The organism is Mesorhizobium sp. WSM4848 (assembly GCF_055811375.1).
The window spans coordinates 57,672-114,455 of record NZ_JBVVPX010000014.1 but is presented as its reverse complement, the minus strand read 5'-3'; the positions used below and the strand labels follow the sequence as shown (position 1 = coordinate 114,455).

At 61.1% G+C, this 56,784-nt stretch carries 55 protein-coding genes and 2 pseudogenes (2 of these 57 running past the window's edge); 24 read left to right on the top strand and 33 right to left on the bottom strand.

The features are described 5' to 3' along the window. The 3 genes and pseudogenes from AC0L16_RS15495 to AC0L16_RS15485 all read left to right on the top strand — a co-directional run. Window positions 1-15: the end of an ABC transporter gene (locus AC0L16_RS15495; protein WP_077380058.1), read on the top strand. Its footprint begins 132 nt before the window's first position; only the last 15 of its 147 coding nucleotides appear in the window; the start codon falls outside the window, past its left edge; it ends in the stop codon at window positions 13-15. Between the two features lie 150 nt (window positions 16-165). Continuing rightward, window positions 166-837, top strand: a complete 672-nt coding sequence (locus AC0L16_RS15490; RefSeq protein WP_473621732.1) for a hypothetical protein — start codon at window positions 166-168, stop codon at window positions 835-837. A 79-nt stretch (window positions 838-916) separates the two neighbouring features. Continuing rightward, window positions 917-1,054: pseudogene (locus AC0L16_RS15485) on the top strand (protein-S-isoprenylcysteine O-methyltransferase); the annotation flags it as partial. 55 nt (window positions 1,055-1,109) lie between these two features. On the opposite strand, the gene AC0L16_RS15480 reads toward AC0L16_RS15485, so the two are convergent. Further along, on the bottom strand, window positions 1,110-3,242 hold the full coding sequence (locus AC0L16_RS15480; protein ID WP_473621730.1) for an adenylate/guanylate cyclase domain-containing protein: 2,133 nt from the start codon (window positions 3,240-3,242) through the stop codon (window positions 1,110-1,112). Between the two features lie 185 nt (window positions 3,243-3,427). On the opposite strand from AC0L16_RS15480, the gene AC0L16_RS15475 reads away from it, so the two are divergent. After that, the gene (locus AC0L16_RS15475) at window positions 3,428-3,595 is read left to right on the top strand and encodes a LuxR C-terminal-related transcriptional regulator (protein ID WP_473621729.1); all 168 of its coding nucleotides are present in this window, start codon (window positions 3,428-3,430) and stop codon (window positions 3,593-3,595) included. 372 nt (window positions 3,596-3,967) lie between these two features. Here AC0L16_RS15475 and AC0L16_RS15470 read toward each other — a convergent pair whose 3' ends face one another. The 8 genes from AC0L16_RS15470 to AC0L16_RS15435 all read right to left on the bottom strand — a co-directional run bounded on the left by AC0L16_RS15470 (window position 3,968) and on the right by AC0L16_RS15435 (window position 11,350). Further along, window positions 3,968-4,432, bottom strand: coding sequence for a hypothetical protein (locus AC0L16_RS15470; protein WP_473621728.1), 465 nt, complete (start codon window positions 4,430-4,432; stop codon window positions 3,968-3,970). A gap of 10 nt (window positions 4,433-4,442) precedes the next feature. Next, on the bottom strand, window positions 4,443-4,598 hold the full coding sequence (locus AC0L16_RS15465; protein ID WP_473621726.1) for a hypothetical protein: 156 nt from the start codon (window positions 4,596-4,598) through the stop codon (window positions 4,443-4,445). Beyond that, window positions 4,582-5,283: a bile acid:sodium symporter family protein gene (locus tag AC0L16_RS15460; RefSeq protein ID WP_473621725.1), complete on the bottom strand. Its 702-nt coding sequence runs from the start codon at window positions 5,281-5,283 to the stop codon at window positions 4,582-4,584. The genes AC0L16_RS15465 and AC0L16_RS15460 overlap by 17 nt, the downstream gene beginning before the upstream one ends. A gap of 61 nt (window positions 5,284-5,344) precedes the next feature. Next, entirely contained in the window at window positions 5,345-5,650 is a 306-nt protein-coding gene (locus AC0L16_RS15455) for a hypothetical protein (RefSeq protein WP_473621723.1), read from the bottom strand. Between the two features lie 359 nt (window positions 5,651-6,009). Then, a complete protein-coding gene (gene fabI, locus AC0L16_RS15450; protein ID WP_077380044.1) occupies window positions 6,010-6,792 on the bottom strand; it encodes an enoyl-ACP reductase FabI in 783 nt (260 codons plus the stop codon). A 67-nt stretch (window positions 6,793-6,859) separates the two neighbouring features. Next, window positions 6,860-8,092 (bottom strand): acetate/propionate family kinase, encoded by a 1,233-nt coding sequence (locus AC0L16_RS15445; protein WP_473621722.1) that lies wholly within the window; start codon window positions 8,090-8,092, stop codon window positions 6,860-6,862. A 2-nt stretch (window positions 8,093-8,094) separates the two neighbouring features. Further along, window positions 8,095-9,051 carry a phosphate acetyltransferase gene (locus AC0L16_RS15440; protein WP_473621767.1) on the bottom strand — a complete coding sequence of 319 codons (957 nt, stop codon included), beginning with the start codon at window positions 9,049-9,051 and terminating at the stop codon, window positions 8,095-8,097. A 52-nt stretch (window positions 9,052-9,103) separates the two neighbouring features. Further along, window positions 9,104-11,350, bottom strand: coding sequence for a DUF3141 domain-containing protein (locus AC0L16_RS15435; RefSeq protein WP_473621720.1), 2,247 nt, complete (start codon window positions 11,348-11,350; stop codon window positions 9,104-9,106). A gap of 339 nt (window positions 11,351-11,689) precedes the next feature. Between AC0L16_RS15435 and AC0L16_RS15430 the strand changes: the two genes are divergently transcribed. The 5 genes from AC0L16_RS15430 (at window position 11,690) to AC0L16_RS15410 (ending at window position 21,724) form a co-directional block, all read left to right on the top strand. After that, window positions 11,690-14,131, top strand: coding sequence for a phosphoketolase family protein (locus tag AC0L16_RS15430; protein ID WP_473621765.1), 2,442 nt, complete (start codon window positions 11,690-11,692; stop codon window positions 14,129-14,131). An 83-nt stretch (window positions 14,132-14,214) separates the two neighbouring features. Continuing rightward, complete coding sequence (locus AC0L16_RS15425; RefSeq protein ID WP_287246362.1) at window positions 14,215-15,534, top strand: glucoamylase family protein; 1,320 nt, start codon at window positions 14,215-14,217, stop codon at window positions 15,532-15,534. 244 nt (window positions 15,535-15,778) lie between these two features. Continuing rightward, window positions 15,779-16,795 carry a class I fructose-bisphosphate aldolase gene (locus tag AC0L16_RS15420; protein WP_473621718.1) on the top strand — a complete coding sequence of 339 codons (1,017 nt, stop codon included), beginning with the start codon at window positions 15,779-15,781 and terminating at the stop codon, window positions 16,793-16,795. A gap of 361 nt (window positions 16,796-17,156) precedes the next feature. Beyond that, window positions 17,157-17,726, top strand: a complete 570-nt coding sequence (locus tag AC0L16_RS15415) for a histidine phosphatase family protein (RefSeq protein ID WP_473621717.1) — start codon at window positions 17,157-17,159, stop codon at window positions 17,724-17,726. Between the two features lie 80 nt (window positions 17,727-17,806). Then, window positions 17,807-21,724, top strand: a complete 3,918-nt coding sequence (locus tag AC0L16_RS15410) for a GH36-type glycosyl hydrolase domain-containing protein (protein WP_473621716.1) — start codon at window positions 17,807-17,809, stop codon at window positions 21,722-21,724. A 217-nt stretch (window positions 21,725-21,941) separates the two neighbouring features. Here the strand turns inward: AC0L16_RS15410 and AC0L16_RS15405 are convergent, their stop codons facing one another. Both AC0L16_RS15405 and AC0L16_RS15400 read right to left on the bottom strand, forming a co-directional pair. Then, a complete protein-coding gene (locus AC0L16_RS15405) occupies window positions 21,942-22,958 on the bottom strand; it encodes an L-lactate dehydrogenase (RefSeq protein ID WP_473621715.1) in 1,017 nt (338 codons plus the stop codon). 369 nt (window positions 22,959-23,327) lie between these two features. Further along, window positions 23,328-24,578 (bottom strand): annotated as a pseudogene (locus AC0L16_RS15400) (IS5 family transposase); the annotation flags it as partial. 426 nt (window positions 24,579-25,004) lie between these two features. On the opposite strand from AC0L16_RS15400, the gene AC0L16_RS15395 reads away from it, so the two are divergent. Then, window positions 25,005-25,658, top strand: coding sequence for a VIT1/CCC1 transporter family protein (locus AC0L16_RS15395; protein WP_473621714.1), 654 nt, complete (start codon window positions 25,005-25,007; stop codon window positions 25,656-25,658). A 90-nt stretch (window positions 25,659-25,748) separates the two neighbouring features. Here the strand turns inward: AC0L16_RS15395 and ydiK are convergent, their stop codons facing one another. From ydiK to AC0L16_RS15375, 4 genes are all read right to left on the bottom strand, one after another. Beyond that, on the bottom strand, window positions 25,749-26,849 hold the full coding sequence (ydiK, locus tag AC0L16_RS15390) for an AI-2E family transporter YdiK (protein ID WP_473621712.1): 1,101 nt from the start codon (window positions 26,847-26,849) through the stop codon (window positions 25,749-25,751). Window positions 26,850-26,993: 144 nt separating this feature from the next. Beyond that, entirely contained in the window at window positions 26,994-28,082 is a 1,089-nt protein-coding gene (gene cax / locus AC0L16_RS15385) for a calcium/proton exchanger (RefSeq protein WP_077380026.1), read from the bottom strand. Beyond that, complete coding sequence (locus AC0L16_RS15380; protein ID WP_473621711.1) at window positions 28,054-28,359, bottom strand: potassium channel family protein; 306 nt, start codon at window positions 28,357-28,359, stop codon at window positions 28,054-28,056. The genes cax and AC0L16_RS15380 overlap by 29 nt, the downstream gene beginning before the upstream one ends. A 106-nt stretch (window positions 28,360-28,465) precedes the next feature. After that, window positions 28,466-28,687, bottom strand: a complete 222-nt coding sequence (locus AC0L16_RS15375) for an aspartate-alanine antiporter-like transporter (protein ID WP_287064241.1) — start codon at window positions 28,685-28,687, stop codon at window positions 28,466-28,468. A gap of 767 nt (window positions 28,688-29,454) precedes the next feature. Here AC0L16_RS15375 and AC0L16_RS15370 point away from each other — a divergent pair. From AC0L16_RS15370 to AC0L16_RS15350, 5 genes are all read left to right on the top strand, one after another. Next, window positions 29,455-29,610 (top strand): hypothetical protein, encoded by a 156-nt coding sequence (locus AC0L16_RS15370; RefSeq protein ID WP_419694443.1) that lies wholly within the window; start codon window positions 29,455-29,457, stop codon window positions 29,608-29,610. Window positions 29,611-29,713: 103 nt separating this feature from the next. Further along, window positions 29,714-31,111, top strand: coding sequence for a DUF3300 domain-containing protein (locus tag AC0L16_RS15365; protein WP_473621709.1), 1,398 nt, complete (start codon window positions 29,714-29,716; stop codon window positions 31,109-31,111). A gap of 48 nt (window positions 31,112-31,159) precedes the next feature. After that, a complete protein-coding gene (locus tag AC0L16_RS15360; protein WP_473621708.1) occupies window positions 31,160-32,110 on the top strand; it encodes a DUF2950 domain-containing protein in 951 nt (316 codons plus the stop codon). Window positions 32,111-32,189: 79 nt separating this feature from the next. After that, the gene (locus AC0L16_RS15355; protein ID WP_473621707.1) at window positions 32,190-33,026 is read left to right on the top strand and encodes a universal stress protein; all 837 of its coding nucleotides are present in this window, start codon (window positions 32,190-32,192) and stop codon (window positions 33,024-33,026) included. Window positions 33,027-33,129: 103 nt separating this feature from the next. Continuing rightward, window positions 33,130-33,468, top strand: coding sequence for a hypothetical protein (locus AC0L16_RS15350; protein ID WP_473621704.1), 339 nt, complete (start codon window positions 33,130-33,132; stop codon window positions 33,466-33,468). A gap of 147 nt (window positions 33,469-33,615) precedes the next feature. Here the strand turns inward: AC0L16_RS15350 and AC0L16_RS15345 are convergent, their stop codons facing one another. The 3 genes from AC0L16_RS15345 to AC0L16_RS15335 form a co-directional block, all read right to left on the bottom strand. Then, window positions 33,616-34,851: an HlyD family secretion protein gene (locus AC0L16_RS15345; protein WP_473621703.1), complete on the bottom strand. Its 1,236-nt coding sequence runs from the start codon at window positions 34,849-34,851 to the stop codon at window positions 33,616-33,618. Further along, entirely contained in the window at window positions 34,848-35,402 is a 555-nt protein-coding gene (locus AC0L16_RS15340) for a hypothetical protein (RefSeq protein ID WP_473621702.1), read from the bottom strand. The genes AC0L16_RS15345 and AC0L16_RS15340 overlap by 4 nt, the downstream gene beginning before the upstream one ends. Window positions 35,403-35,561: 159 nt before the next feature. After that, complete coding sequence (locus AC0L16_RS15335; protein ID WP_473621701.1) at window positions 35,562-35,747, bottom strand: hypothetical protein; 186 nt, start codon at window positions 35,745-35,747, stop codon at window positions 35,562-35,564. Between the two features lie 239 nt (window positions 35,748-35,986). Here AC0L16_RS15335 and petA point away from each other — a divergent pair, with 239 nt between their 5' ends. From petA to AC0L16_RS15315, 4 genes are all read left to right on the top strand, one after another. Further along, on the top strand, window positions 35,987-36,547 hold the full coding sequence (gene petA, locus AC0L16_RS15330; protein ID WP_455837937.1) for a ubiquinol-cytochrome c reductase iron-sulfur subunit: 561 nt from the start codon (window positions 35,987-35,989) through the stop codon (window positions 36,545-36,547). A 17-nt stretch (window positions 36,548-36,564) separates the two neighbouring features. Next, window positions 36,565-37,869, top strand: a complete 1,305-nt coding sequence (locus AC0L16_RS15325) for a cytochrome b (protein WP_473621700.1) — start codon at window positions 36,565-36,567, stop codon at window positions 37,867-37,869. Window positions 37,870-37,958: 89 nt separating this feature from the next. After that, on the top strand, window positions 37,959-38,831 hold the full coding sequence (locus tag AC0L16_RS15320; protein WP_473621699.1) for a cytochrome c1: 873 nt from the start codon (window positions 37,959-37,961) through the stop codon (window positions 38,829-38,831). A 213-nt stretch (window positions 38,832-39,044) separates the two neighbouring features. Next, entirely contained in the window at window positions 39,045-39,590 is a 546-nt protein-coding gene (locus AC0L16_RS15315) for an adenine phosphoribosyltransferase (RefSeq protein ID WP_473621697.1), read from the top strand. A gap of 42 nt (window positions 39,591-39,632) precedes the next feature. Here AC0L16_RS15315 and AC0L16_RS15310 read toward each other — a convergent pair whose 3' ends face one another. The 7 genes from AC0L16_RS15310 to AC0L16_RS15280 form a co-directional block, all read right to left on the bottom strand. Next, window positions 39,633-40,103 carry a MaoC family dehydratase gene (locus AC0L16_RS15310; protein ID WP_473621696.1) on the bottom strand — a complete coding sequence of 157 codons (471 nt, stop codon included), beginning with the start codon at window positions 40,101-40,103 and terminating at the stop codon, window positions 39,633-39,635. Then, window positions 40,100-40,570, bottom strand: a complete 471-nt coding sequence (locus AC0L16_RS15305; RefSeq protein ID WP_473621695.1) for a MaoC family dehydratase — start codon at window positions 40,568-40,570, stop codon at window positions 40,100-40,102. The genes AC0L16_RS15310 and AC0L16_RS15305 overlap by 4 nt, the downstream gene beginning before the upstream one ends. 166 nt (window positions 40,571-40,736) lie before the next feature. Then, on the bottom strand, window positions 40,737-41,711 hold the full coding sequence (gene corA, locus AC0L16_RS15300; protein ID WP_473621693.1) for a magnesium/cobalt transporter CorA: 975 nt from the start codon (window positions 41,709-41,711) through the stop codon (window positions 40,737-40,739). Between the two features lie 170 nt (window positions 41,712-41,881). Continuing rightward, a complete protein-coding gene (gene ychF, locus AC0L16_RS15295) occupies window positions 41,882-42,985 on the bottom strand; it encodes a redox-regulated ATPase YchF (protein WP_473621692.1) in 1,104 nt (367 codons plus the stop codon). A gap of 97 nt (window positions 42,986-43,082) precedes the next feature. Further along, on the bottom strand, window positions 43,083-43,808 hold the full coding sequence (pth, locus tag AC0L16_RS15290; RefSeq protein WP_473621691.1) for an aminoacyl-tRNA hydrolase: 726 nt from the start codon (window positions 43,806-43,808) through the stop codon (window positions 43,083-43,085). Between the two features lie 23 nt (window positions 43,809-43,831). Then, the gene (locus tag AC0L16_RS15285; protein WP_023799895.1) at window positions 43,832-44,473 is read right to left on the bottom strand and encodes a 50S ribosomal protein L25/general stress protein Ctc; all 642 of its coding nucleotides are present in this window, start codon (window positions 44,471-44,473) and stop codon (window positions 43,832-43,834) included. Window positions 44,474-44,750: 277 nt separating this feature from the next. Further along, on the bottom strand, window positions 44,751-46,013 hold the full coding sequence (locus AC0L16_RS15280; protein ID WP_473621689.1) for an MFS transporter: 1,263 nt from the start codon (window positions 46,011-46,013) through the stop codon (window positions 44,751-44,753). Window positions 46,014-46,143: 130 nt separating this feature from the next. On the opposite strand from AC0L16_RS15280, the gene AC0L16_RS15275 reads away from it, so the two are divergent. After that, window positions 46,144-47,028: an AraC family transcriptional regulator gene (locus tag AC0L16_RS15275; RefSeq protein ID WP_473621688.1), complete on the top strand. Its 885-nt coding sequence runs from the start codon at window positions 46,144-46,146 to the stop codon at window positions 47,026-47,028. A gap of 57 nt (window positions 47,029-47,085) precedes the next feature. On the opposite strand, the gene AC0L16_RS15270 is transcribed toward AC0L16_RS15275, so the two are convergent. The 6 genes from AC0L16_RS15270 to lgt form a co-directional block, all read right to left on the bottom strand. Then, a complete protein-coding gene (locus AC0L16_RS15270) occupies window positions 47,086-48,021 on the bottom strand; it encodes a ribose-phosphate pyrophosphokinase (protein ID WP_473621687.1) in 936 nt (311 codons plus the stop codon). Between the two features lie 166 nt (window positions 48,022-48,187). Beyond that, entirely contained in the window at window positions 48,188-48,811 is a 624-nt protein-coding gene (locus AC0L16_RS15265) for a hypothetical protein (protein WP_473621686.1), read from the bottom strand. Between the two features lie 54 nt (window positions 48,812-48,865). Further along, window positions 48,866-50,017, bottom strand: coding sequence for a M24 family metallopeptidase (locus tag AC0L16_RS15260; RefSeq protein WP_473621685.1), 1,152 nt, complete (start codon window positions 50,015-50,017; stop codon window positions 48,866-48,868). Continuing rightward, on the bottom strand, window positions 50,017-50,811 hold the full coding sequence (pgeF, locus tag AC0L16_RS15255; RefSeq protein ID WP_473621683.1) for a peptidoglycan editing factor PgeF: 795 nt from the start codon (window positions 50,809-50,811) through the stop codon (window positions 50,017-50,019). Before pgeF ends, AC0L16_RS15260 begins: the two co-directional genes overlap by 1 nt. 119 nt (window positions 50,812-50,930) lie before the next feature. Further along, window positions 50,931-52,019, bottom strand: coding sequence for a class I SAM-dependent methyltransferase (locus tag AC0L16_RS15250; RefSeq protein ID WP_473621681.1), 1,089 nt, complete (start codon window positions 52,017-52,019; stop codon window positions 50,931-50,933). A 72-nt stretch (window positions 52,020-52,091) separates the two neighbouring features. After that, on the bottom strand, window positions 52,092-52,967 hold the full coding sequence (gene lgt / locus AC0L16_RS15245) for a prolipoprotein diacylglyceryl transferase (protein ID WP_473621680.1): 876 nt from the start codon (window positions 52,965-52,967) through the stop codon (window positions 52,092-52,094). Window positions 52,968-53,098: 131 nt separating this feature from the next. Between lgt and AC0L16_RS15240 the strand changes: the two genes are divergently transcribed. The 4 genes from AC0L16_RS15240 (at window position 53,099) to AC0L16_RS15225 (ending at window position 55,266) form a co-directional block, all read left to right on the top strand. Continuing rightward, window positions 53,099-53,401, top strand: a complete 303-nt coding sequence (locus AC0L16_RS15240; RefSeq protein ID WP_473621764.1) for an accessory factor UbiK family protein — start codon at window positions 53,099-53,101, stop codon at window positions 53,399-53,401. Between the two features lie 327 nt (window positions 53,402-53,728). Continuing rightward, window positions 53,729-54,229 (top strand): type III secretion system chaperone family protein, encoded by a 501-nt coding sequence (locus AC0L16_RS15235; RefSeq protein WP_095491597.1) that lies wholly within the window; start codon window positions 53,729-53,731, stop codon window positions 54,227-54,229. An 18-nt stretch (window positions 54,230-54,247) separates the two neighbouring features. Continuing rightward, window positions 54,248-54,607, top strand: a complete 360-nt coding sequence (locus tag AC0L16_RS15230) for a tRNA-binding protein (protein ID WP_473621679.1) — start codon at window positions 54,248-54,250, stop codon at window positions 54,605-54,607. Between the two features lie 215 nt (window positions 54,608-54,822). Further along, window positions 54,823-55,266 carry a YybH family protein gene (locus tag AC0L16_RS15225; RefSeq protein WP_473621677.1) on the top strand — a complete coding sequence of 148 codons (444 nt, stop codon included), beginning with the start codon at window positions 54,823-54,825 and terminating at the stop codon, window positions 55,264-55,266. A gap of 189 nt (window positions 55,267-55,455) precedes the next feature. Here AC0L16_RS15225 and AC0L16_RS15220 read toward each other — a convergent pair whose 3' ends face one another. Together AC0L16_RS15220 and AC0L16_RS15215 are read right to left on the bottom strand one after the other, a co-directional pair. Further along, window positions 55,456-55,857, bottom strand: coding sequence for a hypothetical protein (locus AC0L16_RS15220; protein ID WP_473621676.1), 402 nt, complete (start codon window positions 55,855-55,857; stop codon window positions 55,456-55,458). A gap of 221 nt (window positions 55,858-56,078) precedes the next feature. Beyond that, a protein-coding gene (locus AC0L16_RS15215) for a glycosyltransferase family 4 protein (RefSeq protein ID WP_473621675.1) crosses the window boundary here: on the bottom strand, window positions 56,079-56,784 show its 3' portion. The gene runs 380 nt beyond the window's last position; 706 of the gene's 1,086 nt are visible here — the last part of the coding sequence; its start codon lies beyond the right edge, outside the window; its stop codon occupies window positions 56,079-56,081.

The following is a 56,784-nucleotide window of genomic DNA, read 5'->3' as shown; positions in this document are numbered from 1 at the left end:
CCCGTGTACAAGTAAACCGGCCTAGGTCGGGACGGGGAAAGGGCCGCTGGCCTTTCCCCGTCAGCCAGCAATCCGGATCGGGCGACTCTTCGGCTCGGTCGTGAGGTCAGCAGTGGTGGGCAGGACCCGCTTTTTGATCTGCGCTCCTCGGAGTTCGGGAATGAAATGACGCTTGTAAGTGGCCGTTCACTGTCCGTGGCCTTGCTCGCGCTCGCGGCGGCATCATGCCAATCGCAATCGCAGGATAAACCTCAACTGAATTTCACGTCCGATGAACGGACCCTAGCGGCTGCCGGGGCGCCGACGAGCACAGTGAATTCAGCAGAAGGCCGGTACTTCATCGAGTTCCGCTCCCGCTACGCCTATACATACGGGCACTCCTTCGTGATTTTCGGGCGCATGGACAAATCGGGAAAGATGATCAATGCCGAAGTCGCCGGGCTCGCGCCGAAATCCAACGATCCCAATATCTATATGCTCGGCCATCTCGCGCCGGTGCCGGCCTCGACCGGATGGACCGACGGCGATCTGGAAATCGCCTACCGGTCGGCGAGCTGGACAGTTCCGCTTACCGAACCTGAATACACGAGGGTCGTGGCATATATACGCAAGCTGCAGGCCAAGTCGCCGCTCTGGCACGCGTCGCTCTACAATTGCAACGCCTTCGTGGCCGACATCGCAAGCTTCATGGGCTACAAGACGCCAGGTATCTGGCTTATGCCGCGTGATTTCATCACAAAGCTTCGACAGATGAATGGCGGGCCGAATGCGATCGGCTATACCGGCCCGCCGGGGGTTGAATCCGGAAATGCCCCCGCCGCAACGGCCCTCCGTTAGCAGATCGAGAATGTCGAGGCGGCCGCGCCTCCTCAAGACGTCCATACCGCCGAAAGGACGCCGGTGAGCTAGATTGAGCATGGAAGCGAGTTCAGTCGGCGAGATCATATGGGTGCTCGGGATCGTCGGCTGGTATGTGATTCGATATCCTTTCGAGCACCGGGCCAAGCGCGTGCGAGTCGTAACCAATCGCCGCTCGCCTTCCGAAATCGTCGGATCCAGGTAGGTCGCTACTTATACTTGGTTGGATGCTAGACTAGGCATGCCCTGCCCTATAATCTCAAGAGCCACGCCTCTACCTTCCCTTTGCCCCTGACTTCGATAGCGCCGCGCGGCTCGAAGACGAACTCATCCTTGAGCTGCTCGTAGACCGCACGCGTCACCTGAACAGAGTCGGGGATTCCTCCCGATTCCATCCGGCTCGCAAGGTTCACAGTGTCGCCCCATAAGTCGTAAATGTACTTGCTCTTCCCAATGACGCCGGCGACGACGGGACCGCTGTTGACGCCGACCCTGATCTTCATTGGGATATTGTGCTCCATGGCATGCTCGCGTGTGATGTGGACCATGCGTATAGCCATGCGCACCATGCGTTGGGCGTGGTTGGCCACCGGCACCGGTAGGCCGCATACTGCCATATAGGCGTCGCCCACGGTCTTGATCTTCTCAATACCGAGATCCTGGGCGGCGGCGTCGAAGCGCGTGAACAGCCCATTGAGAAACGTCACGACCTCGTGCGGCGGCATCTCCGATGTCAATGCGGTGAAGCCGACTATGTCAGCGAAGGCAACGGTGACCTCCGCGAAGCCGTCGGCGATCCCCTCCTCGCCACCGCGCAGCCGGTTGGCGATCGGCGCCGGCAGGACGTTCAGAAGCAGCGCCTCGTTCTCGCGATTCTTGTTTTCGATTGCGACATTCTTCTGGTGCAGCTCCTCGACCATGCTGTTGAAGGCCGAGCAGAGCTGACCAATCTCGTCGCGCGTGCGGACAGGCACGCTGGTCCCATAGTCGCCGGCAGCGAAGCGCATCACCCCGGCAGTGAGCTCGCGCAGCGGTCCGAGCATCGCGCGCGAAAGCCACGCTGCGGTCGCGACCACCACCAGCAGCGCAAGTCCCCCAACGACCAGCAGATTTTGGCGGAGCTGGGCGATCGGCGCGAATGCTTCAGCGCTGTCGATCTTGGCAACGAGGGCCCACGTGACGCCGGGAATCGCGAGCGGACCCCATGAAGCTAGCGTCGGAACGCCGCGGTAGCCGATGATCTCGCCTGTACCCTCGACACCGGCCAGCGCAGCCCGGGTGGCGTGGGTGTCGATGCGCTGATGCAGCACCGGCGTTCCGTAACGCTGAATGGTGGCGATCTCCTCGTCCGAGGTGCCGACGGACTTGAGTTCGGCGAAGTATTTTTCCCGATCCTCGTAGAACGTTCGTGGACCGGAGCGCACCAGATAATCAGGGCCTACCAGATAGGTCTCGCCCGTGTTCCCGAAGCCTTCCTGCCGCCAGCGGCGGCCGCCCGTGACGACGTTGTCGATCTCCTCGTTTGACAGTTGCGCGATCAGCACGCCGATGACGACGCCTTGGTCAACCACCGGTGCTCCCATGAAGGCGATCGGTGCGCCGTTCGATGGCGCGTATGGGGCGAAATCCTCCAGACAGATGGCCGACCTGTCGGGGCTTAGGGCGCAGCGGGCGACCACCTCGGCGACGCTTGAGCTGCGGTAGGGTCCGACTTGAAGAGAGGTCGTGAAATCCACCGCCTTCTCGACCGTGTAGATCAGGCGGCCTGATTTGACGTCGGCCACCATTAAATCGAAGAAGCCGACCGTTGCGGCCGCGGCCCGGATCACGGGATGATACACCGCGTGCAGCCTGCTGTAGTCGCTGCCGTCACCAGCGTCGTCGAGAAGCTTGCGCCGCTCCTTCGGATGCGGATTGGCAACGATATAATGGTACTGCAGGTAGTAAGGAGCGGCGCCGACCGGCATATAGTCGGCCACAGCCGGCTCCCTGCCGAATACCCTTGTTATCCGAGGGAGAAAGTTGTCAGCGTACCAGTCGCTGACCTTCTGGCGCAATTCAGGTGACGCGCCTGACCGGTCGAGCTGGTCGACTGCGATACGGAACTCACGCGTTGCATCGACCACCATCTTGGAGGTGGAAAGGAGGCGCAGCTCGGCCTGGATTGTGCGAAAGTAGGTTTCGACCTGGCGCGACTTGGTCTGCCGGGCGGCCGTGAGCTGATCGAAGACTGCCTTTTCGAGGGCGTCGCGGGCGCTGAAATAACCGAGCACGCCGGTCACCAGGACCGCGATCGCGCCAAGCAGCGCGAGAATCGTAAACAGCTTTGCGGCCAAGCCCCAGCGCGCTGGGCGGGGTGAGCCGGTCACGTCGGTCGAAGACATGATCTAGTTCTAACAGATAACACGAAAGCCGGGCGAATTTCACGAATGATGTTAATTCGACGTCGACACAGTTCCCTGCTCGTTGCAGGCGTCGCCAAATGCATCGGAGCGCGCAGGTTCGGCGACGAGCCGACTTGGTGGCAAGGAATGCTCGGCGTCGAAATGCGTCCGAGGACAAGCGGGACATGCTGCGGCCCTACGGCGTGCTGCTCGCCGACCAGGGCCGGTCGACCGGCCAGATTGCCAGCGCACTCTTCATTTCGCCCAAGACGGTCGACCACCACTTGTCGCGCTCCTGGACAAGCTCGGCGCCAAGTCCCGCGGTGAGGCGGCCGCCCTTGCCCTTAACTTAGGTCTCATTCCCAAATGACCGAATTGCCACGGTGGCAGGTCAACGACGCGTCGCAGCAGTTTTCAGACATATGCAGCGTAGTCACAGTAGTCCGCTTTGGGTCGATGCTTTGGAAAAGCTCGATTGCGATGCCGCTTGCCCTTCTCGAAGGCGTAGCGGGTGCCCGCTTGGACAGCACATGCATCTTGGGGCAATTGGCGAGGATCTGCGGATTGGCCTCCATCATGTTGTTGCCGCCACTGTTGGTGTGGTCAGCCTCGCCATTCGTCTGAGGTTTTGGACTATGGCTGTCATCAGGAACTCGTCACGGTTCCGCTCGGGCCGCGCAATCGCATACGCTCGAAGCGGAGTGTGGTCTTCAGATGCGCGAACATCATCTCGATCTTCTTTCGCTCGTTGCGCGACTGCTCGAACTCGGGCGTATCTGCCAACTGACCGCGTGGTCGCGAGCGTCTTCATGGACGCTGCGCAGCACATCGCGCACCGGCGTTTTCAGACCCCAGCGGGTCTTGAGGTCACACAGGTGGCAGTCTCGTTTGCTGGCCCGGTAGTTCCGGTTCCCACCGCTCGCATTGTCCGCGCGCGGAACCGTGAAGTTGCGGCGATACTGCATGAGCAGATTGCCGGCGGGACAGGTGAACTGGTTCTGGTCCGGATCGAAGATGAAGTCAGCGCGGCTGAAGGTCCCGTCATCGCGCTGACTCTTGTCCCAGACCGGAATGTGCGGCGCGATGTTCTGATCGACGAGCCAGCCGAGGAACCTGCCATCGCCGTAGGCGGTATCGGCGGCGAGCCGCGACGCGGCACTACGGACGACCCGTCGATCGCGGGCGACCATGCCGTTTGGCTCAACGATGGGCCAACGCACGAGAAAGCGGCATGAGGATGATCAATCCGACGATCGCGACAACAATTACCATTACGACCACTTGTGGGTCGCTGAAGCTTTGGTTCGCGACCACGAGTGCAGCGGCAATGTTGCGCTCGCTAGTACCGAGCGCCATGACCCGTCTCGTGCCGGCCGGTCTCAGGACCGCCGAGCAACCAACGAATCCCAAAGCCCAATGCGATAAACAGAAGCCCTGCAAGAATTCCTCGTGTGCCGAAGACTTGTAGAACCTTGTCGATGTTCGCTGCAGTGATCAACAATATCAGCAGGATGAGGCTGATGTTGGAAATCCAGTCGAGCATGGGCTTCACCCGACTGGCCAATTCTTCGTATCGCGTCTTCAGGGCAAGTCCGATGGCGAGCGGGAGTAGCATCAGGAGGACGAGGGAACGAGCAATGTTCCACGGATCAACAGTGACCCCCGGGAGCAGCAAGGGCATGACGATAGGCAGGTAACCGACCGTGACAACCATCAGAAGCACCATAACGCCAACGGAGAACGCGAGGTTCCCCTTGGCAAGTTCGGCGAGCTTCGGCAAGAACGGCGCTCCCGCCGCGCATCCGAGCACCAACATCCCGACTGCGGGGGGGTTATCGAGCCAGAGCACCTTCGCCAAGGCAAGCGCGCCAAGGGGCATCAAGACGAAGTTGGCCAACAGTGCAAGCAGGACCAGACGGGCATTGCGCAGCGGTTCAACGATCTGCCGGATGGTGAGCGCCGAACCCATTGCCAGCATGCTTGAAACCACAAAACCAAGCATGGCCACAGTGACCGCTTTGTTCAACAAGTCCATCAGCATGGGCTGTCTCCGTATGGAGCCGCGTACGCGGTCAATGCCGTTGGCAATGACCGAGCGGCGCTTATTTCATCAGTGCGAGATTTCGCCAAAAGTTTGCCAGACTGTCCGTGCCGCCGAACAGGGTGGTGAAGTTCGTCGAGTCCACGAGCACGATGTCGCCGACGCGCTGCTGATTTGGCGGCATCCAGAGCAGGCAATTGAACTCCGTGTTGCCGGCTGCGGTGAAGGGATGCGGACGGTCGGGATCAATAGGCTGGCGCGCCAGCAAATGCACCGACTTGGTGTCCTTGGTGGCCAGCTCATAGTGCGGCAGGTGCGGATGGAAATTGAGTGTAGGGACGGTTTTTGAGCAGACCCAGCTTGTCAATGTCCCGAAAGGCTGTAAGCGGCGCGATCTCCTTCGTGCCTTTGACGAGCGCTGGCCTGAGACCCCACAGGTTATGCACTGGGACGTCGAGAGCCTTCATCAGCGAACGGGTGTATTGCCCGAAGCGTTGCTGGCGCGGCACAAGCGCGATCTGTGATGCGGCCCCAAGCGCGATGCGACGAACTCCGCCATCCAACCAGTAGGTACTGTGCGCAACGTGCGTAGACGCGTTTTACAGGGTCGCGTCGCGTGAAGGCAATTCCGTAGCCACGTCGGACTTGACGTCGGGATCGTCAGCGTCCGCTGTCAGGAAGAAATGCGTGAGACACCTTGCCCTGTGCACGAGGACGACCACGCCTCTAGTCGATGATGTGGTAGCCACCATCGACGTAGAGCGTCTCGCCAGTAATGAGGCGCGCGGCGTCGTGGGCAAGGAACGCTGTCGCCATGCCGACGTCGTCAATGCTGACAAGGCTGCGCGCTGGCGCCTTTGCTTTAGCTTTGTCGAGCAATTCATCGAACTCAGGGATCCCGGAAGCGGCTCGCGTCGCCAGCGGCCCAGGGGAAATGGCATGCACGCGAATACCCTTGGGACCGAGCTCGGCCGCCAGATAGCGCACTGCGCTTTCAAGTGCTGCTTTCGCCACGCCCATGATGTTGTAGTTTTCCACTACCATCTGGCTGCCGTAGTACGTCATCGTGAACAGCGTGCCGCCTTGTCTCATCAGCGGCTCCGCCAAATGCGCCATACGAATGAACGACCAGCAAGACACGTCCATGGTCGTGAGAAAACCTTCCCGCGGCGCATCGACCACGCGGCCCTGGAGTGTATCCTTCGGTGAGAAGGCGATCGAGTGGACGAGAAAATCGAGTTCGCCCCAGGCTTTCTCAATGCGCTCGAAGACCGCCTCTATCTGACCCGGCACACCGACGTCCAACGGCATCATGATCGGCGCTTCCAACTCCTGAGCAAGCGGTTCGACGTACTTTCTTGCCTTGTCATTCAGATAAGTGACAGCGAGCTCCGCACCCAGTGCGCGGAAAGCCTTGGCGCAGCCCCACGCGATTGATTGGTCATTCGCGATGCCAACGATGAGCCCCTTCTTGCCTTCAAGCAATTGCGCTTTTGCGACGGGAATCATGCGACGGGCCTTTCCTCCGTGGGCCTGCCGGCGGGCAAGCCTTACTTTGCGATCGACAGTAGTGGTTCTAGGGCGAACGCTCCGCACTGATACGCGTGCTTTCGCCCAGACCGTCCTTTTTGTCCGCCCCGATAAGTTCCAGTGTGAGACGCGCGATCATCAGTTCTTCGTCTGTCGGGACCGCGAACAGCGCAATACGGCTTGCCTCGCTCGAGATCACTAACTCTCCGGCTGTATTGGCGGCTTGATCCAGCTCGGCGCCAAGCCAGCCAAGTTTCTCGACTATGCGCGCCCGGATCTCGGCCGAGTTCTCGCCGATCCCTGCCGTGAATACGAAGGCGTCGAGACCACCCAGCGCTGCCGCCAACGTCCCTGCGTACAGGCCGATACGGTAAACGAAATAGTCCAATGCGAAGGCGGCGTAGGCATCATCGCTCTTCAGCAGGTCGCGAACGTCATTGCTGATTCCAGACAGCCCCTTCAGGCCGCATTCACGGTACAGCAAATCCTGCACCTGCGCCGCCGTCATGCCCTTTTCCGTAATGAGGTAGAGGATCACGCCCGGATCGATCTGTCCGCAGCGCGTTCCCATCGGTAGTCCGTCGAGCGCCGTAAATCCAAGCGTGCTTTCAACGCTGCGGCCTTCTGATAGCGCGCACATGGAGGCGCCGCTTCCGAGGTGCGCGATGATCACACGTCCGCTCGCGATATTGGGTGCAATCTCGCGCAGACGTCCGGAGACATACTCGTAGGACAGCCCGTGAAACCCGTACCGCCGCACCCCCTCCGCATAAAAGCGCTCAGGAATCGCATAGTGGTCGGCTAACGCGCTGTGGCCTCGATGGAATGCCGTGTCGAAGCAGGCAACTTGCGGCAGTTCCGGACGTCGCTCGAACAGGGCGCGGATAGGCGCCAGGTTATTCGGCTGGTGCAGCGGAGCAAGCGGGACGTAACGTTCAAGATTTCGTAGGACGTCCTCGTCCACCTGTATGGGCTCAGCATAGTCCGGCCCGCCATGAACGACGCGGTGGCCGACAGCGGTGAGTTTGAATCCCTGCGTCTTCCGCAGCCAGGTTCCCGCGACGTTTGTGGCGGCGGGAAGATCCGGGACATCGCCTGCGGAATAGGCTTGATCTACCAACGGCTTCTTGTCAGGCCCGATGGCAAGCAGTCGCGGTGATGTGCCGACGCCATCGATCTGACCCTTGACTTGCCTTTGCAGACCGCCCGACCCGTCAAATCCGAATACCTGGAACTTCAGACTCGAGGAGCCGGCATTGAGGACCAGGATCGCATCCATGGCTACGTTGCCGGCAAGGCTGCCGAGCGACGGCGCGCGTCGGCAAGGAGCACTGCGACTGCGCAGGAAGCCAGCCGCGTGCGAATGGAATCAGCCCGCGATGTGAGGATGATCGGGACGCGCGCGCCGAGCACGATGCCGGCGGCGTCCGCCTTGGCAAGGAAGGTTAAATTCTTGGCAAGCATGTTGCCGGCTTCGAGATCGGGGACCACCAGGATCTGCGCGCGCCCCGCCACGACGGACCGGATGCCCTTGATTCTAGTCGCCTCCGGGTCAATGGCGTTGTCGAAGGCGAGCGGACCATCCAGCACGCCGCCCGTGATCTGGCCGCGCTCGGCCATCTTGCACAGCGCCGCGGCCTCGATGGTTGACGGTATTTTCGAGGTGACGGTTTCCACGGCGGAAAGTATAGCGACACGCGGCTCGCCGAGACCGACCTGAGTGAAGAGATCGATGGCGTTCTGGATGATGTCGCGCTTGGCGTCGAGATCGGGAAAGATATTGATCGCCGCATCGGTGATGAACAATGTCTCGGCATAGGCTGGCACATCCATCACAAACACGTGGCTGATCCGCCGCGCCGTGCGCAACCCCGTTGCGGACGCGGTGACGGCCCGCATCAACTCATCGGTGTGGAGGCTGCCCTTCATCAGTAGCTCTCCCTTCGCCTCCTGGATCAGTTCAACACCCTTTGCGGCCGCGGCATCGCTGTGCGCCGCGTCGACAAGCTCGAAACGACCGATGTCGAGACTGTGTTCCTCCGCCACCGCGCGGATTTTGCGGCTCGGTCCCACCAGGATCGGTACGATCAGGCTTTCGTCGGCTGCCTCAACAGCGCCACGCAATGAAGTCTCGTCGCAAGGGTGCACGACGATGGTCTTCGTTGCCGGCACAAGCTTCGCGCGCGCAATCAAGCGCTCGTATTTTTCGTGAGCAGTTTCGGCTTGGTCTGAGTCAATCTGGACCAAAAGCTTGTCCTCCGAGACAGTCCTTTGAGGGCTTTCCCCGTCGCTAGGATACCTTGACCAGTCGGGCTGGCTTGATCGCTTTGCCCGACAGTTCGGAAACGGCCGCCTCCGCGTCGATGCCGAACAGGCCGATAATTCGCTGCCACCGCTCCGCCGCCTCCCCGGACATGTCACCGCGTGCACTGAGCACCTCGTGGAGCGCGGCGAGGCCCTGGCGGCGTGCTTCCTCGTCCGCAGGCAGCAGATTGGGAATGGCCCCAAGCGTGGCCTCTTGATCCATGAGCAGCATCAGAAATTGATCGCGTATAAGAGCCTTGAACTCGGCCAGCGTCATCTGCAGGCCGCCATCCTTCATTGCGCGCAGGCGGCGAATGGCAGCGAATCCCCGCTCGTCAGCGCCGCCACGCGCCGCGCCGACGTAAAGCAGGGCTCGCGCCATGCATTCGCGAAGGCCGCCCGAAGAAATGCGCGACCGCAGTTCCTCGATCCGGGATTGCAGGACTTGCCAATGGAGGTGGGTTTTTCCGGCCCTCCTTTGCGGACTATAATCCGCGGGATCTATGCCGACCGCAGCCTGTAGAGCCGGCGATCCATAGACCGACAGAAATGTAGACTCCGCAAACGCTTCGGTCATGTCGCGCCATGCGTCGAGGCCCGTTTCAATCTGCCTGGATACGGTCTGCTCCAGAGCGACGAAGGGATTCTCGGCCGCGATGGGTTTGCGATCGTCCCGAATCTGATCGGCCAATGCCTTGATCCAAGTCATAAGGGGATTCGTATCCGAGAAAATTTCGTACTGAAGTCGAAGCGGGTGGAACTGCCGCAGTTGATCGGCCGCCGCCTCCGGCATGAAGGCGCGAACGAACGGCTGGGCAAACGTCCGATATTGGGCAAGGTTGATCTCGGATACTCTGGCCGCCGTGGCGAACCGGCGTTCGTCTGCCGTATCATTCCCACCCAGGGCCCGTATGTCATCGAGTGTCCGCGCTTCGCAACGCATCACCCAATCACCGATGACGATGTCGGATCCCGCAGTCTCGTCAGTCTTTTCCTCAAACACCGCTTCGTATAATCCGGGCGGCAGCACATCGATGAGATCGATGTTGCTTGAGAACTCCCCGTGCTCCTTGCGGGCAACGCCCGCCGAAACGAAGATTCCCAAATGACCGACGGTTTCGTGAACCGTGTAGACGATCGTCTGTCCGTGCGAGCGGATCTCGCCCACGTCGTCGTAGAGATCGAGGATCCACCCGAGCGCCTGCTGCGGCGGTGTGATGTTGTCTCCCTTTGAACAGAACACGACGATCGGGGCCTGAATGTTGCGCAGGTCAATCGTGGCCCCGTCGGACGTTTTGATGCGGCCGGCCGCGAGGTTGTTCCCGATAAAAAGTTCGTCAACGATGAACTGGATTTCTTCAGCGTTCAGATTGACATGACCACCCCACCATCGCTCGAAACCCAGATATCGAGGCGCTTCGGTGTCGATCTTGGAATACAGATTGTATTGCTTGCTCCAAAGCGTGTTGGCCGGATTTTGGTTCTCGAAATTCTGCACCAGCCATGCGCCATCGAACTTGCCCGCGCCAAGATCGCTTGTCAGCGCCGTGAGCCAACTGCCGCCCAACAGTCCGCCAGAGTAGCGCATGGGATTCTTGCCATGCACTCCGGCCCAGTAGGAGAGCGGAGAGCCGGCTAGGATGATCGTTCCGAAGAGTTCGGGACGCAGGGCCGCGAGCATCATCATCGCCCAACCCGCCTGGCAGTTCCCAATCACGCAGGGCTTGCCATCGGCCTGCGGATGCAGCGCGATCACTTTTTCAAGGAAGATCGCCTCCGCCAGCGCAATATCTTCGATCGTCTGTCCGGGCACGGGTTCTGGCAGGAAGCCTACGAAATAACAGGGATGCCCGGCCTTGAAAGCGACGCCTATCTCGCTGTCTGCCTTGAAGCCTCCGATCCCCGGACCATGTCCAGCGCGCGGATCAACGACCACAAATGGACGACGGTCTTGACTGACAGTGGCGCCCGCCGGCGGAATGATGCGGACCAGAGCGTAGTTGACGGGCCGGTCGAGCGTGCGCCCGTCCATCACCACCGCGGTCTCGTAATTCAGGACGTGCGGCGCCTCCTTGGCCAGATGCTCGTGATACTGGTTGGCGCGCTTCCCCATGACATCCCAGAACAGAACGCTCCGCTGTGCCGCATCGACAAGATAGTTGAGCGCCGGAGCAAAGGGGGAGAACGGGTTGGCAAGGTCGCCGCCGGCGATCTGACTTCTGCGAGCGATCATGACCGTCTCCTGTGCAAACACTTGTGGAGTGGCTGATCCAGCCTAGAAGGAGCTTTTCCCAGCACGATACCCTCTGATAGGAGGCTCGGCCTGATTAGCACCGCGGCGGGTCAATGAGAACTATGCGGTGCCGGTGATGGCAGATTTGTGACGAAATCGCGGGCATCCTTGCCCATTTTGGTCTATACTAGCGTCCAAGTCGGCGTCGGATAAGCCGTATCGGTTCATCGTGCTCATATCCATGCCAACTGCGCAGTAACCGCGGCTTGGCAAGACCGTGTCAACGCGACCGGTCCCGTTCTGGAAGAGGAGCGAACGATGGCATCGACCGCAACGAAAATGAAAGGTCGTTCTGGCGAAATTTCGGCGGCGGCCGTTAGCGCCCTCTCGACCGACGAATTACAGGCGATGGACGCCTGCTGGCGGGCATCCAACTATCTGTCGGTTGGCCAGATCTATCTTCTCGACAACCCATTGTTGAAGGAGCCGCTGAAACGCGAGCACATCAAGCCTCGCCTGCTCGGCCACTGGGGCACGACGCCCGGTCTGAACATGCTCTATGTCCACCTAAACCGGGTCATCAAACGCGACGACCTCAACATGATCTACATCATCGGACCGGGACACGGCGGCCCTGCCCTGGTTGCTCACGCCTATCTGGAAGGTACCTACAGCGAGGTATACCCAAATATCAGCCAAGACGCGGAGGGTATGAAGAGACTGTTCAAGCAGTTCAGCTTTCCCGGTGGCATTCCCAGTCACGTTGCCCCGGAGACGCCCGGCAGCATTCATGAGGGCGGGGAACTCGGTTACGCCTTGAGCCACGCCTTTGGTGCGGCCTTCGACAACCCGGACCTGATCGTCGCCTGTGTCGTTGGCGACGGCGAAGCCGAGACCGGGCCTCTCGCGACTGGCTGGCATGGAAACAAATTCCTGAATCCGGCCCGCGATGGCTGCGTGCTGCCCATTCTTCACCTCAACGGGTACAAGATCGCCAACCCGTGCTTCTTAGCGCGCATTCCGAAGGACGAATTGCAAAAGTTTTTCGAGGGCATGGGCTATACGCCTTACTTCGTCGAGGGACACGACCCGGATGACGTCCACCAGCAGTTGGCTGACGCGCTGGACACCGCAGTGGCGGAAATCAAACAAATCTGGGCTGATGCCCGAAACAACGGCAACGTGAAACGCCCGGCTTGGCCGATGATCGTCTTCCGCACGCCGAAGGGTTGGACTTGCCCGCCGGAAATCGACGGCAAGAAGTGTGAAGACTATTGGCGCTCCCACCAGGTTCCCATGGGCGACATGGAAAAGCCGGCGCACATCCGGATTCTTGAAAAGTGGATGAAGAGCTACCGGCCTGACGAGCTGTTCGATGCAGATGGCCGGTTCAATTCCAAACTGGCATCACTGGCTCCGATGGGGCATCGCCGAATGAGCGACAATCCGCACGCCAATGGCGGTTTGAAGTTGCGCGACCTTAAGATGCCAGACTTCCGGGACTATGCAGTGGCGGTGCCCAGCCCAGGCGCAACCACGGTCGAGTCGGCACGGCTGATGGGCAAGTTTCTCCGGGATGTGATGAAATTGAATTTGGAAAGCAACAATTTCCGCCTGTTCAGCCCGGATGAAAACAACTCCAATCGTTGGCAGGACGTGTTGGAGGTTACCAACCGATGTTACATGGCCGAAATCTACCCGGAGGACGACCATTTGGCGCCAGATGGCCGCGTGATGGAGGTGCTCAGCGAACATCAGTGCCAAGGCTGGCTGGAGGGCTATCTATTAACCGGCCGGCATGGCTTCTTCTCCTGCTATGAAGCCTTCATCCACATCATCGACTCGATGTTCAACCAGCACGCCAAGTGGCTGAAGGTCTGCCACGAGATTCCCTGGCGCCGATCAATCGCATCGCTTAACTACTTCCTCAGCTCGCACGTCTGGCGCCAGGACCACAATGGCTTCAGCCATCAGGACCCGGGATTCCTCGATCATGTCGCCAATAAGAAAGCGGAAGTGATCCGGATCTATTTGCCGCCCGATGCCAACACCCTCCTGGCGGTGACCGATCACTGCCTGCGCAGTCGCAACTATGTCAATGTCGTGGTCGCCGGCAAGCAACCCGCGCCGCAATGGCTGACGATAGACCAAGCCGTCAAGCACTGCACTCAAGGTCTTGGCATTTGGGAGTGGGCCAGCAACGACAAGGGCAGCGAGCCCGACGTGGTGATGGCGTGTTGCGGCGATGTCCCGACCCTGGAGACGCTTGCTGCAGTGGCGTTGATCCGCGAGCACTTACCGGAATTAAAGGTGCGGGTGGTCAACGTGGTGAATCTGATGAAGCTGCAGCCGCCGGAAGAACATCCGCATGGCTTGCCGGGTCGCGATTTCGATGCGCTGTTTACCAAGAATAAGCCCATCATCTTTGCCTTCCACGGCTATCCCTGGCTAATCCACCGGCTGACCTATCGCCGAACCAACCACGACAACCTGCACGTCCGCGGCTACAAGGAAGAAGGCACGACCTCTACTCCCTTTGATATGGTAGTGTTGAACGACCTCGATCGTTTCCATCTGGTGGAGGACGTAATCGATCGCCTGCCGCAACTGGGCGCCCGCGCCGCTTACTTCAAGCAGGCTATTCACGAGAAGCTGATCGAACACAGACAGCACATCGAGAAGTATGGTGATGATCTGCCGGACGTCAGCGGTTGGAAATGGGGCTTGATGGACAAGGGCGGCGAGTCTCGACGGACATCAACGGAAAGCGACAATATTTGAGTTGAGCTGCAATCCAAATCAGTCTTTGAGGCGAACATGCCCGATGCCCCGGTAAACCTCGGTTAACGGAGCACTTACGCACTATGCCCGACACGCTGTCGACGGATGCCGAGCTTGATCGGTTGCCGACCGATCAAGACCTGGCGCGGTTGCAGTTCTCGACATTGCTGTACTATCTGCATGAGACGAACCCCGACAACGGGCTGGTACGCGACAAGACGGAACCGAATGCTCCGGCAAGCATCGCCGCAATCGGCATGGCGCTCGCGACAATTCCCGTCATTGTAGAACGAGGAATTCTTATCCGCGAATTCGCGGCAAAGATCGCCCGCAAACGATTGCGATACTTGACGGATTGTCCGCAGGGACCGGAGCCAAACACATCTGGTTACAAAGGCTTCTTCTATCATTTTCTGGATATCGAGACGGGTCGCCGCGTTTGGCAGTGCGAGTTGTCCACGATCGATTCCGCGTTCCTGTTTGCAGGCGCCCTAACCGTCGCTACCTATTTCGATCGCGACACTCCGGATGAAGCGGAAATCCGCCACCTCGCTACTACGCTGTATGAGCGTGCCGACTGGAACTGGGCCTGCAATGGCGGTCTTTCGCTGACGCATGGCTGGCGCCCGGAAAGCGGATTCATCCCGCATCGGTGGCGGGGTTACGATGAGGGCTTGCTACTCTACATCCTTGGCCTTGGCTCGCCGACCCACCCGTTGCACCCGCAGAGCTATGCCGCCTACACCTCAACCTACGAATGGAAGAAAATCTACGGCCGCGAGCTGCTTTATTCAGGCCCGCTCTTTACTCATCAGCTGTCGCACATGTGGGTGGACTTTCGCGGCATCCGCGATGCGTTCATGCGTCACCACGACAGCGACTATTTCGAGAACAGCCGGCAAGCAACTTTCGTGCAGCAGGAGTATGCAATTCGAAACCCGATGGAGTTCGCCGGCTATGGCCAACATTGCTGGGGGTTCACGGCCTGCGACGGGCCGGGCTGGATCACGCGAACGGTCAATGGCCTTGAGCGGCAGTTCTTCGATTATATTGCCCGCGGCGCTCCGTTCGGGCCCGACGACGGGACGGTCGCACCTTGGGTTGTCATAGCCTCGCTGCCATTCGCGCCAGAGATCGTTATCCCCACTGCCCGCAATTTTGCCCGGATGAATCTCGGCATGACACGGCTTTACGGATTCAAACCGTCCTTCAATCCGTCATTCACGATAGAAGAAAGTCCCACGGGATGGTGGGTGTCCCCGTACCACTTTGGGATCGACCAGGGACCGGTCGTGCTTATGATCGAAAACTACCGGACTGGCTTGCTCTGGAACCTCATGCGCCGCTGTTCGCCGGTGGTAGAGGGATTGCGTCGAGCTGGTTTCGCGGGAGGATGGCTGTAGCGCTGTAGGACAACATCAGGGCATGCGAGCACACTGAGCTGTCGGGTGCAGCGAGCGAGGCACACTTCAGCAGCGACGGGACTGCCGCCAACACGGTTGAGGCAGGCAATCCTGTTTGGGAAACCCGCTGACTTGTTGCGACATTCTTTCTCGTACTCTTGATCTCATCTGATCTTGCGCCTATAATTTCCTGTTCGGATAAAGGGTGCACGAGTACGACGGAGAGCAAACGGGAGGGCCCACGATGAACCACGATCTGGGGAGCATCGCAGCGGCGCTAGTCGCCGAGGGGAAGGGTATTCTGGCGGCGGACGAGACCGTGCCCACATTGACCAAGCGGTTCGATGCGCTCGGAATCCATTCCACCGAGCAAAGCCGGCGCACCTACCGTGAAATGCTCTTCACCTCCGCGGGCGCGTCCGAGTTCATCAGCGGCGTCATCATGCACGACGAGACCATCCGCCAGAAGAGTTCCGGCGGGACGCCGTTCACTCAGGTCCTCTCCAGCCAGGGGATCCTGCCCGGGATCAAGGTTGACACAGGCGCGAAGCCGCTTGCCGGCTCTCCCGAGGAGACAGTCACCGAAGGGCTCGACGGGCTCCGGGATCGCCTCTCCGAATACCGCGGCATGGGCGCCCGCTTCGCGAAGTGGCGGGCAGTCATACGCATTGCGGAGACGCTGCCGAGCGCCGCGTGCGTGAGTGCCAACGCACACGCCTTAGGGCGGTACGCCGCGCTTTGCCAGGAGCAGCAACTCGTGCCAATCGTTGAACCGGAGGTGTTGATGGAGGGATCGCACACGATCGAGCGCTGCGAGGATGTCACTGGCGTGGTCCTTAACGCCGTGTTCCGTGCCCTGTTCGAACAGCGTGTCGTGCTGGAGTTCATGCTGCTCAAGCCCAACATCGTGATCGCGGGTGAGGGCTACTCTCGTCCGGTTCCCTTGCGGGACGTCGCAGGCGCCACGCTCCGCTGCTTGCGCCGGCACGTGCCCGCGGCGGTCCCCGGCATCGTGTTCCTGTCGGGTGGTCAGAACGACCGGGCGGCCACCGCCCACCTCAACGCGATCAACCAACTGCCCGGGCCAAAGCCTTGGAAGATCAGTTTCTCCTACGGGCGCGCACTCCAGGATCCGGCGCTGGAGGCGTGGCATGGACGCGACGAGGAGCTGAAGATGGGCCAACAGGCCCTTTACCACCGGGCTCGCTGTAACGGCGCGGCTAGTCTTGGGACGTACACCGATGAGATGGAGGCGGCATAGGTGGGCTTTGGTAGTCCGCCGCATCACGACCAGCCGGGCGGTGGAGTATGGGCACAAGCCGCACTACCTCGAGGGAGCGAAGCTGAACGAGATGCCCCCATGCCTTTAGATATGTCCGTCGTGAACGACCTGACCCGCTTCCATGGGCCAGGCGACGTCATCGACCGGTTGCCGCGGCTGGCAGCTTGAGCCGCTTACTTCAAGCAGGCCATCCGTCACGATCTGATCGAGCACAGGGGGTACATCGCATTACACGGCGGCGACCTGACCGAAATCGCGGGCGGAGTGTCGGGACAAGCAACGGCCTTGGGAGCGCTGCGATCGACGGCGGCTGACAGCGTCTAAGCCAGGAGAGCTGGACGTGAACGTATTCGTGATCAGGCATGGGGAGACCGAGTGGAGCCTGAGCGGGCAACACACAGGTACAACAGATCTCCCCTTGACCGACAACGGACGACGACAGGCAGAACGGACGCGTCCGGTGTTGGCGCGGCAGACGTTCGCGCTCGTTCTCGTAAGCCCACTACAGCGCGCGCGGGAGACTTGTGAGTTGGTGGGTCTCGGCGCCGGCGCCATCGTCGACCCAAGCTTGATCGAGTGGGACTACGGCGAATACGAGGGGCTGACGCCCCAGCAAATCCAGGCGAAAAGACCGGGCTGGTTGATTTTCCGGGATGGATGCCCGGGGGGCGAGACGCCGAGGCAAGTTAGCGCGCGTGTGGATCAAGTCGTGACGCGGGCGCGGGCTGCGAACGGCGACGTTGCTCTGTTCGCGCATGGGCACGTGCTGCGCGTGCTTGCGGCGCGTTGGATCGGGCTTCCACCGCGAGCCGGACAACATTTTCTTCTGAATACCGGTACGTGGAGCGTTCTCACTTACTATCGGGAGATACCCGCAGTAAGGATCTGGAATGGACATGTCGCCGATTAGGCCGCGGGAAAGTTGTCGGCGGTGGTTGCAGTGACGATTGCCTTCGAAGCCGGTGTCGTCGTTTGAGTGGGAAAACGTTGATGGCAAAATCAATTCACGGCGATAGCGCGCCCGAGCCGACGAGACACAGTAGCGCTCCTGAATCGATGGATCCGGCCCCCACCGTCGCTTTGCTCTCTAACGGTCGCTACAGTGTCATGCTCACAGCTACAGGAGCCGGTTGGGGCACATGGAAGGACCTTGACGTTACCCGGTGGCGAGAGGATGTCACCCGCGATTGTTGGGGCCAGTTTTGCTACGTCCGAGACCAGGTGGACAACACTCCATGGTCCATCGGCAAGCAACCACTTTTCCGACCTCATAATATCTACACGCACACGTTTCATGGAGACAGGGCCGAGTTTCGCTGTCGAGCCGAAGACATCGAAATTTCCTGGAAAGTATGCGTCGCACCAGATGTCGACGCAGAAGTGCGGGCACTTACGATTGTCAACCATGGCAGGAAGGCACGAACCCTCGAACTAACCAGCTATTCCGAGGTCTGTCTGAACAATCGCCGCGCGGACAGAGCACATCCGACGTTTGCCAAGCTCTTCGTGGAAACGCAGTACGACGAGGCGACCGGCGCCTTGTTTGCGCGTCGCAGGCCGCGCGATGCGAAAGAAAAACCGATCTGGGCGGTTCATGTTTCGTCGTCGAGTCAACAGGTCGGCCAAGTGGTCGAGTATGAGACTGATCGACGCAAATTCCTTGGACGCGGCCGCACGGCAGAAAATCCCACCATATTTGACGCGGGGGCAGCTCTATCCGGCACGACCGGCCCGGTTCTCGATCCCGTCTTCTGCCTGCGAAGGACGGTCCATCTGGAAGCGGGTGATACGGCGCGCGTAGCCTTTGTGACGGGCGCCGGCGACAACCATCAGGCGGTCCGCGCGATTGCAGAGCGATTCTCACGTATCGATGCCGTCGATAAGACGTTCCGCGAGGCATCGGAAACTTATCAAGCTGAGCTTCACGACCTAAAGCTGACTCTCGACAAGGTCTCTTTGTTTAATCGCCTGGTTGGAAGTATCGCATTTGCAAATCCGGCTTTGCGGCAGGCGACGGCGTTCAAGAAAAATCACTTCTTCGATCGCGCAGCTCTTTGGTCGCACGGGATATCCGGTGACCTTCCGATCGTGCTGGTTCGCATCGAAGGCAACGGGGATAAGACGCTCGTTCGCGAAGTGACAAAGGGGCACGGGTTTATCCGCCGCAGAGGTTTGCAATTTGACCTTGTGTTGCTTGATACACGCGGCGCCAGTAGCGCAAAGCAATTGGTCAAGAGACTGCAAGCCGGAAAGGCAGCCGAAACGCTAGGCAAACCAGGAGGAATCTTCGTCTTGTCGGCGGGCACGGCCTCAGACGATCAAATCACAGCGATCGCCGCCGCTGCGCGCGTCATCCTTTCAAGCAACTCTGGTTCACTGGCCAATCAGCTTGATCGACCATACGCAGTTGAAGTTGAAACGCCTCCGGGTCGAATATCCGCGGCTCGAGCGGGCGAGACACTCACGCGCCCTGCTGCGATCCCGCCCAAGGATTTGTTGTATTGGAACGGTTTCGGGGGCTTCGCCCCTGACGGGCGCGAGTACGTCATTGTGGTCGACGGCGTCAATTCGCAAGCGCCGTCCCTGCCGCCGGCGCCTTGGAGCAACGTCATCGCAAACCCGAGTCTTGGCTGCCTGACGACTGAAGCCGGGCTTGGGTACACTTGGTCGGGCAACAGCCAGATGAACCGGCTGACGCCTTGGTCGAATGACCCGGTTTCAGATACACCTGGTGAGGTCGTCTACTTGCGGGACGAAGAAACCGGAGAGATCTGGACGCCAACGCCCTTGCCATTGGGACATCGAGCCGTCGTGACCGTTCACCATGGCCAAGGCTACAGCCGGTATGAAAGTATCAGCCGAGCTTTGGATCACAAGTTGACGGTGTATGTCCCGCCTAACGGTGAGATCAAGATCGTGCATCTCGAATTGACGAACGATGACTCTCGACCTCGCCAAATATCGGCAACATATTTCGCCGAGTGGGTTCTGGGGACACATCGTGAAGACGCTGCGATGCAAGTCGTCTGCGAACGCGATGTCGAATCGGGAGCCATCGTGGCGCACAACGCATGGGGCGGTGATTTTGTCGGGAAACTGGCGTTCGTGGCCGCCAGTCAGGTTGCGAGTTCAGCCACTTCCGATCGCGCGGAGTTTCTTGGCAAATACGGCTCGGTGTCTCGGCCCGCTGCATTGCAGCGGACCAGTCTGGCAGAAAGATTCGGAACCTTGGAAGATCCCTGCGCCGCGCTGATGGTGGACATTTTGTTAGAGCCTGGCGACACCAAGGACGTTATTTTTGTTCTTGGACAAGCTGCCGGCCTCGAGCAGGTCCGCCGACTTGTTCGCGAACATGCAGACGTCGACCGCGCTCGCGAAAGTTTCGCCGCTTTATCTCGTCAGTGGGACGACATCCTAAATGCAACGCAGGTCTCAACGCCGGACATTGGCTTCAATCTGATGATGAACCGGTGGCTGCTTTATCAGGTCCTGTCTTGTCGCGTTTGGGCGCGCTCTGGCTTTTACCAGTCGGGGGGCGCGTACGGCTTTCGCGACCAACTTCAGGACGTCATGGCGTTGGTCCACTGCGCGCCGAACGAAACCCGCTCACACATCCTGCGAGCGGCGGCACGGCAGTTTGAGGAAGGTGACGTTCAGCACTGGTGGCATCCTCCGTCCGGCATTGGCGTGCGCACGCGCATGACCGACGATCTATATTTCCTTCCCTTTGTCGTTCACCACTATGTTTCGACAACCGGCGACATCGGTTTGCTCGATGAGCAGATTCCGTTCATTAGGTCCCCCCTCCTGAAGAAGGACCAGGACGAGGACTTCAACCGGCCGGACACCAGCGAACAAATCGCTGCAATCTATGAGCACTGCATTCGAGCCCTGGAACACGGGTTCCGTCTAGGCCGCCACGGCTTGCCGCTCATGGGAACGGGCGACTGGAACGACGGCATGAACAAGGTCGGCGCGGAGGGCAGGGGTGAAAGCGTCTGGAACGGGTGGTTCTTTCTTACAGTCCTGAAGTCGTTTGCCACGATTTCGGCCGCTCGTGGGGATGAGAGCTGCGCCGCGTGGTGCCGCGAAAGAGCCGAAACCTTGCGCGTGGCCTTGGAAGCCAACGCCTGGGACGGTACTTGGTATCGCCGAGCCTATTTCGACGATGGCACTCCGCTCGGGTCGTCGCTCAACGATGAATGTCAGATCGATGCCATTCCACAGGCTTGGGCTGTCATTTCCGGCGAGGCCGATGTGGAACGTGCTTCAACGGCAATGCACGCGGTTCACGAAAGGCTTGTGCGACAGGAGGACAAGCTGATTGCGCTATTCGAGCCCCCATTTGACAATGGCCCACTGCAACCTGGCTACATCAAGGGTTATGTTCCCGGTATCCGCGAGAATGGCGGCCAGTACACCCATGCAGCCGCGTGGGTTGTTTGGGCCACAGCCTTGCAGGGCGATGGTGATCGCGCCATGCATCTGTGGAACTTGATCAATCCGATTTGCCACGGAGCGACGAGAGATCAGGTCGAACGCTACATGGTAGAGCCATATGTGGTCAGCGCCGACGTGTATGGCGCGCCGCCGCATGCGGGACGTGGTGGTTGGACATGGTACACGGGTTCAGCCAGCTGGTTATATCGAGCAGGGCTGGAGGCTATTCTTGGCCTTCGACGTGAAGGTCAGTTCCTCCTGTTCCAGCCATGTGTTCCCGCAAGCTGGTCGGACTATGAAATCACCTATCGGCACGGTCGTGCGACTTATGAGATTCGCTTTGACAATTCGTCCGGGGCTGGCCGAGGAGTACGCTCGGTGATGATGGATGGGGTCCTTTTGCCAAACGGAAATGTTCCCCTCACAGACGAAGACCTGACACACGAGGTTCGCGTGTTAATCGGTTAGTGGCCACGATTGATCGTTGAGTTGGCGGCCCAGGTCCACCGACGTTACCTTCCGCAGGGGTTTAGCGAGCCCCGAGGGCAGAGAAACTCCAGCCGATATCGTTGAGGACCGACCAGCCGGGAAAGATCGGTCCTGCCTACAACTCAGCGCCGAGCGCTTCCGGCATTAGCGTCAAATTCGATCGGCACCGATGGCAAATCAGGCCGGCCTCCAATTTCTAGAGGGGCACCAACTCGAACAGTCCCCGCAAAACCGAAGCGCTTCGGTGGAGCGCCGCGCGCTCCTGTGCATCGAGTTCAGGATAGAGATCGGCGGTCACCCCTTCGCGCCCCACGATCCGAGGAATTGACAGCGCAACATCCTGAACCCCCTCCGTGTTCTCGGTAACGATCGAAACAGAGAAGACCGCCTGCTCATCTTGCCTTATCGCGCCGATGAGCCGAGCGAGGCCGGCTGCGATGCCGTAGTAGGTGGATCCCTTTCCCCGGATAATTGTATAGGCAGCATTTCTGGTCCTGTCGTCGATCTCTGCTCGGACTGAGTCTGTGATCGGGGCTCCGACCTGTGTAGCGAAGGTCGCAATCGGAACCGCTCCTGCGCGGGCGCTGGACCAAGCCAGTACTTGGCTGTCGCCATGTTCTCCGAGCACATATGCGTGGATGGAGCGAGGCGAGACGTGGAGATGCGCTCCCAGCAAACTGCGAAACCGCGCTGTATCAAGGATAGTGCCTGATCCAATCACGCGGCCTGCCGGCAGGCCTGAAATCACCTGTGTGATCTGGGTCATTATGTCGACCGGGTTCGATGCGACCAAAAGGATCACATCGGGACAAACGCGCATGATTTCGCCGATGACATCTCGAAAGATTGCGGCGTTCCGTCCAAGAAGGTCAGTCCTTGTCTCACCGGGGCGCTGCGCGGACCCCGCTGCAATGATGACTATTCCTGCATTTCGAAGCCGGTCGTAGTCCCCGCTCGCAATCGACGTGCCGGAGGCAAACGGGAGAGCATGGGCGATATCCAGAGCGTGTGCCTCGGCCAAAGCCGAATCCAAATCAACCAGCACAACCTCGCTAGCCACCCCGCGCAGGCCAAGTGCATATGCAGCCGCACTGCCCACCATCCCAGCTCCGACAATGCCGACTTTCATCTTCGTCCCTCCTGCGCGGAACACTTCGTATTCTAGACCATCGCTCGAAAGACCCAAATGGTCGTAGCGATAGTGACGTTGCACGGAAGGTTTCCTTGGCTTGGGAGACCAAGATAGGGCCGGTGGCACGCGGGCTCTTCGGGGCGGTCCATGCTGCGACACGATCTTCCGGGCGTATTGATGCCATTGTAGCGAATGCGCCGCCTTCGATTTCAACGGCGACGCCGTCTATGAGCGTGGCCTGTATCGGACCTAGCAGCGGCTCCATGCTCTGAAGGCCTTTGGTGCGTTCTATTACGAAATTGGTGGTTGTGCCGAAGAGTATGGCCACGCTGTCGAAGACCAACCCCAAAGCCACGCGCGGAGTCCGGTGCGATGTTAATTCACCGGCCCTGTATTGTGTCATTGGACCTAGGCTGCAGGTTTGCCGGTAACCTTCTCTACCGTCTCCAGGCCGACGGCGGCAAGCACGGCGTTGTTGGCGTCGCCTTCGGAGAAGGCCAAGAAGTTGCGCCCCATGCGGTGGTCGTTCTTGAGATGGCCGATGACGGGTTCGACGGCGGACCGGCGGCGCAGCGCTCGTCTGACGGCCTTGGTGAGGCCGCGCTTGTAGCCGGCGACATGGACCTTGAAGGTCTTGTCTTTCGGGGCGTTGTGGCCGCGATAGCCGGCATCGGCGACGATCTTGGCGAGGTTGGCGCCGATCGAGTTCTCGATCGCGGGAAGGATGGTGGCCAGCGTGTGGCCGTCATAGGGATTGCCGGGCATCGCCTTGACGTGGGCGACGAACTGGCCGCCGCGGCTGCGATAGAGCGGCGTGGCGACCGAGACCTTGACGCCGAATTCATAGGGCTTGTGGGCCTTGCCCTTGCCGATGCATTCGACCTCCGGAGCGTGCAGGGAGTAGACCTTCCTGCCGCGTTCACGCTGGCGCTGGTCCCTGACGCGCCGAGCCAGCGACAGCGGCAGACCGAAGGGCGCCATCAGTCCCGGCCGCCCGGCGATCTTGCGGGTGATGTCGCGGATCACCGCGCCCAGCATGGTGCGCAGCCGCTTGAGCTGCCGGTTGGCCCGCTTGAACTGCTTGGCGTGGGCATAACGCTGATGCTTGATCAGCGCGATCTTGCCGACCCGCGCATAGGACTGGCGCAGGCGGATGCCGTGCTTCCCGGCCAGCTTGACCAGCCGCTCGCGGGCGCGATGCATCAGCTTGGCGTCGGTCGGAAAGGTGATCGCCTTCTCCTGCACGGTGGTGTCGACGATCACCGCGCGGAAGTCGGCCGGCTTGGCCGCCCCCAGCCGGGTCGCCGCCGCCAGGCTCTCCTGCAGCAGCGCCGTCAGCCGCTCCTCGCCCATGCGCAGGCGCCAGCGCGTCAGCGAGGTGCGGTCGAAGACCAGGCGGTGCTGGAAGAACTCCTCGCCGCAGAACAGCTGGTAGTAGGGATTCTCCAGCCAGCGTTCGCACAGGCTTTCGTCGGACAGGTTGTGCATCGACTTGAGAATGGCCAATCCCGCCATCAGCCGCGTCGGCAGCGGCGGCCGGCCAGGATCGTCGTCATAGACCGCGGCGAGTCGCTCTTCCAGGAAGCGCCAGTCGATCGCCTTGGCCAGCTTCACCAGCGCGTGATCCATGTTGACGATCTGATCGAGCCGCGATTGCAACAGGTCCGCCTGGCCGCTATCGCGCCGTTCCTTTGGACGCATCCTTCGCTCCTTGCGTTGCTTGTCATCGCCTCGAATCACGCAACGCAGGCACCAATCATTTTGCCGGAAATCGCAGCTCAAAGCCACGATTTCCGGCAAAATCAAACACAAAATGAAGGCGGAATATCACACTGATTCAATGTGTTCCGAGTTATTCACGGACGACGGGATCATGCGGTCGTCCGTCGCGACGAGGTAGTAGCTAGGTGTTTGATCCCGGACTTTAATGGCGCATCATTGCCATCCGAATCAAAGGATGCGCTATGGGACAGGTTCTACACCGCCGCGCCATCATGCTGAAGCGGAGCCACTCGTTCGCCTCTGCCAAAAGCACGGGAACTCGGCAAGCGGAATTAGACTCCAAACGGAAATCGCTTGCTGTAAGGTGCGATTGCTCAAGTGTTGTCATGTGCCGGTTGTCCTGCCATGAACGGTCCCGATCCCGTTAGACCCGTGCTCGACCCCATCGACCGTCTGTCGGAGGTAATTTTCGGACTATTGATGGCGCTTTCCTTCACAGGCACCATGAGCGTCGCGGTTGGCGAAGGCGACAAGGTGGGGGCCGTGCTGATGGCTGCCCTGGGCTGCAACCTCGCTTGGGGAATTGTCGACGGCGTCATGTTTGCCTTGACGACAGCTGTGGAGCGGGTGAAGCGCCTAAATTTCCTTGAGGCCATCCGCGTCATGCCCCTGGCAGAGGCGCGGCGCGTCTTCCTCTCCGAGTTGCCGAAGGACGTCCGCCTGGTCACATCCGAGGCCGACGCCGAAAGTATCGTCACGCGCATCAGATCTCTTCCAGCATCCGACAATCGGCGCATTGTGAACATTCGGGATGTCAGAGCTGCAGTTGCAATCTGCTTGCTGGTCATCCTATCGACGCTTCCACCCAGCATGCCGTTCCTGTTCATCGACGATCTGCCGACGGCGATGCGCGCGTCGAACGCGGTAGCCGTCGCCATGCTGTTTTTGATCGGCGCACGGCTCGGCAAATATATCGGCAGAAGCCCTTGGCCGATGGCTCTGGCCATGGCGGCAATCGGTAGCGTCTTGGTAGTTACGACTATAGCGCTTGGAGGGTGAACTGCCGGGCGTGCGCATTGAGTCCACCCTACTAGCCGATTTGGCTCGCGGCGCTGCCGCCTAGCTTAAAAGCAGCAACGCGTGCCGGCTTCATCGCGTTTCCCCAGGAGGTTCTCTATCATCGCCATCCGCCATCCACGCATTGAGCAGCGTGTAGGCGACCGCGAGCACCGTAGGGCCAATGAAAATGCCCAATATGCCAAACGCTACCAGGCCGCCGATGACCCCGGACAGGATAAGCAGCATAGGCAAGTCGGCGCCTCTGCGGATGAGAACAGGGCGAATAAATTGATCCATTGTCGCGGCGACGATGGTAAAGGCCAGCAACACCGTCGCCCAAAGCGTGTCGCCCGAATAATACATCCAGATCACTGCCGGAGCCATTACCAGGACCGGACCGAGCTGGATCAGACACAAAATGAAGATCAATGCCATGAGCACGGCGGCATAGGGCACGCCGGCCACGGCTAGCCCGATACCAGCAACAGCGCTTTGCGCAACGGCGGTAACCACTACGCCTAAGGCCACACTTCGGATCGCCTGGCCGGCCAGCCTTACCGCGGTCTCTCCACGAACGCCGCCCAGCCGGCGACCGAAGAGAATTGCGGTGGCGGCGGCCCGTTCACCGCCCGAATACATGATCGCGGCAATCGCGGTCGTCAGCAGGAAATGTATGAACATGCCACCCAAATTTCCGGTGGCTGACGCGAACCAGTAGGTCAGCGTTCCGGCATAAGGGGTCAGTCTTTGGACCAGTTCCTGAGCGCCCGCCGAGTTCAGTTTCTGCCATGCTTCGGCAGCGCGTGCTCCAACCAGGGGCACTCCCTCCAGCCAGCTGGGTGGCGGTGGCAGTCGCATCGACAGGATAGTCCGGACCAGGTCGCCAACCTTGTCGATGTTCGCGATGATCGTGCTGAGCGCCAGCCAAAAGGGCACGATCACAAGCAGCAGCAAGGTCAGTGTCATGATCAGGACGGCAAGGCCGCGGCGATTGCCGGTATGGCGCTGCAACCAGAGCATGAGCGGCCAGGTGGCAAGCACCAACGTCGTGGCCCATACGATCGCCGGCAGAAACGGCTGCATCACCCAGACGCTGGCGATGAGAAGACTGCCAATGAACAGCACCGCCAGCGTCACGCGGGTCAGATCCTGACGAGGATGGACGAGGGGACGCGAACCGTCCGAATCCATTATCTGCCCTCCCAACGCCGCTCGCCTATCTTTCTCACGTCATGTTCTCCAAGTCCGCTCCTGGCGCGCCCAAACCTGCGGTCAGCCCATCCTTGGTGTTCACCTCTGGTATTCGCCCTGACGGAACCACGGCCCGCCTACCTGCTAGATTTGCGGCGGTAGAAGGTAGATCGTCATGGCGAAGATCAGATAGACCATCAGCAGCAGCACTCCGACGAACCATGCGGAACGTCCGTTATTGGTCATCAGAAATGCCGTTATCGTGGCGATGAGCACCATGACGACCGCGCCCGGCCAGAACAGCAGGTCCATCGGAGCAGGGCCGATGACATAGCTGAGGAGCACCATCATCGGGGCAACGAAAAGCGCGATTTGTGATGCGGCCCCAAGCGCGATGCCCACGCTCAGGTCCAGCCGGTTCCTTCGCGCGCCGGCAAACGCCGCCGCCATCTCGGCGGAACCGCCCACCAACGCAACGACGATGAAACCCACGAAGGCGGGGGTCATGCCGAACGCGACCGCAGCCTCCTGCACCGACTCGACGAACACTTCGCTTACCAGAGCAACAAGCACTGTCACCGCTGCCAACGTTCCGAGAGCCAGGCCCATCGGCCACGCTTCGCCTTCTTCCGCATGGGCTGTTCCGCTGAAAAGTTCTCGATGGGTCTTCAGTGAGAAGACCAGGCCCATCGCGTAGGCGCCGATGAGCAGCACCGACAATCCAACGCTCAACTGCTGGGTGAACGCGGACGTGGCAACGGAATCGACTTGCGCCACCATGGACGGGGTCACCATCGCGATCGTAGCGAGGAACAGCAGGCTGGTTTGCAGCCTGGCGCTGACCCTGTTGTACTCCTGCACATGATACTTGATACCGCCTAGCAGGAACGAGGCGCCCAACATGAACAGAGTATTGGCGACGATTGCTCCGGCGATAGAAGCCTTCACCAACGTGTACTGGCCGGCTTGCAGCGCAGCCAGCGCAATGACCAGTTCCGTCAGGTTTCCCAACGTGGCATTCAGCAGCCCGCCGACCGCATCGCCCGTCTTGGACGCGACCGATTCGGTAGCCGCGCTCAGCAAGGTGGCCAGCGGTACAATCGCCAGCACAGAGAGCACAAAGAGCAGCGTGTGCGCTTCCGGCTCCAATTGCCGGACGACGAATACCACCGGAACAAACGCCAAAAGCCAGAGAACGACGTTGCTACGGATCTCTTTGATCAAGGGGCCCATTTCCAGCCTCATTCAGGAGATTGCGGTCAGCCGCCCTCAGCGCCTGCACGGCGACCGCCGCAACGAGGCCTGTCATCACTATGCCGGCAAAACCGATTGCTATCGCCAGTAACCGCGTCAGAAGGTGCTGCGGGGAGAAATCGCCGTAGCCGATCGTAAGACCCGTCACGAAGGTGAAGTACAGAGCTTCGTCGACGCGCCAATTTTCAATACGCCCGATGATCAGCCCGCATCCCGCCATGGCGAGAAGGATGCCGGAGAAGATCGGCCAGACCACGCGAAGCTGCTGCACGAGCGCATAAAAGAAGCTGCGTCTCAACTGCCGCGATCGGGGCTTGCCGGGTAATCCTACTGCCACCGAAGTCCCTTTCTCAGGTCGGATTTCAGTTCGCCATCACGCCCACGATCACCGTCCCCCAGGTTGTGAGCAGGATGTGGCCGATCGGAACCGCCGGCGTATAGCCAAGGACGGCAACCGGACTACCCGAGCGGTCCTGCACCGCCGCCATGCCGGCGGTCATGGTCTGCGCCCCAGCCAGTCCTCCCAGGAGCAGTATGGGGTTCATACGGAGCAGGTAGTGCCCGAGGTACAGTCCCGGCCCCACCGAAGAGAGGGAAGCGCATACGCAGATGCCCGACAACCAGTCCTGCCAGCAGCGCCCTCAGCGACGGAGAAATCGTGATCCCAAGCTGCCTAACGATGACGGCTGCAATGGGGGTCGCTGTCACCGCTCCTAAGCCGAGATCTTCATACATAAAGGGGCAGAAATAATAGCAAATGGCTAGAGACATGAAGGTCAATATTTCAGGACAGCTGCGAAGCGTGCTCACGAACCCATTCAACCATGATACCCTCCTGTTGCACGTTTAATACTAGAACAAGCGGCCAGAAGTTCTCCGATTGCTTCCGCCGCTAAGGTAAATTGTACGAAAATTGTCTAAATGAAACCGCTGATTGTAATGCCAGTTAATTTGAAGTCGTACAATACACCCTTGCGTGCCTGATTCAAGGTGTTATCATGTGTGTCTAAAAACTGCGCGAGAAAGTAGTTTAACAATAGAGAGTTGAGGGCCATTGAAGGGGTGTTCCGGTGGCGCATCAATTTTCCAGTGAGTTTGGCTCTGTTCCGAGCTTGAAGCGACGGCTCACCCCGTGTGACCGGTTAAACCATACCGATGCCGCGCAAACGCTTTCCAGTGCAAGCCATATTCGCGAACGCTCCAACAGCGGTGGCGCGGGCGGAATGCTGGACAGATGCAGATCGGACGCGCAAGGACTGCCTCTGGATGTTCAGCCCAACGCGAATCTTGCGGCTTACTATCGGAACCCCTCGATTTCGAATTCTGGCTGCGCAAATACCAAGGCGAGGAAATGGTCACATGGCTGAAGAAGAATGTTCATCCGCTGGACCTGGTCTATCGCCTGGCGGAAAACCACTCGATCGTGCTGCTCAATGGCGGGGGTTTCGAGGCTCCCAACTGGAGCGTGCGTGTCTCCATCGTCAATCTCCAGGACGATTATCCATGACGACATAGGTCGCGCCGTGCGCGCGGTTGGGCGGAGCTACGTCGACCCTTTCGACGCCGCGCAAAAGAAATAGCTTGGCGATCGCAACTGTAGGAGCAGCCAGATGACCCATTGGTTCAGGTTCGGCGTCGTTTCAGTCGGCCTTGCGGCCCTTCTGCTTCTTTCCGCGCCGTTCGGTGCGCCTGCCAACGGCCAGACCCCCACTCCGACTCCGCGGCCGGCGGCCGACAGCGAACCGGCCGCCGCCACCGAGGAGCCTGCTCCTCTCACGCTCGACGAATTGAAGGTTCTGACCGCGCCGATCGCGCTTTATCCTGACGATCTCGTCGCGCTCACCATCGCGGCGTCGCTCTATCCGTTGCAGATCGTGCAGGCGGCCCGCTTTCTCGACGAAAAGGCGAAGTCTCCCGACCTCGAGCCGAGCGACAAATGGGATGGCAGCGTGATCTCGCTGCTCAACTATCCCGAGATCGTGAAGATGATGAACGACGATCTCGAGTGGACCGAGCAGTTGGGGGCCGCGGCCGCGAACCAGCAGAAGGATCTGCTCGTCGCCATCCAGCAGTTGCGCGACGAGGCCGTGGCCAAGAACTACTTGAAGACGACGGAACAGGTGCAGGTTGTCAACGAAGGCGACCATGTCGTTATCAGGTCTGCTGATCCGCAGACCGTCTATATCCCGACCTATCCCCCCGAAATGCTGTACGAGCCCGACTACGTCATAGCGGGCGACCCGATCGCCTACGACGCGTACCCCTCCTACTACTATCCGACGGCGCCCTACTGGGCCGCGCTTGCCACCGGTGCGATGTGGGCCGCTGTGGTCGACTGGGACGACTGGGGAACCTGGGGCGGAGACGTGGATCTCGACGTCGATATCGGCGACAACATCGATATCGATTTCGACAATATCGACATCGACAATATCGACATCGACAGACTGAAGGATCTCGATCTCAAGAACATCGACCGCGACAAGATCAATCTCAAGAACGCGAACATCGACCGCGACAAGCTCAAGCAGAACCTGAAGAGCAAGGACTTCAACAACATTGCCAGCAAGGCCAAGGACCGCCGGGAGTCGGGCAAGGGCAAGCAGGCGCGGGCGCATGACCTCAAGGGCAAGGATGTCCGCAAGAACGTCGCCGAAGGTTTGAAGGACCGGCCGCAGGCCAAGCTGCCGAAGTCGGGGACGAAGCGGCCCGATGCAAAACGCGTCTCGGACCAGCACAGGAAGGCGAAACCGGCGGCCAACAAACCTGCGGCCAAGAAAGTCGCCCAGAAGAAGTCCTCCAGGAAAAAGCCGGCTGCGCGCGCCGACAATCGTCCGCGCAAGCCTTCGGCGATGGGAAATCCGCGGCCCGGCAGGGTTGCGACCAACCATTCGAACCGCGGCGCCTATAGCCGGGGTGGCGGCCATCGCCAGGTACAGAGCAGAGGTGGAAGAGGAGGGGGCGGAGGCGGACGAGGCGGAGGCGGACGAGGGGGAGGACGCCGGTAGCAACTGCCGTATCGTGTGCGACATCCGGTTTATTTCAGGAACATGATCATGATCCGATACCTCATTACCGCAACTCTCGCACTTTCGCTCGGCGTTCCCGCACTTTCGGCCGGCGGCGCCCAGGAAGCACAGACCAGCACCACGCAGGATTTCGATGCCTTCATCGGCGAGACGCCCACGCCGTTCGCATCAGTCGACGAACTCGTCGAGGCGTTCCGCAAAGCGCTGGAGGAAGATGACAAGGAGGCCGTCGCCTCGCTTCTCGGACTGTCGCCCAGCGAAGTGCTGAAGTCGAAGGAAGTGGAGGCGAGCTTTCCGGAAATCCGCGAAGAGGCGGCGAAGGGCATCACCGTCAAGGAACTGGCACCCGACCGCCGCTCGCTTCTTCTTGGTAACCAGGTATGGCCGTTTCCATTCCCTGTCGTGCAGACAGAGGGCAAATGGGCGTTCGATACCATCGCCGGGCTGGAAGAAGTCATCAACCGCAGGATCGGCGAGAACGAGCTGACCACCGTCGCCAACCTGCGCGCCTATGTCGACGCCCAGGAGGATTACAAGGAAACCGACTGGGACGAGGATGGCGTCGGCGAATATGCTCAGAAGCTGATCAGTACGCCCGGGACATATGACGGGCTCTATTGGGAACCCGGCGACGGCGTGCCAGAAAGCCCGTTCGGTTCGCTGATCAGCCAGGCCGAGTTGGCGACGGCCGCCGAGGACGGCTATTTCGGATACCGCTACCGCATATTGAACGGCCAAGGCGCTAACGTCGCCGGCGGCCAGTACGACTACGTCATCAACGGCAACATGATCGCCGGCTTTGGGCTGATCGCGATGCCTGCCGAATACGACCGCACAGGCATCATGACCTTCGTCGTAAACCAGTACGGCACAGTCTACGAAAAGGATCTCGGGCCCGATACGGCGGCGCTCGCCGAAAAGATCACGGCGTTCGATCTCGATGACGGTTGGGCCGTGGTGAACGATCCGGGCGAGTGAGCGGACCCATGCACATCCCGGATGAGTGCTTTGGGACTAGATGGCCTTCGCGTACCCTGCATTCAGAAGGAGGCCCCTAGTGAAAACGATAGCCCTGCTTCCTGTTATCACCTATCCCGAACCCAACTCTGAAATGTTAGTGCCCAGGGCGGTCGCGATGGCGGCGGCCCTCGGCGCGCAACTGCATGCGTTGGCCATCAACGTAGAGATCCGAAACATCTCGAATGCGCTGTCGCGGAGGCTGGTCGACGTCCCCAAAATGACGCGGGAGGCCGAAGCGCTGTGCCGGGATCGCGGCGAAGCGTTTCTTGCAAAGGTTGTGCTGGAAGCGAAACGGGCAGGCGTGGACTCAACCACAGACGCGGTCGCGTCGAACGCTCCCTTGCTGAATGACACCGCTGCAATTCAAGCGCGTTACTATGATCTCGTTCTCTGCGCCTGGGAGGCGAACAACCCCACGAGCAGGACGACCGCGCAGGCCATTATCTTCGGGTCGGGAAGGCCGACGATCCTTCTGCCAGAGGTCGAGTCTGTCACGAAGCTGCACAGCGTTGCTATTGCCTGGGACGGCAGCCGTGTTGCGGCTCGCGCCGTGGCGGATGCACATCAGGTGTTGCGCCGCGCTTCCAAGATTACGGTGCTCACCGTGACGGGCGAGAAGTCCCTGCAGGAGACGGACGCCGCCCGACGCTTGGCTCAAGGGCTGAACCTACGCGGGCTGTCAGCCGAGGCCATGCCATTCGTATCCGAGGATTGCCCGGTCGAGGTGTCGCTTCAGGAGCGAGCGATCGAAATCGGCGCCGACCTGATGATCATGGGAGCGTTCGGTCACACCAGACTGAGGGATTTCGTGCTCGGTGGGGCTACGAAAGGCATCCTGTCGGACGTCCGGCTGCCGATAATGCTTTCGCATTGATCGTGTCGGTGACGAGTGGCGAAGCGCCATCGAGCTTATTCGGAACCGGGTGGTCAAGGAACGGCAATCAAGGGTGTATATTTGGCCTAGGAAGGATATTCGCATGAAGGCTCGTTGGCTATTTACAGGAACAGTTTTCGCTGTCATTGCGCAATCGTCGTTTGCCTGCATGTATAGCCCTGAAGCACATGCCCAAGAGGGATCGTTCGAGGACTTTCCTTTCTTGGTGCGTTGTGAACTAAGCGGCATCGTTCGTGCTTACTACTTGTCCAAAATTGGTCCAGACGGGGTTGCCGTTTATGTAACCCCCGACAATCAGGCCGGCACAATCACCATGCGAGGCAAGGCCGAGCCAGTTGGCGGAGATTGGTCGGGAAGTTGCGCCGGAAAAACACTTGAGCAACTAAGGTCGGCAGGCCAAGCGTATGACTTGCCGCATTAATCCCTTGAGACGTCGTTTTTGCTCCGCGTTATGTCGGTTCAAATCCCGTTCCATTTAAGCACGAACGGCCATAGCGAGCTTAAGATCGCACTTTGGTGCACATGACGGTATTTCCTTTGGCCGCATGTTCGACGGCGCGTCGGTTCCTCAATGCCCGCCCGAAAAGACGAGTGTTTGCACCGGAAGAAGGAGCGCCTGGAATCTCAATATGATCGCATGCACCAGCCCGACCGTATCTATGACGTGCAGGAACAGCCAGTGCGCTGTGCCCAAATCTTCCTCGGCAAGTCGGTCGTGATTGTTGGTGTAGGCGTTGGCGATGCAACTGCTGCCTGGAGGCACGCCATCGAACCCTCCCGCGAACAGCGGCTCGAGAAAGACGGTGATCGTTCCGGGCCGGACCACCTGTTGGGCGTCGATCAACTGATCCGACGCCCGAACCTGACCGGTCGCGATGAGATCCTGAACCTCGGTGACCACCATCGGAATGATCGTCAGAGGCATCGAAATACAAGTCGCTTCGGCAACCATGCCGACCTTCATGACCTGGGCTTCGAGCTGGCTGAAGCCCCCTATAAGCGCCTTCCTTCCGGCTTCCGCCGGTATGAGAACGCCGGCGGGCCGCATAAAGGGATTTACAATGTCTCCCTTGCGCAGGGTGAATTGCTCCAAAGTGCCGGCGACCCCGGCGTAGACGACGGTCTTGTCCAGTTCGACCTGGGCCTGGGCAACCGCCGCCTCGGCGCTTTTCTTCTGCGCCGGCAGCACGGACGAAATCTGCGATTCGACGGACTGCTTGCTCGCCATGACCGCGGAAATGGCGGCCTGCCGCCCTTCCACGATGTTGGCGAGCTTTTCGATCTCGCGCTGCGCGACCGTGCTGGCGTTTCGCCGTTGAAGTTCGGTCTTGGTTTCGAGTTCGTCCAAGGCCTGCTTGTACGAGCTTTGCGCTTCCTGAATGCGGGCGTCGGCCCCTACCAGCTCGGTTTTTGCCAATTCGAAACCAGCGTCTATCTCCGATATGCGCCGTCGCGCGGTCTCGAGCGCCGCTTCCTGCTCCGAGCTGTCAAGCCTGAAGATGCGCTGGCCAGCCTCGACCTTGTCCCTTATGCCCACATAGACTTCCTCGACGCGGCCGGAGCCTTCGGGGAGGATGGGAATGGTGCGAAAGAACGAAATCGCACTCGACGTCGACGGATGATAGTAGAGAATGAGCGTCAGCAGAATCACTGTCAGAGCTATGCACGCCGTTATCCCGTATCGCAGCTCATACCATACAGAATAGAGCGTGATCTCGTGACCAATCCTCTTTCCCTGTACGAAGCGGCGGACGAGAAAATCGGGCAGGACGGTCAGGACCGAACAAAGCAGAACCTCGATCATCGTTCATGACCTCCCACTGACACCGGCTGGCGCTGATTGCGGTCGGACGGCTCCGGCGCATGCGTCTTGGCGATTTCGTCGCGGGGGTCGCTTCGGGCTTTCTCCAAGGGGGTCGGAGGAGGTACGGCCTCCACTTTGACCGGCGTATAGTTGGCAAGCACCTCGGGAGCCAGCTCAGACGGCGCCTCCGCGGCGGGGGATCGAAACCGCCCCGTCGCCATTCTGGCGAGCGAGTCGGCCATGCTGGCCAGGGGCGTCCAGAAGTCGGGCACGGGGACGAGCGCCAGAAACAGCGCGGCAATCCAGAACGCATGGATGTGGGTGAACAACGCCAGCAGCGACAGCACCGCCACCAGCTGGAACTGGATCTGACTGCCGCCGTGGGACATGCGCTCCGGCAAGGAATGGAGCCAGAAGTACAAACTTCCAATCCCCATCACGGCCAGCACAAGGAAGATGACCGACCCCGTGAACAACACATCGGTCTCGCCGGGGGCCGTTATGAAAGGCGGGAGATGATGCGGCGCCGCCGGATGCATTGCCACGGACATGCCTGCCACTCCCCAATTTCGCTCGTGCGAGGACGCCCGAGCACTAGGCGCAGCAACGTCCAGCGCCCAAACTTAAGGATACTCCGTCCGCATCCGAATGCAACTGAAGAGGCCAGCAGTCGCGGAGCCGCCGCCCTACGCAGGACAGCCATCTCCTTGCTATAGCAATGCCAAGGCGACCGCCAGAAGGCTAACGACCAAGGCGGCGAGGCTTGGGACAAGCACGGCGAGGCAGCGGTCGGGCGTCCTGGCCCATTTGTCGCGGTCGATGACATGCGCCATGAGCCGAGGATAGACCGAGGCTGGGTCTCCTGTCGAGGCAAACACCGGCGCCGGTTTTGCCATTGTTTTCCTGTGGTTTCGCCGTCTTCGCCACCATGTCGCCCGACGCCGAATTGCGTCCCCGCGACAATCTGCCCTTGTGCCTTCACCCGTCTGGACAAAAACGGGCTTCACGCATAAACCGAAGTCCAATTGCCGGAGGAATTCGCTAGCCTGTTCGCCATGCGCTGTCGGGTTGGCGTGAAAGAGCGGGGAACAAGCCTCGGCCACCGGCACGGAAGAGGCGAAAGGATCAGGCACCCGTGAGCGCAACCGACATCCAGGATCCCAACCGTCGTGATTTTCTTTATGTCGCCACGGGCATGGCCGCGGTGGTCGGCGCGGGTGCCGTCGCCTGGCCGTTCATCGACCAGATGCGCCCGGACGCCTCGACGCTGGCGCTGGCCTCGGTCGAGGTCGACGTCTCCTCGCTGACGCCGGGAATGTCGCTTGTCGTGAAATGGCGCGGCAAGCCGGTGGTGGTGCGCAACCGCACTGAACAAGAGATGAAGGACGGCGAGGCGGTTAATCTGGCCGAGCTCAAGGATCCGCTCGCCCGCAACGCCAATCTGCCGGCCGATGCGCCGGCGACGGACGCCAACCGCACCATGCCGGGCAAGGAAGCCTGGATAGTGATGGTCCAGGTCTGCACCCATCTCGGCTGCATCCCGCTCGGCCAGGAAGGCGAGTTCGGCGGCTGGTTCTGCCCGTGCCACGGTTCGACATACGACACCTCCGGCCGCGTCCGCGGCGGGCCGGCGCCGGAGAATATGTCGGTGCCGGTGTTCCAGTTCATTTCCGACACCAAGATCCGTATCGGCTGAGGCGAGGGGACATTTCGATGAGCGAGGGACACTCGACCTATACGCCCAAGACCGGTATCGGACGCTGGTTCGACGCCCGCATGCCGCTGCCGCGGCTGGTCTATGACAGCTTCGTCGCCTATCCGGTGCCGCGCAACCTCAATTATGCGTGGACCTTCGGCGGCATCCTGGCGACCATGCTGGCGGCGCAGATGCTGACCGGCATCGTGCTGGCCATGCACTACGCGGCGGACAGCAGTCTCGCCTTCGATTCAGTCGAGAAGATCATGCGCGACGTGAATTCGGGCTGGCTGCTGCGCTATCTGCATTCGAATGGCGCGTCGTTCTTCTTCGTCGCCGTCTACATCCACATCTTCCGCGGCCTCTACTATGGTTCCTACAAGGCGCCGCGCGAGCTTCTGTGGATCCTCGGCTGCATCATCTACCTGCTGATGATGGCGACAGGCTTCATGGGCTACGTGCTGCCCTGGGGACAGATGTCGTTCTGGGGCGCGACCGTCATCACCGGCTTCTTCACCGCCATCCCGCTGGTCGGCGAATGGATCCAGCAGCTTCTGCTCGGCGGCTTCGCTGTCGACAACCCGACGCTGAACCGCTTCTTTTCACTGCACTATCTGCTGCCGTTCATGATCGCCGGCGTCGTCGTGCTGCATATATGGGCGCTGCATGTGGTCGGCCAGTCGAACCCGACCGGCATTGAGGTCAAATCGAAGACCGATACCGTCGCCTTCACCCCTTACGCGACCATCAAGGACGCGTTCGGGATGCTGGTGTTCCTGTTCATTTTCGCCTATTTCGTCTTCTACCTGCCGAACTTTCTCGGCCATCCGGACAACTACGTCGTCGCCGACCCGCTGAAGACGCCGGCCCACATCGTGCCGGAATGGTACTTCCTGCCGTTCTACGCGATCCTGCGCGCCATCACCTTCAATATCGGGCCGATCAACTCCAAGCTGGGTGGCGTGCTCGCAATGTTCGGCTCCATCGCCATGCTGTTCCTGGTGCCGTGGCTCGACACCTCGAAAGTGCGCTCGGCGGTCTACCGGCCTTGGTACAAGCTGTTCTTCTGGCTGTTCGTGATCGATGCCGTCCTACTTGGCTGGCTGGGCTCACAGCCGGCCGAGGGCAGCTATGTCTTCATGGCGCAGATGGCGACATTGTTCTATTTCGCCTTCTTCCTGGTCGCGCTGCCGGTGCTTGGCCTGATCGAAACCCCGCGGCGATTGCCGAACTCGATCACCGAGGCAGTTCTCGAGAAGAACAAGGGTGGCGGTGGCGGGCATCCGGCTCGCGCGACAGCCGCGCCGGAAACCAAGGGCTGAGCATGATCCCGAAAAGTGGAGACCGGTTTTCGGACAAGATCATGCTCGGGACGACGACAGCGCGCCAGAGAATCTCAAGGGGATTTGGTATGAAGATGATTCTCACCTCGCTGGCGCTGCTCGGCCTTGTTCTGGCAGGCACTGCGGCCGCGACCACCGGGGCGATCGCCCAGGAGGAGGCGCACAGCGAAGCCGAGCCGACGCATTTCCCGATACACCAGCCGAAGGAGATGGACTGGAGCTTCGCCGGCCCTTTCGGCACCTACGACAAGGCGCAGTTGCAGCGCGGGCTGAAGGTCTACAAGGAAGTCTGCGCCGCCTGCCATTCGATGAAATTGGTGGCGTTCCGCACACTCGAAGATCTTGGCTATTCGGAAGCGCAGGTCAAGGCGCTGGCCGCCGAGTACACGATCAATGACGGCCCCAACGACGCCGGCGAGATGTTCGATCGTCCCGGCATACCGTCCGACTATTTCCCGGCGCCGTACCCCAACGATCAGGCGGCAGCGGCCGCCAATGGCGGGGCCGCCCCGCCCGACATGTCGCTGCTGGCCAAGGCGCGCGGCGTCACGCGCGGTTTTCCGCGCTTCGTCTTCGACATCTTCACGCAATACGCCCAGGGCGGTCCCGACTACATCCACTCGCTGCTGACCGGCTATGACGAGCAACCGCCGGCGGGCATGGAGATACCGGAAGGCACCCACTACAATCCGTACTTCATAGCCGGCGTTTCGCTGAAGATGCCCAATCCGCTTTCCGACGATCAGGTGACCTATGACGACGGCTCGCCGCAGACGGTCGACCAGTATTCCCGCGACGTGTCGGCCTTCCTGATGTGGGCAGCCGAGCCGCATCTGGAAGCCCGCAAGAAGACTGGCTTTCGCGTGCTGGTTTTCCTGTTGCTGTTCGGCGCGCTGGTCTATCTGACCAAGCGCAAGGTGTGGGCCGGCGTGGCGCACTGAGCTACGGAAAACCACGAGATCAAAAGGGCGTCGAAGGGCGCCCTTTTTGCATGTTCTGAGGACTGCCTCCGAAGGCCGTCGGCTCCAGTCCTTTGCCGGACAATTTTCTTCCAGCCGCCACATCGCGGTAGCCGTCGCCGGCCGCGCCGGGTTACCATCGGCCAAAATTCCTTTTTCGTTTCGTCAAGTCTGACGAACGCCCGGAGCCGCCCCATGAAACCTTCGCTCGAAGACACGCTGCTTGCCGCGATCCGCACCATTCCGGATTATCCCAAGCCGGGCATCCTGTTTCGCGACATCACCACGCTTTTAAGCAATGCGCGCGCCTTCCGCCGCGCCATCGACGAACTGGTGCATCCCTATGCCGGCCAGAAGATCGACAAGATCGCCGGCATCGAGGCGCGCGGTTTCATCCTTGGCGGCGCCGTCGCCCACCAGCTCTCGGCCGGCTTCGTGCCGATCCGCAAGAAGGGCAAGCTGCCTTACGAGACGGTGCGCGTCGCCTACAGCCTCGAATACGGGCTGGACGAGATGGAGATGCACAGGGATGGCGTGTCTCCGGGTGAGAAGGTGATCCTCGTCGACGATTTGATCGCCACCGGCGGCACGGCAGAGGCAGCGGTCAAGCTGCTGCGGCAGATCGGCGCCGACATCCTCGCCGCCTGCTTCGTCATCGACCTGCCGGACCTCGGTGGTCGCGAGAAGCTCGAGGCGCTCGGCGTGCCGGTCAGGACGCTGATCGGGTTCGAAGGGCATTGAAGTGCAGCTCTTGCCTTCTCCCACAAGGGGAGAAGGAAGAGACTATTCCACCTTCACCAGCACGGCGCTTTCGAACTCGATGACCTTGTCGCCGATCGAATCGAAAGCCTCCGAGCGCAGCGTCAGCACGCGCCAGCCCGGCCGCGATGCGATGGGGCGGTGGGCAAGCGCGGTGCGGGTGAAGGTCACGGTTTCTCCGGCATAGACGGGTTTTAGCCATTTGAGGTTCTTGAAGCCGGGCGAGGGGCCGAATTCGGGGGCGGGCCCAGCGCCAGCCCAGCGGGCGCCCTCGGCTTCCACGCCGGTCTCGAGGTTCAACTTCATCCAGGTTGCAGCTGTGTGCCAGCCGGAGGCGCACAGGCCGCCGAACACGCTGTTCTTCGCCGCCTCTTCGTCGAGATGGAATATCTGCGGATCGTATTTCCTGGCGAACGCCTTGATCGCCTCGGGCTCGAATCTATGCGAGCCGAGGGTGACGGTGACGCCGATGCGGAAGAACTCATCCAATGTCATGAGCGGCCCTGTGCGGCATCACGGGCGAGGAACATGACCGTGTTCTCGAGTTCGAAGACGCCTTCGCCACGCTGGTTGAAAAGCTCGCTGCGCAAGGTGACGAGGCCGAGCTGCGGCTTGGACCTGGACAGACGCTTGGCAAGCACGGTGGTGTTGCCGCTCAATATGTCGCCGGCCAGCACCGGCCTCTTCCACCGGACCTGGTCGACGCCAGGGGCGCCTTGCGAGGTCGAGTCCAGCAGGAAGGCGTCGCACAGCATGCGCATGAACATTGCGCAGGTGTGCCAGCCGGAGGCGGCCAGCCCGCCAAGGATGCTGGCCCTGCCCGCCGCCTCGTCGAGATGCATCGGCTGCGCATCGAACTCTTGCGCGAATTCGATGATCTCGGCCGCACTCACCAGCTTCGTGCCGAGGTCGAGCGAAGCGCCCTCGACGAAATCCTCATAGGCCCAAGTTTTTCCGCTCATGGTCTGGAATTCTTTCCGGTCATGGTCTGGAGGCTCTTTCCGGTCATGGTCTGGAATTCGGTTCAAGATTGTACGATGGATCGGGGTTCCCGGATGCAGGCGGGGCACACTTTGGTCAAGTCATTTCTGCTGAGCCACGCCATCGCCTCCAACGGAACAAAGGGCCCTACAGCCAGCCGCGGCGGCGGAAATACCAGAACGGCAGGATCGCCGACAGGATCATCAAGCCGATGGCGAAGGGATAGCCGAAGTTCCAGGTCAGTTCGGGCATGACATTGAAATTCATGCCGTAGATCGAGGCGACCAGCGTCGGCGGCAGGAAGATGACCGCGGCGACGGAGAAGATCTTGATGATGGCGTTCTGCTCGATCGAGATCATGCCCAGCGTCGCGTCGAGCAGGAAGTTGATCTTCTGCGACAGGAAGGTGGCGTGGTCGGCGAGCGACAGCACATCGCGCGACAGGGTCTTGATGCGCGCGCGGATGTCCTTGCTCATCCTGGTCTGGGTCGAGGCGTGGGTGAGGAAGCCGGCGAGCCGCTGCAGCGAGATCAGGCTGTCGCGGATCGAGGAGGCGATGTCCTCCTTGCGGCCGATGGCTTTCAGCAATTCCTGAAAATCGCGATTGCGCTTCGACGCCTTGGTCGAGCTTGGCTGGAAGATGTCGCGCGAGATCGTCTCGATGTCGCGGCCGGCACGCTCCAGAATGTCGGCGAGGCGGTCGACGATCGCCTCCAGCAGGCCGATCAGGATGGTGTCGCCGCTGGTGCATCCGGTCGCCACCTTCTCGGCACGCTGCGGAAACGTCTTGAAGGCCTTCGGTTCGTGGTAGCGCACCGTGATCAGCCTGTTGCCGGCCAGCACGAAGGTGACCGGCGACATCAAGGGATCGTCGGCCTCGGTCTGGGCCGGCAGAATGGCGGTCATGAAATAGGCACCGTCCTCGACATAGAGGCGGCTCGAAATCTCGATCTCCTCCATCTCCTCGCGCGTCGGAATGGCGACACCGAGCCAGGCCTCGATGGCCGCTTCCTCTTCCTTTGTCGGGCTCACAAGATCGGCCCAGACGATTTGGTCGCTGTTTGCCAAGAGATCGTCGGCAAGGCGCAGGCGATCATTGTCCACGACGAATGCCTTGATCATCGCCAGGGTCTCCCTTGCTGAGGCCAAAAGGATGGGTTCGAGCGGGCGCGTCGTTTGCGGGACAGACGCCCCTTAGACCGGGCATTGCGGGCAGTCAAGCGACGCGGAAACGCAGTCTCTTCCTTCTCCCACAAGAAGGGGAGAAGGAGAAGAAGGCGCCGTCGGTCAGCTCAAGTATTGAACTTGAACAGCATGATGTCGCCGTCCTGGACGACATACTCCTTGCCTTCGTCGCGCGCCTTGCCGGCTTCCTTGGCCGCCACTTCGCCGCCCAGCGTGACGAAGTCGTTGTAGGCGATGGTCTGGGCGCGGATGAAGCCGCGCTCGAAATCGGTGTGGATGACGCCTGCCGCCTGTGGCGCCTTGGCGCCCTTGTGCACGGTCCAGGCGCGCGTCTCCTTCGGCCCGACGGTGAAATAGGTGATGAGCTGCAGCAGCTCGTAGCCGGCGCGGATGACCTTGTTCAGGCCGGGTTCCTCAAGGCCCAGCGTTGCCAAAAATTCCATTTCCTCTTCGTCGCTGAGCTGCGCGACCTCGGCTTCGATCGCCGCCGAAATCACCACGGTGCGGGCGCCTTGCGCGGCAGCCATCTGTTCGACCGCTTTGGTGTGTGCGTTGCCGGTGGCAGCATCGGCCTCGGCGACGTTGCAGACATAGAGCACCGGGTGCGATGTCAGCAGGTTCAGCCCCTGCAGGATGCGCAGATCCTCCCCGGAGATATTTTTGAGCAGGATACGGGCCGGCTTGCCGGCCTGCAGGAGCTCAAGGGCGGCTTCCATCATCGGAAGCACGGTCAGCGCCTCCTTGTCCTTGCCGGAAGCGCGCTTGCGGAACTGCACGATGCGGCGCTCGAGGCTGTCGAGGTCGGCGAGCATCAGCTCGGTCTCGACGGTCTCGGCGTCGGCTACGGGATCGATGCGGCCCTCGACATGGGTGATGTCGTCATCCTTGAAGCAGCGCAGCACATGGACGATGGCGTCGACCTCGCGGATATTGGCCAGGAACTGGTTGCCCAGCCCTTCGCCTTTCGAGGCGCCGCGCACCAGGCCGGCGATGTCGACGAACGAGATGCGGGTCGGGATGATCTCCTTCGACTTGCCGATCGCGGCGATTTTTTGCAGGCGCGGGTCGGGCACCGCCACCTCGCCGGTGTTCGGCTCGATGGTGCAGAACGGATAGTTGGCGGCCTGCGCCGCCGCCGTCCTGGTCAGCGCGTTGAAAAGCGTCGACTTGCCGACGTTGGGCAAGCCAACGATGCCGCATTTGAAACCCATTTTTATCCGGTCCTATCGGGAAATCGAAATTTGATGAGGGCTATGGGCGAAACGGGTGACGAACGTCAAGCCCTGCAGCCCCGATCCGTGGCCAGGCTCAACCCTTGCCGCCAAACAGCTTCTTCAGCATGGCGGCCATCGGGCCGGTTTCGGGCAGCTTGGCTGCCGGCTGCTGCGGTCGCGCCTGGCGAACGTGGCTTTGTGCTTTCGGTGCCTTGGCTGGCTGGCGGTCGTCGTCGCCAGTCGGCGTGAGCTTGTCGCGCAAGGCCAGCGTCACGCGATTCATGAAGGAACTGTCGTCGCCCTTGGCAAGCAGTCCGGCAGCGTCGGCGATGGCGTCGAGCAGCACGTCCAGCCACTCGCGGTCGCTTTTGGCGAAATCGCCAAGCACATGGCCATGCACCATTTCCTTGACGCCGGGGTGGCCGACGCCAATGCGCACGCGCCGGAAATCCTTGCCGACATGCTGTTCGAGCGAGCGGATACCGTTGTGGCCACCGGAACCGCCACCGACCTTGACCCGCACCTTGCCGGCGGCAAGGTCGATCTCGTCATAAAAGACGGTCAGCGCCGAAGCGTCGAGCTTGTAAAAGCGCAGAGCTTCGCCGACCGACTGGCCGGACAGATTCATGAATGTCTGCGGCTTGATCAGGATGACTTTTTCGCCGGCAAGCGTGCCTTCGGCGATCAGGCCCTGGAACTTTTTCGACCAGGGCGAAAAGGAATGGCGGCGGGCGATTGCGTCCGCCGCCATGAAGCCGACATTGTGCCGATGGTTGGCGTATTTCGCGCCCGGATTGCCGAGGCCTGCAAACAGCAGCATCGTCACCTCCGGGCGGAAAGGGATTACTTCTCTTCGTCGGCAGGAGCCGCTTCGGGTTCAGCCGCTTCGACCGTCTCTTCAGCCTCCGGCTTCATCGCCGCGGAGCCGGCAATGGTCGCGACGGTGAAGTCGCGGTCGGAGATCACCGGCTTGACGCCGGCCGGCAGCTTGACCGCCGAGATGTGGATCGAATCGCCGATATCGGTGCCGGTGAGATCGACGGTGATGAATTCCGGGATCGCATTGGCCGGGCAGTGGAACTCGACTTCGTGACGCACGATGTTGAGCACGCCGCCGCGCTTGATGCCGGGCGACTTGTCCTCGTTGATGAAGTGGACCGGCACGTCGACATTGACTTCGGTGTCCTTGCCGATGCGCAGGAAGTCGACATGGACCGGAAAATCCTTGACCGGGTCGAGCTGGTAGTCCTTGGGCAGGACCTGGATCTTCTTGCCGTCGACATCGATCGTGGCGATCGTGGTCAGGAACCCGCCGCCATGGATCTTGTAGTAGATGTCCTTGTAGGTCAGCGCAATCGCCAGGGGAGGCTGCTTGTCGCCGTAGATTACTGCAGGCACTTTACCGTTGCGGCGAACTGCACGGGCGGACCCCTTACCGACCTGTTCGCGCGCTTCGGCCTTGAGCTCGTAAGAAGCTTGGCTCATGGCATTTCCTTTCGCGTTGTTCTGGAGCGTTCGCGGCCGGCGAGATGCCTGGGCCGTAAACGTCGAAAGCCGTCATGGCGTTACATGATCTGGTCCAAAATCTTTTTGGGATCATGCAGGCCGGACAGCCTTCCGCCGCGTTGCCTCCAAGGGTGTCTACGCGGGTGGCGGCTCTATAGCGGAAGGTGGGGCGGGGTGCAAGCCAAAGGCGGGTAGCCAAAGGCGGGTCAGTGTCTCGCTTTTGAATTTCGTGCTTGCTTGCTCCCGCATTTTCAAACTATTGGGGTTGTGTCGTGATCGTGCCCTCTTCCTCGAGCTTCCTCGCCTCCTTCATGTTCGGCAAAAAAACCGTCAGCAGCCCGAGCAGCGGCAAATACGAGCAGACCTGAAAGACGAAGTCGATGCCTTTCATATCGGCGACGACGCCGAGCACGGCGGCGGCGATGCCGCCCATGCCGAAGGCGAAGCCGAAGAAAATGCCGGCGATCATGCCGACGCGGCCGGGCACGAGTTCCTGGGCGAAGACGACGATGTTCGAGAAGGCCGAGGACAGGATCAGGCCGATAAGCACAGTCAGGATCATCGTCCATTCGAAATTGGCGTAGGGCAGGGCCAGCGTAAACGGCAGCACGCCGACGATCGAGAACCAGATCATCGGCTTCTGCCCGTAACGGTCGCCGAACGGGCCGCCAAGCAGGATGCCCAGCGCCGAGGCGCCGAGGAACAGGAACAGCATGACCTGCGACATCTGCACCGAAACGCCGAATTTATCGATGGCGTAGAAGGTGTAGTAACTGGCGAGGCTGGCCACGTAGGCGTTTTTTGTCAGCACCAGCAAGGTCAGCACCGCCAGCGCGCCCATCACCTTGCGGCGCGGGAAGGGCGAGACGAAGCCTGCCGGCTTGCGGTTGCCGAGCGAGGCGCGCAGCCGGCTGTACCAGCCGCCGACCCGCCACAGCACGATGATGCCGATCAGCGAGCCGGCTGCGAACCACGCAATGCTGGTCTGGCCGAACGGCACGACGATGAAGGCGGCCAGCAGCGGCCCGATGGCCTGGCCGAGATTGCCGCCGACCTGGAACAGCGATTGCGCCAGGCCGAACCTGCCGCCCGAGGCGAAGCGGGCGATGCGCGAGGATTCCGGGTGGAAGATCGCCGAGCCGATGCCGATCAGCGACGCGCCGATCAGCAGCAGCCAATAGTGTCCGGCATAGGCCAGCACGACCAGGCCGATCAGCGAGGACGCCATGCCATAGGGCAGCGAATAGGGCATCGGCCGCCTGTCGGTGACCATGCCGATAAGCGGCTGCAGCAATGACGCCGTCACCTGGAAGGTGAAGGTCAAAAGTCCGATCTGCCAGAAATCGAGACGGTAATTGTCCTTCAGCAGCGGATAGATGGCCGACAGCAGCGACTGCATGATGTCGTTGACACAATGGCAGAAGCTCACCGCAAGGATGACGGTGAAGGCCGTCGCTTGCGCCGAAGTGTGGCTGGCCGTCGTCGGCGTGGCGGCGGTGGTGGCTGTCGTATCGGTCAACGCAGGCTCCATGGTCTTTTTGGCGGACGCTCCCGCAGGCGGCCTTATGGCCCCGCTGCCTTATAAGTTACTTGCCGGGCGACTTCTTTCGTGGTTTGGTCCAATAGTTTCGCGAGTGGGCCAATAGCCAATGCCGCATGGCACCAAAATCTTCAAAGCGGGCGACACCGATCTCGGCCAATCTACCGATCTGGGGCAGTCTACCGATCTCGGGCTGTTGCGCCGCTGGCAATGGCTGGAGCAGGCCGTCGGGCCGGCGGTGGCCCTGCCGACCGAATTTCCCGACGGCTACCACGTGCCGCAGCACCGTCACAGCCGCAGTCAATTGCTGCACGCGCTTGTCGGCGTCGTGCTGGTGACGACTCGGCATGGGCGCTGGATGGTGCCGCCCGATCATGCGATGTGGATTCCTGCCGGCACCGAGCATTCCGTCGAGATGCTTGGCGACGTCAGCATGCGCTCGGTCTATGTGATGCCGGACGCCATTGCCGGGCTGCCGGATGGCTTACGCGTCGTCGGCATCACCGATCTGATGCACAGCCTGATCGTGGAATCGGAAAAGCTGCCGCAGGGCGCCGAGCTTGAGGGGCGCGGCGGGCTGATCATGAGCCTGCTGCTGCATGAAATCCCGAACCTGCCGGAACGACCTCTCGGCCTGCCTTTTCCTTCGGATCCAAGGCTTGCGGCACTGTGCCGGCGCTTCGTCGCAGCACCCTCACCGCATGCGACGATCGACGAATGGGCCGATATCGTCGGCATGAGCCGCCGTTCCTTCACCCGCGCCTTTCATCGCCAGACCGGATTGTCGCTGTCGACATGGCGCCAGCAGGCCTGCCTGTTCGCGGCCTTGCCGAGGCTGGCGGATGGCGAGCCGATCACGAGGGTAGCGCTCGATCTCGGCTATGACAGCGTGCCGGCCTTCATCACCATGTTCAAGCGCATGTTGGGGGCGTCGCCGCGCGGCTATATGCGCGGCTCAAGGGACAACATCAGGGTGTCGAACGCTAGCGCATGACCCCGAAAGGATCATGCGCAAATCAAGGTGCGACGCGCTTTAGCGCGGGCAGAGATTTCAGTCGAACAGGCTCGACACCGATTCTTCGGTCGCCGTGCGCGAGATCGCCTCGCCCATCAGGTCGGCGATGGAGACGACGCGGATGTTGCTGGCGTCGAGCACCGTCTGGGTCGGCTGGATGGAATCGGTGATGACCAGTTCCTGCAGTTTTGAGGCGCCGATGCGGGCGATGGCGCCGCCGGACAAAACGCCATGGGTGGTGTAGGCGGTGACGCTGGTGGCGCCGGCGGCAAGCAGCGCATCGGCCGCATTGCACAAGGTCCCGCCCGAATCGATGATGTCGTCGATCAGCAGGCAATCCTTGCCGCGCACGTCGCCGATGACGTTCATGACTTCCGATTCGCCAGGCCGCTCGCGACGCTTGTCGACAATGGCAAGCTGGGCGTCGATGCGCTTGGCGAGGGCGCGGGCGCGGACCACGCCGCCGACATCCGGGGACACGACCATGACATTGGCAAGCCGCTTGTACTTCGCCTTCACATCGCGGGCCATGACCGGCACCGAGAAGAGATTGTCGGTCGGGATGTCGAAAAAGCCCTGGATCTGGCCGGCGTGGAGATCCAGCGTCAAGACGCGATCGACCCCGGCCCGGGTGATCATGTTGGCAACCAGCTTGGCCGAAATCGGCGTGCGGCCCGAGGCGCGGCGGTCTTGCCTTGCATAACCGAAATAGGGAATGACCGCCGTGATGCGCTTGGCCGACGAGCGCATGAAGGCATCGATCATGATGAGCAGTTCCATCAGGTGATCGTTGGTCGGGAACGAGGTGGACTGCAGGATGAAGACATCCTCGCCACGCACATTCTCCTGTATTTCGACGAAGATTTCCTGATCGGCGAAGCGCCTGACGCTGGCTTTGCCCAACGGGATGTTGAGATAGCGGGCGACCGCTTCGGCCAGCACCCTGTTGGAATTGCCCGCGAAAAGCTTCATGCACCGTTCCTGGTGAAGGATGGAGACTCTGGCAGACTCTCTTGAGCCCCTTAGTCGGGGCTTTTAGCGGCCCGTGCCGGTATTGCAAGCGTCGTGATCGGAATCCGACGGCTAATCTCAATAAACATGAACGGCGAGGAAAGCCGGCAACATGTCAGCCGGCCGGTCAGCCCGCCTGGCCGCCAAGCCATGTGGCAAACTGGTCGATCGTCTGGTCGGCGATCGCCTGCATGGTTTCCGGCGCGACAGCAGCCCAGCCTTCGCCATCATTGACCGAGGGCGCCTTCTGCTGACCGTTGATGCGATGCAGCCGGTTGCCTGCCGGGTCATAGACGTCCCAGACATAGATGACGGTGGTATCCTTGCCTTCCGACATCGTCGAGAAATAGCCTTTCAGCACGTGCGTCGGGGTCTGGCCGGCGCTTCCCGCCAAGGTGATGCCGCGCTGCTTGGCTCGCGTCTGAAGCTGCGCGGTCAATGGTGTGGCGGCTTCCACCGAGGCGCCGACGATCGGCGCCACCTGCAGACGGGTGCGTGCGATGACGGCGGCGCTTTTTGCCGGCAGCTCGGTCGCGGGCTGTGTTGTCGCGGAAGGCTGGGCCGTTGCGGAAGGCTGGGCGGTGGTTGCAGGTGCGGTGGCCGTTGCAGCCGCGCCGCTTCCCGGCGTTGGCACGGTCTGCGTCGACTGCGGGGCGATGGCCGAGGGTTCGAGAACGTCCTTCGCGTTGGTGCAGGCGGCCAGCGTCAGCGCCGCGAGCAATGACACGGTCGTCGCATGCGATCGCCTCATTTGCCTCAAAACTCCCTGGCGATGAACGCCTCTTGCATTCTTACCATTATGGATTCATTGCACAATCAAGTCGAGATCATGGCGGGACAGCGGCTTCGGCTGCGATTCAGTCGTCAGATAGGTGCGGCCAAGCGTCATTGCCGTCTCGGTTTCGGAGTCCATGATGATCATGTGGGCGAACAGCGTCATGTTTGGCGCGATCGGTTCGGGATTGCCCTGATAGAACATCGGCATGTCCATCCATGATGGGGTGAAGCGGGCGCCGAGCGAATAGCCGCAGGCGTTGAGCCGGTGCTTGGTCAAATTGTGGGTTTCGAGCGTGCGGGCATGCGCGTCGAAGACGTCGCCGAAGGTATTTCCGGGCGTCATCGCCTTTTCGACGGCCAGAAGTGCGGCGCGCGCAGCTTCGAACAGTTCCTGGTGACGTTTCGACACCTTGCCGGTCAGCACCGTGCGCATCATCGCCGCATGGTAATGGTGGAAGACGCCGGCCCATTCGAGCGTCAGCTGGTCGTTCTTGCTCAGCTTGCGGCGGCCAGCCTTGTAACGGCAAAGCAGCGCGTCCACGCCAGAGCCGATGATGAACTCGTTGGCCGGATAGTCGCCGCCGCCGGCAAAGATCGCGCCCTGCATGGCGGCGAGGATCAAGGCTTCGTCGCCACCCTGCTTGATCAGCGGCAGGGCCGCGTCCAACGCGTCGTCGGCGAGATTTGCGGCCTTTTCCACCTTGGCGATTTCGGCCGGGCTCTTGAACAGGCGCAGCCGGCTGACGATGCCGGACGCGTCGGCGATCTGGCCAAAGGTCTGCAATTGCTCGTCCAGGCGCCGGCCGTTGTAGGCGGTCAGGCCGTGGGTGTCGTATTCGACGCCGATGCGGGCGCCGAGCAGGTCGAGGTCGTTGAGCAAATTGCGCAGGTCGATCGCCGGATTGGCGCCGTCGCGATCGGTCCACAGCACGATGTTGTCGATGATCGAGGTGTGGCGCGCCTGGCGCAGATCGGCCGAGCGCGTGAGCAGGATCATTGAGCCGTCTGCCTTCACCACCAGGCACTGGAAGAAGCAGAAGCCGAACGTATCGTAGCCGGTCAGCCAGTACATGCTCTCCTGCGCAAACAAAAGGACGGCATCGAGCTTCTTCTCGGCGATCTCGATCATCAGCCGATCGCGGCGCGCGTCAAATTCCGACCGTTCGAAATGCAGCGCCATTATTCTGTCTCCAAAACGATTGCCGAAATCTGCCGCCCGTAATCCGGCTCCTTGCGATGGGTGCTGCGCCGGTAGGAATAGAACAGATCCTCCTCGGCATAGGTGCAGCGGCCGAGCCCATCGGCTGTGACGCCGGCCCTGGTCAGCCGATCGACCGTATAGCGGCTGAGGTCGAACATTGCATGTTCCGGCTTCGCTGACGGCGCGAAATAGCTGATATTGCCGGCGTCGGCCTCGACGAAGCGGGCGACGAATTCCGGGCCGACTTCATAGTTTTCCGGGCCGATGGACGGGCCGAGAACCGCAACGATGCGCTCGCGCCGGGCGCCGAGGCTTTCCATCGCCGCAATGGTGTTTTCCAGCACGCCTGACATGGCGCCCTTCCAGCCGGCATGGGCTGCGCCGACGATCCGCGCCTCGGCATCGGCGAACAGCACCGGTCCGCAATCGGCCGTCGAGGCGCCCACCGCGATGCCCGGCCGGTCGGTGACGACGGCGTCGGCCTTGGGCCGCTCGCCGGAAAAGGGCTGCCTGGCGATGACGACGTCGGGCGAATGGATCTGGTGGGCGGTCAACAGATGACTTGATGGCACGCCCATCCAGTCGGCGACGCGGCGGCGGTTCTCGGCGACCTGCGTCTGGTCGTCGCTCGAGCCAGTGCCGATGTTGAGGCCCTGATAGATGCCGCTGGAGACGCCGCCGACGCGGGTGAAATAGCCGTGGCGAATGCCTTGCGCCCGCGCTTTCTCCAGCAAGGGCGACCGAACGGGATCCGGTTTGGTCTGATTCAGCATGGCTGCGTTGTTGTCCGTGAGAGCGATTTCGTCAAGCGACAGTCCAAAAGATGGCGACAGTCCAAAGATGGCGACAGATCGGCGACAGTCGGAAGAGTGGGAGAGGCGGCAGCGAAAAGTCAATCCGCCGTCGCAAAAGGCGGAACGGCGACGCCGGCAGGCAGGACGGCAAGCACCTTGAACAGGTCGCCCATGGCTTGCGGACCGGCGAGGCGTTCGACCTCGCCTGCAATCTTTTCGCGAGCCGCCTCATTGGCATTGGCGCCGAGCTGACCGGCCCGTTCGAGAAGCCCCATTTCCACCAGGAATTCGCCTTGCGTGGAGAGATGGGCATCGAGGCCATGCGCCCGCACGATCGCGGCAAGGGCGGCGAAATCGACATGGGCGGTGAGATCGGCTTCGCCCGGATTGGCCAGCACATCTTCGTAATCGTGCTTGCGCAAGGCCTGCAACGTGTCGCCGATCCCTGGCTGGAGGTAGCCATAGTCGACGAACAGGCCGGCGCCACCGAGCCCGGCCAATCGCTCGGCGATGGTCGCCATCAGCGCGGCTCGGGCCGGCGCGACCTCAATGATCGCGCCCTGTGGCGCGTTTTCGGCATCGTCCGGCAACAACGTCGGGTCGACCGAGGCGGCGCCGGCGAAGACGTGCAATTCGTCGGCGCCATCGAGGCCGATCATCCGTTCGCGCCAGCCTGTTCCGGCGCGGACGAACTGGCGGATCGGCACCGCGTCGAACACTTCGTTGCCGACGATGAAAAGCGGGGCCTGCGGCAGCGTGTCGATGCTTTCGTGCCAGCCGATCGCGGCAGGCGTGGCGGCAAGCGTTTGCTTCTGGACATCAGCCAGCCGCGGGCTGGTCTCGATCATGGCGAACGATGCACCGGCGGTCAGCGCCGGATCGAGCCGCGAAAACGTGCGCAGCATGTCCTTCATCAGCGTGCCGCGGCCGGGGCCGATCTCGGCGATGGTGACCGGCATCGGCCGGCCGGTCGCGAGCCAGGCTTCGTAGAGCCAGACGGCGACCAGCTCGCCGAACATCTGGCTGATCTCCGGCGCGGTGACGAAGTCGCCGGCAGCCCCGAACGGCTCGCGCGTCGTATAATAGCCGTCCAGCGGATCGAACAGGCAAAGCGCCATGTAGTGGTTGACGGGAATCGGCCCCGCCGCAGCGATCAGCTCGACGATGCGGGCTTTCAGCTGGGTCATACCGGCTGTGGCTGCGAAACCGGCCTAGGGCGACGTGCGTCCATTCGGAAAGTACGCCCTGGCACTTTGATTCTACGCATCGTGCTTTCCCAAAATCGATTCCGATTTTTGGGCCGATGCGGTAGCGGTCGCCATCGCCCAGATGCCGGCCAGCAGCATCGGCAGCGACAGCACCATGCCCATGGTCAGCCAGCCGGTGCCGAGGAGGTAGCCGAGCTGCTGGTCGGGCTCGCGGAACAATTCGACAAAGATGCGCGAGAGACCGTAACCGGCGATGAAGGCGCCGCCGACGAAGCGCGGCGTCTTCAGCTTGAGCCTGGAATGGGTGAGGAAGCGCAGGACCAGGAACAGCACCAAGCCTTCGAGCAGCGCCTCGTAGAGCTGGCTTGGATGGCGCGCAAAGGGCCCGCCATTGGGGAATTCGACCGCCCATGGCACGTCGGTCGGCCTGCCCCAGAGTTCGGAGTTGATGAAATTCGCCATGCGGACGAGGCCAAGGCCGACCGGCACGCCGGCCGCCACCACGTCGAACAGCGACCAGGTGCGGATGCCGCGCGACCAGGAAAACAGCGTCATGGCGAGGACGACGCCGAGCAGCCCGCCATGGAAAGACATGCCGCCCTGCCAGACGGCAAGGATATCGAAGGGTTGGGCGATGTAGCGCGGCAGGTCGTAAAACAGCACGTAGCCGGTGCGGCCGCCAAGCACCACGCCGATAGCCGCCCAGACGATGAAATCGTCGAGATCCTCGGGCTTCATCGGCACCGTGCCGTCGGGCCAGAGCCTTGCATTGGTGACGAGCCGCTTGGCATACCACCAGGCGAAGAGAATGCCGACGATGTAGCCGACGCCGTACCAATGCACCGCCAGCGGCCCGATCTGGACGATGACCGGGTCGATATTGGGGAAGGGCAGGGCGGCCAGCGGCAGCATAAGATACTCGCTCAACAGGATCTCCCGGTTGCGATCACGTTCGGGCGCGGACCATGCGGCAGGGTTTTGACGGGGTCAAGGCGACGTGGATGCTTGCATTCCGCGTCGCGCGCCACTACGTCAAATCGAGCAAGCGAGGATTTTCCATGTCGACCGGACCGAACCGCATTCTCGATGAATTCGCCAAGCTGATGACCGACGCTGCCGGTGCCGCGCAAGGCGTGCGCCGCGAAGTGGAAACCGCCTTCAAGGGGCAGGCCGAACGCGTTCTCAACTCGATGGACCTGGTGCAGCGCGAAGAATTCGAGGCCGCCCGCGACATGGCGGTAAAAGCCAGGGAAGAAAACACCCGTCTGGCTGCCCGCATCGAAGTGCTTGAGGCGAAGCTCGCCGAATTGACCGGGCAGGCCGCGCCTGCGGCTGCGGCAAAGCCCAGATCAAAAAAATAATCGTTAAACTTTTCCACAAAGCACAATCGCAAAAAGCGCTTTGCCGTGAATCGCTTACCGGCATTGCGTGAATCTTTGTGACAGCGGCTTTCCACATGCGAATGACGCAGTGCGAAAAATTGGGCTGGTCACGCGAGTCCCGATCAATAGACTGAATTTGTTGCATGATTCGGAGCAGGGTCATGCGCCGGGCGGTGGGGTCCGGTCTGGGGTCTTTGCGTCGACGAAGTCCCGGCCGTCCGAGTTCTAGACAAGATTGTTCGTTGTGTGTGCCTCTCCCGCGGAGCGTGTGGTGGCGCTCCGCTCCCGGAACGACAGGAAGCATTCATGGAACTTCTCGAACTCGAATTCTCGCGCGAAATCCATCCGGTGGATGTTATCGAGCAGGTGGCGCACAACAACGAGTGGTCATTCGAACGGGCCGGCGACGACGAGATTTCGATTTCGGTTGCCGGAAGCTGGACCGACTACCACGTCTCATTTTCCTGGATGGAGGATTTCGAGGCACTGCATCTGGCCTGCGCTTTCGACATCAAGGTGCCGGAGGCGCGCGCCCTCGAAGTGATGCGGCTGCTTTCGCTGATCAACGAGCAGATGCTGTTCGGCCATTTCGACCTCTGGGAGCAGGAGGGCGCGATCATGTTCCGCCAGTCGCTGCTGCTCGCCGGCGGAGTCGAGCCGTCGAGCCAGCAGGTCGAGGTGCTGTTGTCGTCGGCGCTGGAGGCCTGCGAATGCTATTTCCAGGCGTTCCAGTTCGTCGTCTGGTCGGGAACCTCGGCCAAGGATGCGCTGGCCGGCGTCCTGTTCGAGACCTACGGAAACGCCTGAGCCAGGACCTGAACCTCCATGAGTTCGAGCAGCCAGCGCAAGCCCGAGATCAGCTTCGCCGATTTCGATCGTGTCGACATTCGTGCCGGCACGATCGTCGAGGCCGAGCCGTTTCCGGAGGCGCGCAAGCCGTCGATCAAGCTGAAGATCGATTTCGGCCCTGCCATCGGGGTGAAGAAATCGTCGGCGCAGATCACCAAATACTATGCGCCGGAGACGCTGATCGGCCGGCAGGTGTTCGCGGTGATCAACTTTCCGCCGCGCCAGATCGGCCCCTTCATGTCGGAAGTGCTGACGCTTGGATTTCCCGACGAGGAGGGTGCGGTCGTCCTCGGTGCGATCGAACGCAGGGTGCCTGACGGCGGCCGACTGTTCTAGCTTCGTCGTCCACGGGCGGAGCGGGAGCGAAGCCGACGCGCGGACTTCCCTTGGCCGCTCCTGGCGAGCCAGGCTGGACGAGCCAAATGCCCTCTACTTGAGAGATTAGATGGTTTGGACCACCCCAAATGGATTAGTCGACAGCCCAACGGCCCAGGCTTATTGTTTTGACGCGGCATCTGTCGGGCTGTGCCGCCAATTCTGGGGAGGATACGATGGTTCGACTGCTGACTGCGATTTTCGCTGTGCTTTCCCTTTGCCTTTTTTCGGGGTCGCCCGCCAACGCCGACCCCGTCGACGATCAGGTGAAAGCCGCTTACGTGGCCTGGGACGCTGCGTTCAACAAAGCAGACGCAAAGGCGGTTGCGGCGTTCTACACCGACGACGCGATCTTCTTGCCCGCCACCCATGACATCATCAAGGCACCGGACGGGGTCGAGAAATTCTTTGGCGGCCTCTTCGGCATGGGAGTGACAGGCCACAAGCTCGAACTGATCGAAGCAGAAGGTGACGGCAACCTGCTGTTTGGCACGGCGAAATGGTCGGCCAAGGGTAAAGACGCCAATGGTGCGGATCAGCCGTGGGCCGGGGTGGCAACCCACGTCTTCGAAAAGCAGGCAGATGGCAGCCTGAAACTCCGGCTGCACACCTTCAACTGATCAACGGCGTTCTCTGCATCCGACGGGAGGGGTCCGCTACCGGGTCGCTGCCCCACTCGCAGCGCGGGGTTCTCGCGAAGGATCTTTTCGAGCGGCCCTACTTTCAGAAGCGCCCAAGTCATCGCGTCGAGATCGCCGCGCTGCACCCAGCCGCCTCAGGTGTGCGGCGTATGTGTTCGGGGCGCCCCTCTATGCCTTCCACATCGTCGAGCGCAGAACGGCCTGCATGTGCTCCTTGAGGTCGAGCTCGCCGCGCGCCTCGACATTCAATAGATACTTTGCCTTGGTCCGCCGATCGGCTTCGTAGACAGCGGGATAGGAGCAGACAGCCACCAGCGCTTTTTCTCCAGCCCGGCCAGCCTTGGCACAGCTAGCCTTGGCACAGTCGCGGCCGCTACTGCCCCTTTCGTGGACGGCCCTGCCGAACGCCGCGTACGTTGCCCTATGCGCTTCGATCAACGCCCGCAGCTCGCGGGATGGTACCTGGTTCCGTCGCTGCGGTTCGCTGGCGATGGCCGTTCCGACAACGGTTGAAGTGATCACGGCGCTTGCGGAATTGAGGATCAAGGTGCGGCGGTTGACCCTGGACATGGCGAACTCCTGGAACTGTGCTGGCAGTGGGACCGCGCCCAGCCGCACGCCCACCATAGCATCACGGGCAGCCGAATCCTGTCAGGATGTTCAGTCCAGGCATAAGCGAGATGTCGGCAGGCCATCCGCATCACGAGCACGCTCGTGCCGTCGCCGATGCCTTTTGGTGCGGCTCGCCGCCTCAACCCAACAAGTTCTTCAGCGAAGGCGCCGCTCGCAGGTCACGGAATGGATCCTCGGGTCTGCGCGTCGGCTTCGCCGCCGCTTCGCCCGTGGATGACGAAAGGTGGTGTCAGTTTTCGCTGGGTGCCCAGCGCCTCTCCAACCGTTTCCAGGAACATTTCCGCGCAGGCTTTCCAGCTATAGCGCATTGCCCGTTGGCGCGCCTCGGCGCGATCGACATCGAGCGCGGCGAGCGCGGCCTCACGCAAATCGTTCGACACCGCTCCGCCGACGCCGTCGCCGACAATGTCGATTGGTCCGGTCACCGGATAGGCTGCGACCGGAGTGCCGCTGGCCAGCGCCTCGATGATGACATTGCCGAACGTGTCGGTGCGGCTGGGAAAGACGAAGACATCGGCAGAGGCGTAGATTTCGGCCAGTTCGTCGTTCGGGCGGTGGCCAAGGAAGTGGGCATCGGGGTATCTCGCCCTAAGCCTGGCCAACTCAGGCCCCTCGCCGACGACCACCTTGCTGCCGGGCAAATCCAGATCGAGGAAGGCGGCCAGGTTCTTTTCGATCGCAACGCGGCCGACGCAGAGGAAGATCGGTCGCTTGAGCCCCAGATCCTTTTTCTTGTCCGGCCGGAAATGGTCGGTATCGACGCCGCGCGTCCATGGCCTGAGCTTGCTGAAGCCACGCGCCGCCAGATCGTCCGCCAGCGATTGGGTGGCGACCAGCGTGCCTTGTCCGGAATTGTGGAAATCG

Coding starts and splice junctions, on each gene's coding strand:
- AC0L16_RS15490 (WP_473621732.1), top strand. CDS start 166: ATGACGCTTGTAAGTGGCCGTTCACTGTCCGTGGCCTTGCTCGCGCTC.
- AC0L16_RS15480 (WP_473621730.1), bottom strand. CDS start 3,242: ATGTCTTCGACCGACGTGACCGGCTCACCCCGCCCAGCGCGCTGGGGC.
- AC0L16_RS15475 (WP_473621729.1), top strand. CDS start 3,428: ATGCTGCGGCCCTACGGCGTGCTGCTCGCCGACCAGGGCCGGTCGACC.
- AC0L16_RS15470 (WP_473621728.1), bottom strand. CDS start 4,432: ATGGTCGCCCGCGATCGACGGGTCGTCCGTAGTGCCGCGTCGCGGCTC.
- AC0L16_RS15465 (WP_473621726.1), bottom strand. CDS start 4,598: ATGGCGCTCGGTACTAGCGAGCGCAACATTGCCGCTGCACTCGTGGTC.
- AC0L16_RS15460 (WP_473621725.1), bottom strand. CDS start 5,283: ATGCTGATGGACTTGTTGAACAAAGCGGTCACTGTGGCCATGCTTGGT.
- fabI (WP_077380044.1), bottom strand. CDS start 6,792: ATGATTCCCGTCGCAAAAGCGCAATTGCTTGAAGGCAAGAAGGGGCTC.
- AC0L16_RS15445 (WP_473621722.1), bottom strand. CDS start 8,092: ATGGATGCGATCCTGGTCCTCAATGCCGGCTCCTCGAGTCTGAAGTTC.
- AC0L16_RS15435 (WP_473621720.1), bottom strand. CDS start 11,350: ATGATCGCTCGCAGAAGTCAGATCGCCGGCGGCGACCTTGCCAACCCG.
- AC0L16_RS15430 (WP_473621765.1), top strand. CDS start 11,690: ATGAAAGGTCGTTCTGGCGAAATTTCGGCGGCGGCCGTTAGCGCCCTC.
- AC0L16_RS15425 (WP_287246362.1), top strand. CDS start 14,215: ATGCCCGACACGCTGTCGACGGATGCCGAGCTTGATCGGTTGCCGACC.
- AC0L16_RS15420 (WP_473621718.1), top strand. CDS start 15,779: ATGAACCACGATCTGGGGAGCATCGCAGCGGCGCTAGTCGCCGAGGGG.
- AC0L16_RS15410 (WP_473621716.1), top strand. CDS start 17,807: ATGGCAAAATCAATTCACGGCGATAGCGCGCCCGAGCCGACGAGACAC.
- AC0L16_RS15395 (WP_473621714.1), top strand. CDS start 25,005: ATGAACGGTCCCGATCCCGTTAGACCCGTGCTCGACCCCATCGACCGT.
- ydiK (WP_473621712.1), bottom strand. CDS start 26,849: ATGGATTCGGACGGTTCGCGTCCCCTCGTCCATCCTCGTCAGGATCTG.
- cax (WP_077380026.1), bottom strand. CDS start 28,082: ATGGGCCCCTTGATCAAAGAGATCCGTAGCAACGTCGTTCTCTGGCTT.
- AC0L16_RS15370 (WP_419694443.1), top strand. CDS start 29,455: ATGGTCACATGGCTGAAGAAGAATGTTCATCCGCTGGACCTGGTCTAT.
- AC0L16_RS15365 (WP_473621709.1), top strand. CDS start 29,714: ATGACCCATTGGTTCAGGTTCGGCGTCGTTTCAGTCGGCCTTGCGGCC.
- AC0L16_RS15360 (WP_473621708.1), top strand. CDS start 31,160: ATGATCCGATACCTCATTACCGCAACTCTCGCACTTTCGCTCGGCGTT.
- AC0L16_RS15350 (WP_473621704.1), top strand. CDS start 33,130: ATGAAGGCTCGTTGGCTATTTACAGGAACAGTTTTCGCTGTCATTGCG.
- AC0L16_RS15345 (WP_473621703.1), bottom strand. CDS start 34,851: ATGATCGAGGTTCTGCTTTGTTCGGTCCTGACCGTCCTGCCCGATTTT.
- AC0L16_RS15340 (WP_473621702.1), bottom strand. CDS start 35,402: ATGTCCGTGGCAATGCATCCGGCGGCGCCGCATCATCTCCCGCCTTTC.
- AC0L16_RS15335 (WP_473621701.1), bottom strand. CDS start 35,747: ATGGCAAAACCGGCGCCGGTGTTTGCCTCGACAGGAGACCCAGCCTCG.
- AC0L16_RS15325 (WP_473621700.1), top strand. CDS start 36,565: ATGAGCGAGGGACACTCGACCTATACGCCCAAGACCGGTATCGGACGC.
- AC0L16_RS15320 (WP_473621699.1), top strand. CDS start 37,959: ATGAAGATGATTCTCACCTCGCTGGCGCTGCTCGGCCTTGTTCTGGCA.
- AC0L16_RS15315 (WP_473621697.1), top strand. CDS start 39,045: ATGAAACCTTCGCTCGAAGACACGCTGCTTGCCGCGATCCGCACCATT.
- AC0L16_RS15310 (WP_473621696.1), bottom strand. CDS start 40,103: ATGACATTGGATGAGTTCTTCCGCATCGGCGTCACCGTCACCCTCGGC.
- AC0L16_RS15305 (WP_473621695.1), bottom strand. CDS start 40,570: ATGAGCGGAAAAACTTGGGCCTATGAGGATTTCGTCGAGGGCGCTTCG.
- corA (WP_473621693.1), bottom strand. CDS start 41,711: ATGATCAAGGCATTCGTCGTGGACAATGATCGCCTGCGCCTTGCCGAC.
- ychF (WP_473621692.1), bottom strand. CDS start 42,985: ATGGGTTTCAAATGCGGCATCGTTGGCTTGCCCAACGTCGGCAAGTCG.
- pth (WP_473621691.1), bottom strand. CDS start 43,808: ATGCTGCTGTTTGCAGGCCTCGGCAATCCGGGCGCGAAATACGCCAAC.
- AC0L16_RS15285 (WP_023799895.1), bottom strand. CDS start 44,473: ATGAGCCAAGCTTCTTACGAGCTCAAGGCCGAAGCGCGCGAACAGGTC.
- AC0L16_RS15275 (WP_473621688.1), top strand. CDS start 46,144: ATGCCGCATGGCACCAAAATCTTCAAAGCGGGCGACACCGATCTCGGC.
- AC0L16_RS15270 (WP_473621687.1), bottom strand. CDS start 48,021: ATGAAGCTTTTCGCGGGCAATTCCAACAGGGTGCTGGCCGAAGCGGTC.
- AC0L16_RS15265 (WP_473621686.1), bottom strand. CDS start 48,811: ATGAGGCGATCGCATGCGACGACCGTGTCATTGCTCGCGGCGCTGACG.
- AC0L16_RS15260 (WP_473621685.1), bottom strand. CDS start 50,017: ATGGCGCTGCATTTCGAACGGTCGGAATTTGACGCGCGCCGCGATCGG.
- pgeF (WP_473621683.1), bottom strand. CDS start 50,811: ATGCTGAATCAGACCAAACCGGATCCCGTTCGGTCGCCCTTGCTGGAG.
- AC0L16_RS15250 (WP_473621681.1), bottom strand. CDS start 52,019: ATGACCCAGCTGAAAGCCCGCATCGTCGAGCTGATCGCTGCGGCGGGG.
- AC0L16_RS15240 (WP_473621764.1), top strand. CDS start 53,099: ATGTCGACCGGACCGAACCGCATTCTCGATGAATTCGCCAAGCTGATG.
- AC0L16_RS15235 (WP_095491597.1), top strand. CDS start 53,729: ATGGAACTTCTCGAACTCGAATTCTCGCGCGAAATCCATCCGGTGGAT.
- AC0L16_RS15230 (WP_473621679.1), top strand. CDS start 54,248: ATGAGTTCGAGCAGCCAGCGCAAGCCCGAGATCAGCTTCGCCGATTTC.
- AC0L16_RS15225 (WP_473621677.1), top strand. CDS start 54,823: ATGGTTCGACTGCTGACTGCGATTTTCGCTGTGCTTTCCCTTTGCCTT.
- AC0L16_RS15220 (WP_473621676.1), bottom strand. CDS start 55,857: ATGTCCAGGGTCAACCGCCGCACCTTGATCCTCAATTCCGCAAGCGCC.